The sequence below is a fragment of the Mycobacterium sp. IDUB_21 genome (genome assembly GCF_055419425.1).
In genome coordinates, this window is sequence record NZ_JBVAXQ010000013.1 from 57,672 (window position 1) to 115,342 (window position 57,671).

The window sequence follows — 57,671 nt, forward strand, 5'->3', positions numbered from 1 at the left end:
CCGCGCCACCGCCGCCGCCACCGCCGCCGCCGCCGAATCCGGACCCACCTACGGTGCCCGCAGCGCCACCGCCACCAGCCCCGCCGGCACCACCGGTCGCGGTGCTGCCGGTGTCAGCGCCTTGCAAGACGCCGGCGCCGGTCCCACCCGCACCACCGGCCCCACCCCCGCCGTCTGCGCCACCACCGGTGCTCAGCCCACCGGCCCCACCGGTGCCGCCAGTGCCGCCGGCCTGGCCACCGGCGTAGCCGTACGAGCCGACCACGACACCCTGGCCGTTACCGCCGGTGCCGCCGGCCCCGCCGACGCCGGCGACGTTGCCGTTACCACCAGCACCGCCGTTACCGCCGGTCGACGCGTTGAAGTTGCTGCCCCCGCCTACGCCGCTGCCGCCGACACCACCGGTACCGCCCTTTCCGAGCGTCCCGCCGTTACCACCGGCACCGCCAGTGCCGCCGGTCTGCGTGACGCCGCCAACAACCTGGCCAGCACCACCAGTACCGCCGGCACCGCCATCACTATCGGTGCCGGCGCTACCGGGACTGCCCGCGGCGCCGTTACCGGCGCCCACCCCAGCAGTCCCGCCAGCCCCACCGTCAGCGCCGTTACCACCGACACCGCCGGCACCCGCCGAGGCCCCGTTACCGCCACCTGCACCGGTACCACCAGCCCCAGCGGTGCCCGCATTACCGCCGTCACCGCCGGCGCCACCACCGCCATCGGCGCCCGCATTGCCGTGCGCAGCTGTGCCGCCCAGGCCGCCGGCACCGCCACCACCACCGGCGCCGCCGGCGGCTGCGCTGCCGCCGTTACCACCGGTTGCGCCCGCAACCGTGGCGGACGCACCGTTGGCACCGCTACCACCGACACCACCGTTGCCGCCGGTGCCACCGACACCACCAGCGCCACCGTTACCGGAGACCGACCCGCCCACACCGCCGGCACCACCGTGACCGCCAGCCGTGCCGGCCGTGCCGGCCGTGCCGTTGGCGCCAGCTAGAACGCCATCAGTGCCGGCCTTGCCGGCTGCGCCGTCACCACCGGCACCGCCAGTACCACCGTTACCGGTCAACCCGCCGTTACCGCCGGTACCACCATCGCCGGCGGTCCCGCCAGGCAGGACGGGGCTAAAGCCCGCGCCACCGGCGCCACCATTGCCGCTGACGTCGCTGGCCGCACCCGCCGTGCCGCCCGCCCCATCGGCGCCGAAGAACAAGCCGCCCTTACCACCGGCGCCCGCAGCACCACCGGTGCCGCCACCGTTGCCGGCGTTACCACCGTTGCCGCCGTCGGGGTGGAGGACGGTGCCGGCAGCACCGACGCCACCCGTGCCACCATCACCGGCGTCACCGCCACTACCGCCCTTACCGCCGGCGCCGAACCAGAACGAGCCCTTACCTCCGGCGCCACCGTTGCCGCCGGCGCCACCGCTGCCGCCGTTGCCGCCGTTGCCGTCGCCGGTGCCGACAAATGTGCCCGCCAGGCCCGCAGCACCGATAGCACCAGCACCACCGTCGCCACCGTTACCGGCCGTGCTGAGCAGACCCCACTGCGCAGCATCGCCACCGACACCACCGTTACCGCCGGCACCACCATTGACGCCGTCACCACCGTCACCACCATCACCACCATCACCACCATGGCTGAACCACGAGAACGGTCCCGCAGCGCCACCATCGCCACCGTCACCGCCATCGATGCCATTCCCGCCGGCACCTCCGTCGCCGCCGAACAGGCCGGCCTGGCCACCGTCGCCACCGTCGTCTCCAGCAAGGCCTGTGCCGTTGGCGTCCCAGCCCGCACCGCCATTGCCCCAGATCCACCCGCCGGCACCACCATTGGGATCCGCAGCCGTACCGGCCGCGCCGTTGCCGAACGGCATCAGCCAGTTGATGTCACCCCAGTTGAACGACGCCGCAGCAGACCCGGCCAGAGTTGCATCAGCGGCCCCACCGATGCCGTTCATGTCGAGGTCGGCCAGGACCGCGTTCCAGGTGGCCGAGTCACCGAGGCCGTCGAAGAAGGCCGTCCAACTGGACGGGTCCAAGACGACAGCCCAGTCGGCTTGATCACCCATATTGGCGCCCAGGCCGGCGACAGCGTCGCCCAGACTCTGACCGAGCAGGTCGACGAGGACGTCGTCGAAATCGGCATGCGCCACCGGTGCTGCTACCAGCGGTGCCATCCCAAACGCGAGGAACGCACCCACGGCACTACCGGCACCGATCACCCGGCTGCTGCGACGGCACTTCGATCCACTTTGACGAGAACGAGACATGGGAGATTCCCCCTAAACGGGCGTATAACGGCGGCATAACAAGGCCCTGTGAGGAGCTAGATTAATCCTATTTTCAGTTGCGTCAACCCCCAGCCGATAAAAGCGGACTACCACCAGTTACCGATCAGTAACAAGCGTTAACATGGGCTTATTCGACCTGAAGCGTATCGACCACCGGTGAGAATTCCTTAGAACATGCCCGAATTCTCAGAAAAAGCTGGCAGACCCAGCCCTGTTTTCCTGTGCGCCTACGGACGGTCGCCGACGGGGATCTACCGAGGTCAGAGCTGGTTTACATCGCTTCGCCACCGCCTGTCGCCGCGGCTGCCGCTGTCCTCCGCCGCCGAGTCGGCCCGTTGACCACACGGGACCGCCCCGACCAATTAATCTGCATTCGCGTAAATAAATAATCTACGTCGACGTAAATTAAGTGCACCGCAGGTAGACCGAATATTCACTGATACACGCCCCGGAGACGAGCTGAAACACAGCGCAATGCTAATCCCACCCGTTGCTCGAATTAATAGCGTTGCTACCGATATTCACCTCGTCATTTACTTAGCTCCGGTAGGCGCCTTGACTCGCAATCTCACCCCGTTCAGCGCACCCGAGGCCGGCCGGAGCGATGAAAGAGCACGTGGGACGGGGTGGCCCGTCTCACTCCATCACCCACGGGCCCGCCCGCCACCGCGGCTCGGCACACCCCGGGGGATTTCTGTCCAACTTTCGGAACTTTTTCCCCAGCCCTTGCTAGCTTGTCGAGGACACTCAGCCTCGTCATAGGAAGGCGGCCCGGCGATGGTCCAGCCGCAACTCAACCCGAGCGGAACCCGGCGGACGATTGTCTGCCAAAAGACACCCGGTCTGGGCGTCATCACCGCTGCGTTCCTGGCGTTCGGGGTGGCGCCGCTGGTCGTCGCGTCCCCGGCGCAGGCCGACGTGTTCGACACTGCCCTTGGCGAGGCCTTTGACCAGGCATTTTCACCGTTCCTGGATGCCGCGACCGGCGAGTTGGACTGGGGAACACTGTCGTCGCCGGCCGCCTGGGAGGCGTTCTTCGACCCGGCGCACTGGGATGGCGTGCTGTCCGGCCCGGGCGCTGCCGACACCACAACCTGGGACCCGAGCACGCTGTTCCAGCAGTTCGTCTACACGCCACTGCACGACAACCTGCGGGCCTGGATCGTCAGCGACCTCGGCAAGCAGGTCGACGGCAGCATCAACGCCCTGTTCGGCTCAACGGTGATCGGCAACGGCGCCGCCGGCACGGCCGAGAGTCCCGACGGCGGGGCCGGCGGATGGCTGTTCGGTGACGGCGGGGCCGGCTGGAGCAGCACGGATGCGGAAGCCGCCGGCGGGGCCGGCGGTGCGGCCGGCATGTTCGGCAGCGGTGGCGCGGGCGGTGCCGGAGGCGCGGGAGCCGCCGGAGGCGCGGGAGCCGCCGGCGGCGCTGGCGGGGCAGGCGGCTGGTTGTTCGGCAACGGCGGGGCAGGAGGCCATGGCGGCGACGGGCCCGACGGCGGCAATGGCGGGGACGGCGGCCACGCCACGGGCCTGTTCGGGGCCGGCGGGCACGGCGGCGACGCCGGTGACAGCGGGGTCGGCGGCAGCCCCACCGGCCCGCATCCGTTGCCCGCCCTGGGCGGCGCCGGCGGCAACCCCGGCCTGATGGGCACCCACGGCGCGGTCGGTCACTTCGGCACCGGCGTCCCGCTCGACCGGCCGATCGTCTGGGACACCAGCTACGGACCGATTTCGGTGACCGGGCCGTGGCTCACCGACAGCGACGGCCGGGTCGTCATGATGCACGGCATCAACGAGGTCTACAAGGTGCCGCCCTACACTCCGGAGGCCGGCGGGTTCAGCGAGGCCGACGCGGCGTACCTGGCCGCCCACGGCGTCAACATGGTGCGGGTGGGCGTGCTGTGGGCGGGCGTGGAACCGCAGCCGGGCGTCTACGACTACAACTACCTGGCCTCGATCGAACAGACCGTGCAGCTGCTGGCCAGATACAACATCGTCAGCCTGCTCGACATGCACCAGGACGTCTACTCCGACTCCATCAACGGCGGCTACGACGGCGCGCCGGCGTGGGCTACCGACACCGGCGGTCTGCCCGAGATCGAGGCGGGCTTCCCGTGGACGTATGTGGCCAGCCCCGCGGTGAACCACGCCTGGGATGCGTTCTGGCACAACGGCACCGTCGCCGACGGGGTCAAGCTGCAGAACAGCTACGCGCGGATGTGGGAGGCCGTCGCCGAGTACTTCGCCGGCAACGGCAACGTGGCCGGCTACGAAATCATGAACGAGCCGTGGGCCGGATCACAGTGGCTGGGCACCATGTTCGGCAACCCGACCTTCGACTCGCAGTACCTGACCCCGTTCTACAACCAGGTGGACGCGGCGATCCGCGCAGTCGACCCGCACACCCCGGTGTATTTCGAACCGAACACCCTGACCGGCAATCTGCCGCTGCCCACCCACCTGGGCACGGTGGACGACCCGAACACCGTATATGCGTTCCATGACTACTGCACCACCACAGCCATTTTCGGTGACACCGCGTTCGGCTGCGGGCTGTGGGAGCTGATCATCCAGGGCGACGCGGCGTCCTACGCCGCCCAGCACAACATTCCGGCGATGATCACCGAGTTCGGCAACACCGGCAACATCGCGAGCATCACCGACACCCTCGACGAGGCGAACACTCGCGGATTCGGCTGGCTGTTCTGGGAATACGGCCTGGCGCGCGCGAACTCCGGCGACCCGGACGACTACGGCGTGTCCTCCGGTGTCATGGCCACGCTGGCGCAGGCGTATCCGCAAGTGGTCTCCGGGGTCCCGGGCTCCTGGTCGGTGAGCGACGGCGCCCTGCAGTTCAGCTACTCGACCGAGATGGCCGACGGCAGCGGCAGTTTCGCCGCGGGATCGCAGACCACCATCTGGGTGCCGTCCAACGATTACCAGGTGCAGATCACCGGGGGCCACGTCATCTCACCGGCCGGCGCCCACCAACTGGTGATCGCCTCGGATGGCGGCGCGGGCACCGTCACGGTCACGGTGACACCCACTCAATCCTGACGCCCGAGCTGAATGACCCCGGAAACGAATCAGCACCGGCTGCGCCAGGGCGCAACCGGTGCTGAACCGGATAACTAGGGTGCTACTGCGGCTGGCAGAGGTTGTCCAGCACGTCGATCTGGCCACGCAGCTGGTCGCGCAGCGGCTGCTGCACCGCGTCGTCCGGCGAGTGCCCGGCCAGGTAGTTGACGCTCAGCGCCTCCAGCGTGTCGGCCATGTCGCCGGCGGCCTTGGTCAGGTCGGCCGGGGCGGCCGGGTTGGCCTCCAAGCGCTGGTGCAGGAACGCACCACCGGCGAACAGCGACAGCCGGGCGTTGGTGCCCACCGCCAGGTCACCGGCCAAGTCGCCCGGCACCGGGTTCTGCAGGTTGGTGTTGAACTGCGTGCCTTGGCGCACCACGGCCTGTGCGTCGCAGACCTTGCCCTTGGCTTCCTGACGCTGATCGTCGGAGAACTTCTGGCTCGTGGACGGGTGGAACCACCCGAAGACGGCTAAGACGATCCCGAGCACCGCCAACGCCAGAGCGGCGATCGTCGGCACCGACAAGCCCTGTGAAGAAGTGGAAGATTTCGGAAAACCCGCGGTCTTGGGCTTGGCAGGCTTGGCCGTAGGGGCGGAATCGCTAGGAGGAGTCTCAGGCATTGCGCGATCATAACGGTACTCATCGGATTGGTCACGCAAAACCGGGATGCGGGCGCGTTGGCGGTACCCTCTTTGCGATGTCGAGCACCGAGTTACACACCACCGCGCGGCGACTGACCGGCTGGGGCCGCACCGCGCCGAGCGTGGCGCAGGTGTTGTCGACCCCGGACGTCGAAGTCATCGCCAAGGCCGTGGCACGCGCGTCCGACGCCGGGTCCGTTGCAAACAGTCGAGGCGTGATCGCCCGCGGCCTGGGCCGCTCCTACGGCGACAACGCTCAGAACGGCGGCGGCGTGGTCATCGATATGACCGCGCTGAACCGGATCCACTCGGTCTCCGCCGACAGCGGCGTCGTCGACGTCGACGGGGGCGTGAGCCTCGATCAGTTGATGAAAGCGGCGTTGCCATTCGGCCTGTGGGTTCCGGTGCTGCCCGGGACCCGTCAGGTCACCATCGGTGGCGCGATCGCCTGCGACATCCACGGCAAGAACCACCACAGTGAGGGCAGTTTCGGCAACCACGTCGTGTCGATGGAGTTGTTGACCGCCGACGGTTCGGTGCGCCACCTCACCCCGGACGGCCCCGAGTCGGAACTGTTCTGGGCAACCGTCGGCGGCAACGGGCTGACCGGCATCATCTTGCGCGCCACCATCGCGATGACCCCGACCGAGACGGCGTATTTCATCAACGACGGCGACAACACCACCACGCTCGATGAGACCATCGCCTTCCACAGCGACGGCAGCGAAGCCGACTACACCTATTCCAGTGCATGGTTCGACGCGATCAGCCCACCGCCGAAACTGGGCCGCGCCACCATCACCCGCGGACGCTTGGCCCGGCGCGACGAATTGCCCAAGAAGCTGGCCCGCGACCCGCTGAAGTTCGACGCACCGCAATTGATGACGGTGCCCGACATCTTTCCCAACGGGTTGATGAACAAGTTGAGCCTGAGCGCCATCGGTGAGCTGTACTACCGGCGCGGCGGCCACTATCGCGGCAAGGTGCAGAACCTGACGCAGTTCTATCACCCGCTGGACCTGCTCGGTGAGTGGAACCGCGGCTACGGCCCGGCCGGTTTCGCCCAGTACCAGTTCCTGGTGCCCACCGAGGCCGTCGAGGAGTTCAAGAGCATCATCATCGACATCCAGGCCAGCGGGCACTACTCGGCGCTGAACGTGTTCAAGCTGTTCGGACCGGGAAACGAAGCGCCGCTGAGCTTCCCGATGCCCGGCTGGAACGTCTGCCTGGACTTCCCGATGAAACCCGGCGTCAACGAACTGCTCAACGAGCTCGACCGCCGGGTGCTGGAGTTCGGCGGCCGGCTCTACACCGCCAAGGATTCCCGCACCACCGCGGAGATGTTCCACGCCATGTACCCACGCATCGACGAATGGATCGCGTTGCGCCGCAAGGTCGATCCCGACGGGATCTTCGCCTCGGACATGGCCCGACGTTTGGAGTTGCTGTAGATGGTGTTCGACGCGACCGGAAATCCCCAGTCGATTCTGCTGCTGGGCGGCACTTCCGAGATCGGGCTGGCGATCTGCGCGCGCTACCTGCGGAACGCGTCGGCGAGCGTCGTGCTGGCCTGCCTACCGGGCGATCCCGGCCGCGACGGCGCCGTGGCACAGATGGAGGCCGCCGGCGCCAAGTCGGTGCGGGTGATCGATTTCGACGCACTCGACACCGCGAGCCACCCGGCGATGATCGATTCCGCATTCAGTGCCGGCGACATCGACGTGGCTGTGGTCGCGTTCGGCATGGACGCCGACGCCGAGGAGCTCTGGCGCAACCAGGCCCAGGCCGTGCAGGTCGCTGAAGTCAACTACACCGCAGCGGTTTCCGTCGGCGTACTGCTCGCAGGCAAGATGGGCGCCCAGGGCTTCGGACAGATCATCGCGATGAGCTCGGTGGCCGGTGAGCGGGTGCGCCGCAACAACTTCGTCTACGGCTCCACCAAGGCCGGGCTCGACGGCTTCTACCTCGGCTTGGGCGAGGCACTGCGCGAGGACGGGGTGCGGGTGCTGGTGATCCGGCCCGGCCAGGTGCGCACCCGGTTCTCCGCGCACGTCAAGGAAGCGCCGCTGACCGTCGACAAAGAGGACGTCGCCGAGCTGGCGGTCACCGCGGCCGCCAAGGGCAAGGAGATCGTCTGGGCGCCAGGGGCATTCCGCTACGTCATGATGGTGTTGCGGCACGTCCCGCGGGCGATCTTCCGCAAGCTGCCGATCTGATCCCGGTCGCCTCCCCTATGCCGCCCAACCCTCACCGCCGTCCCCCATCGAGTGTGCGTTTTGGCATGAAATCCCCGGCATCTCGCGCCCAAACCGCACACTCGGCGCGCTTCCGTCCCAGGCAAGCCGACCCGACAGGCCGTCGCTGATGTCCACCGCGCTCAGGACCGTCGGCCAGATGATCCTGGCGAGCCTCATCGCCGTCGTCGTCGCGGTCATAGCCCTGCTGGCGATCGCCCGGGTGCAGTGGCCGGCCTACCCCTCGTCGAACCAGCTGCACGCGCTGACCACCGTCGGGCAGGTCGGCTGCCTGGCCGGGCTGGGCGCCGCCGCGTGGCTGTGGCGGCGCGGGCGCCAGACGCTGGCCCAGCTCGCCGCGGTGGTGTTCACCAGCGCGTTCTCGGTGGTGACGCTGGCGATGCCGCTGGGCGCCACCAGGCTCTACCTGTTCGGGATCTCGGTAGACCAGCAGTTCCGCACCGAATACCTGACCCGGATGACCGACAGCCCGGCACTACAAGACATGACCTATCTCGGCCTGCCGTCGTTCTACCCGCCGGGCTGGTTCTGGCTGGGCGGGCGCGCCGCGGCGCTGACCGGCACCCCGGCCTGGGAGATGTACAAGCCGTGGGCGATCACATCAATGGCCATCGCGGTGGCCATCGCGCTGGTGCTGTGGAACAAGATGATCCGCTTCGAATACGCGCTGCTGGTCACCCTCGCCACCGCCGCGGTCACGCTGGCCTACAGCTCCCCGGAGCCCTACGCGGCGATGATCACCGTGCTGCTGCCGCCGGTGCTGGTCCTGGCCTGGTCGGGCCTGGGAGCCGGCCGCCGCAAATCCCGCGCCGCCGCCCCCTCCTCCGCCGAGCGTGAAGCCACCGTCACGCCCGGCGCCGAACGTGAAGCCACCTTCACGCTCGGCCGACATAACGGCTGGGGTGCGGTCGCCGGCACCGGCATCTTCCTGGGCTTCGCGGCCACCTTCTACACCCTGCTGGTGGCCTACAGCGCGTTCACCGTGGTCCTCATGGCGCTGGCACTGGCGGTCGCCCGGCGCAGCCTGAATCCACTGGCCCGGCTCACCGTGACCGGCGTGATCGCCGCGGCCATCGCCGCCATCACCTGGACGCCGTACCTACTGCGCGCCGCCACCAACCCGACCAGCGACACCGGCAGCGCCCGGCACTATCTACCCGGCGACGGCGCCGAACTGAGCTTCCCGATGCTGCAGTTCACCCTGCTCGGCGCGCTGTGCCTGCTGGGCACGGGCTGGCTGGTGGTGCGGGCCCGAACCTCCACCCGGGCCGCCGCGCTGGCGATCGGCGTCGTCGGCGTCTACCTGTGGTCGATCCTGTCCATGCTGTCCACCCTGGCCCGCACCACGCTGCTGAGCTTCCGACTGCAGCCGACGCTGACGGTGCTGCTGGCCACCGCCGGGGTATTCGGCTTCGTCGAGGGCGCCCGGGCGTTAGGTGGGGCCGCGACCGGCTGGCACCGGGTGGTCTATCCGGCGGCGACGGCGGTGGGGCTGGCCGGGGCCATCGCGTTCAGCCAGGACATTCCCGAGGTGTTGCGGCCCGACATCACCGTGGCCTACACCGACACCGACGGCCATGGCGAACGCGGTGACCGGCGCCCGCCCGGAGCGGCCAAGTATTACGACGCCGTCGATGCCGCGATCACCAAGGCCACCGGCACGCCCCGGGATGAGACCGTGGTGCTCACCGCCGACTACAGCTTCTTGTCCTTCTACCCCTACTGGGGTTTCCAGGGCCTGACCTCGCACTACGCCAACCCGCTGGCGCAGTTCTCCGCCCGCGCCGCCGCCATCGAGGCCTGGTCCAAGCTGGAGACCGCCGAGCAGTTCACCCGCGCGCTCGACGACCTGCCGTGGCCGGCGCCGACGGTGTTTCTGATGCGCCCGGGCTCCGGGGGTACCTACACCCTGCGGCTGGCCAAGGACGTCTACCCCAACCACCCCAACGTGCGGCGTTACACCGTCGACCTGGACGCGGGGCTGTTCGAAGGGCCGGCATTCAAGGTCGAAAAGATCGGCCCGTTCGTGCTGGCCGTCCGCACCTGACAGGCACCGCCGAGGGCACCGATAGCATCTAGGTCCGTGACCGATACGCGCGCCGACTTCCGGATCGCTCGGGCCGTCGCCGTCGTCGCCGGCGTGCTGGGCACCCTGCTGGCGATCCTGACTCCGTTGTTGCCGGTCAAGCAGACCACCGCCGAGCTGAACTGGCCGCAGAACGGTGCGCTGACCAGTGTGCAGGCGCCGCTGATCGGCTACGTGGCCACCGATCTGGACATCACCGTGCCGTGCCAGGCCGCGGCCGGGCTCACCAAGACCAAGACCGTGCTGTTGTCCACGGTGCCCAAGCAGGCGCCCAAAGCCGTCGACCGCGGGCTGCTCATCGAACGCGTCAACGACGACCTGGTCCTGGTGGTGCGCAATGTGCCGGTGGTGGTGGCGCCGCTGACGCAGGTTCTCGGCCCGGACTGCCAGAAGCTGACCTTCACCGCGCACGCCGACCGCGTCACCGCCGAGTTCGTCGGCCTCAAGCAGGGCCCCAACGCCGAGCATCCCGGCTCGCCGCTGACCGGCACCCGCAGCGGCTATGACTTCCGGCCGCAGATCGTCGGCGTCTACACCGACCTGGCCGGACCGGCGCCGGCCGGACTGGGCTTCAGCGCCACCGTCGACACCCGCTTCTCCAGCGCACCGACCCCGCTGAAGCTGGCCGCGATGATCCTCGGCGTGGCGCTGACGATCCTCGCGCTGATCGCCCTGCACATCCTGGACACCGCCGACGGCCATCGGCACCGCCGTTTCCTGCCGGCGCGCTGGTGGTCGATGTCGCCACTGGACGCGCTGGTGGCCCTGGTACTGGTGTGGTGGCACTTCGTCGGCGCCAACACCAGCGACGACGGCTACATCCTGACCATGGCGCGGATCTCCGAACGCGCCGGCTACATGGCGAACTTCTACCGCTGGTTCGGCACCCCGGAGGCGCCGTTCGGCTGGTACTACGACCTGCTGGCGGTGTGGTCGCAGGTGTCCACCACCAGCATCTGGATGCGGCTGCCCACCCTGGGCATGGCACTGGCCTGCTGGTGGCTGATCAGCCGCGAGGTACTACCCCGGCTGGGGCACGCCGTCAAACACAGCCCCGCGGCGGCCTGGACCGCGGCCGGCATGTTCCTGGCGTTCTGGCTGCCGCTGAACAACGGCCTGCGCCCGGAGCCGATCATCGCGTTGGGCATCCTGGCGACCTGGTGCTCGGTGGAACGGGCGGTGGCCACCAGCCGGCTGCTACCGCTGGCGATCGCCTGCATCATCGGCGCGCTGACACTGTTCTCCGGGCCGACGGGCATCGCCTCCATCGGCGCGCTGCTGGTGGCGATCGGGCCACTGCGCACGATCTTGCATCGGCGCTCCACCCAGTTCGGGCTGACCCCGCTGCTGGCGCCGATCGCCGCCGCGATCAGCATCACCGCGATCGTGATCTTCCGCGACCAGACCCTGGCCGGCGAGATCGAGGCCAGCACACTGAAGTCCGCAGTCGGGCCCAGCCTGGCCTGGTTCGAGGAGCACGTCCGCTACGAGCGACTGTTCCTGGCCACCCCGGACGGTTCGGTGGCCCGCCGGTTCCCGGTGCTGGCGCTCGGTGTCGCGCTGGCGGTGTCGGTGGCGATGGCGTTGCGCAAGGGCCGGATTCCCGGCACCGCGACCGGGCCGAGCCGGCGCATCATCGGGATCACCATCATCTCGTTCATCGCGATGATGTTCACCCCCACCAAGTGGACGCACCACTTCGGGGTGTTCGCCGGGCTGGCCGGGTCACTGGGTGCGCTGGCCGCCGTCGCGGTGGGTGCCGCGGCAATGCGCTCGCGGCGCAACCGGACGCTGTTCACCGCGCTGGTGCTGTTCATCACCGCGCTGTCGTTCGCCAGCGTCAACGGCTGGTGGTACGTCTCCAACTTCGGGGTGCCGTGGTCCAACGCCTTCCCCAAGTGGCATCTGGCGTTCGCCACCATGGGGGTGGGGCTGACCGTGCTGGCGCTGCTGGTGGCGGCCTGGTTCCACTTCGTCAATGACGCCGAGCGGCCGCCGCGCTGGGCGGCGCTGTCCGGGTACCCGCTGGCGATCGCCTCCTGGGTGCTGATCGCCTTCCAGGTGGTGTCGCTGACGGCGTCGATGCTCGGGCAGTACCCGGCGTGGACGGTGGGCCGGTCCAACCTGGCCGCTGTTCCGGTTCTGGGGAGCGGCAAGACCTGCGGGCTGGCCGATGACGTGCTGGTGGAGCAGGACCCCAACGCCGGGATGCTCGAGCCGATCGACACACCCGTCCCCGACGCACTGGGCGCGACGTTCTCGATCGGGTTCGAACCCAACGGGATTCCCGCCGACGTCTCCGCCGATCAGGTGATCGGCCCGCCGGGGCTGGGCAGGCTGGCCGACGACGACGCGCAGTCCGCCGGCGAGACCGGTGGTGAGGCCGGCACCGAAGGCGGCACCACGGCAGCCGAGGGCATCAACGGCTCGCGGGCCCGGCTGCCCTACAAGCTGGACCCGGCCCGAGTACCGGTGCTGGGCAGCTGGCGCCCCGGTATGCAGATGCCGGCACGGCTGCGCTCGGCGTGGTACCGGCTGCCCGCCGACCGCGCCGAGGCCGGCCCGCTGCTGGTGGTGGCGGCCGCCGGCCGATTCGACCGCGACGAGGTCACCGCGCAGTGGGCCACTGAGGAGGGCGCCGCGAACGACAAGCCCGGCGGTTCAGCGAGCCTCGACGGAGGAGAGGCGAAGCTGGGACCGCCGCATGAATCCAGCGGCACCGTCGAATTCGGTGACATCGGTGCGGTGCCGGCGTGGCGCAACCTGCGCGCGCCGATGTCGGCGATCCCGGCCGAGGCCACCCGGATCCGGCTGGTGGTCCGCGACGACGACCTGGCGCCGCAGCACTGGATCGCGCTGACTCCGCCGCGCGTCCCGCAGCTGCGCAGCCTGCAGCAGGTGGTCGGGTCGTCGGATCCGGTGCTGCTGGACTGGCTGGTGGGCCTGGCGTTCCCCTGCCAGCGCCCCTTCGGCCACCAGAACGGGGTGACCGAGGTGCCCAAGTGGCGGATCCTGCCGGACCGGTTCGGCGCCGAGGCGAACTCGCCGGTGATGGACAACAACGGCGGAGGCCCGCTGGGCATCACCGAGCTGCTGGTGCGCGCGACCACGGTGCCCAGCTATCTGGCCGACGACTGGTTCCGCGACTGGGGCGCCCTGCAGCAGTTGACCCCGTACTACAAGGCGACGCCGGCGCAGCTGGACCTGGGCACGGCCGTGCGGTCCGGGCTGTGGAGCCCGGCGCCGCTGCGGCACTGATCCCCCGGCGTCGAGTCGGAATCCCACGACGCGCCGTCGGCGTGTCACGTCGTGAGATTCCCACTCGCGGTGGCCGGGGCACCCCGAAGCGATCCGCGCCGGGACGGGGTCCCGGCTTCGGGACCGCCGTCGAATAACATCAAGGCCCGTGTCCTCCCCCTCCGGTCAGCCCAAGGACCAGCCCAAGCAGCGTTATCGGATCGCCCGGCTGATCGCGGTGGTCGCAGGCATCACCGGCGTGTTGCTGTGCGGCGTCACACCGCTGCTCCCGGTCAAACAGACCACCGCCACCATCGCCTGGCCGCAGGGCGTCGACGCGCAAGGCCACGTCAGCGACGTCACCGCCCCGCTGGTGTCCGGCGCGCCCCGCGGCCTCGACATCACCATCCCCTGCTCGGCGATCGCCACCCTGCCCGAAAAAGGCGGCCTGGTGCTGTCCACCGTGCCGGCCGGCGGCGTGGACGCCACCGCGCACGGCCTGTTCGTACGGGCCAATAAGACCACCGTGTTCGCCGCCTACCGCGACCACGTCGCCGCAGCGGCGCCCCGGACCAAGATCGCCGACTGCAGCCAACTTCACCTGTGGGCCAACCCCGGCGACGTCGGCGCGGACTTCGTCGGCATCCCGGGTGCGGCCGGCAGCCTGCCCCCCGAGAACAAGCCGCAGATCGGCGGCATCTTCACCGAACTGGAAGTCGGCCCGCAACCGGGCTTGAGCGCCCGTATCGCCGTCGACACCCGATTCATCACCAACCCGACGATGCTCAAAGCCGCCGTGATGGGTCTCGGTGTGCTGGCGGTGCTGGCCTCGATCATCGCGCTTGCGGTACTCGACCGCCGCCATACCCACCGCACCCCGCGCAGCTGGCGGCACTGGCTCAAAGCCAACCCCATCACCTGGCTGGCCGACATCGGCGTGCTGGCCACCCTGGCGCTGTGGCACGTCATCGGCGCCATCTCCAGCGACGACGGCTACAACCTGACGATGGCCCGCAACGTCGCGCACGCCGGGTACGTCGCCAACTACTACCGGTTCTTCGGCGCCAGCGAGGCCCCGTTCGACTGGTACCCCGCACTGCTCGGCCAGCTCAGCACGATCAGCACCGCCGGGGTGTGGATGCGCCTGCCCGCCACGGCCGCCGGCATGGCCTGCTGGCTGATCATCAGCCGCCGGATCCTGCCCCGGCTGGGCCGGCTGTCCGGCAACCGGGTGGCGGTGTTCACCGCGGCGGTGATGTTCGCGGCGGCCTGGCTGCCGTTCAACAACGGCCTGCGCCCCGAGCCGCTGATCGCGCTGGGCACCCTGGTGGTCTGGATGCTGGTGGAGCACACCATCGCCACCCGCCGGCTGGTGCCGACGGCGTGCGCGATCGTGGTGGCCGTCTTCACCGTCACGCTGGCCCCGCACGGGCTGATCGCGCTGGCCCCGCTGCTGACCGGCTCGCGGGCCATCGAAGCGGTGATCCGCAGACGCCGGGCCGTCGACGGTCTGGCCGCACCCCTGGCGGTGCTGGTCGCGGCGGGTTCGTTGATCGCCGTGGTGGTGTGCCGGCACCAGACCCTGGCCGCGGTCGCCGAGTCGGCCCGGATCAAATACGTGGTCGGCCCGACCATCGCCTGGTACCAGGAGTTCCTGCGCTACTACTTCCTGACCGTCGAGGAGAACGTCGACGCCTCGCTGACCCGCCGGTTCGCGGTGCTGGTCCTGCTGTTCTGCATGTTCGCCATGCTGGTGGTGCTGCTGCGCCGCGGGCGGATCGCCGGGGTGGCCGGCGGCCCGGCCTGGCGGCTGATCGGGTCGACGGCGGTGGGCCTGCTGTTGCTGACGTTCACCCCGACCAAGTGGGCGGTGCAGTTCGGCGCGTTCGCCGGGCTTGCCGGGGCGCTGGCCGCGCTCACCGCGTTCACCTTCGCGCGGGTGGGGCTGCACAGCCGACGCAACATGACCCTGTATGTGACCGCGCTGCTGTTCCTGGTGGCGTGGGCGACCTCGGGGGTCAACGGCTGGTTCTACGTCGGCGGCTACGGGGTGCCGTGGTTCGACATCCCGCCGGTGATCGCCAGCCGCCCGGTGACGTCGATGTTCCTGACGGCCTCGATCGCCACCGGCCTGCTGGCCGGCTGGCAGCACTTCCGGCTGGACTACACCGGCCACACCGAGGTCACGCCCAACCGGCGCAACCGGATTCTGGCGTCGACGCCGCTGCTGGTCCTCGCGAGCCTGATGGTGCTGCTGATGGTCGGCTCGATGGCCAAGGCCGCCGCCGGCCGCTACCCGGCCTACACCACCGCCCGCGCCAATGTCGACGCTCTGGTATCCGGCCTGTCCTCCTGCGGCATGGCCGAGGACGTGCTGACCGAACCGGACGCGAATGCCGGTCTGCTGCAACCGGCCCCGGGCCAGAGCTACGGGGAGCTCGGCCCGCTCGGCGGCAACGACCCACTGGGCTTCGACCCCGACGCCGTCGACGACGACCTGTCCAGCCTGGCCGTCATCGCCAAGCCCGGCGTGCCCAACGCCGACGCCTCCCCCAACAAGCCCAGCGCCAACCAGAGCGACGCCGCGGGCACCGCCGGCGGAAAACTCCCCGACAGTGCCCCGGCCGGAGTGAACGGATCCCGGGTGGCGCTGCCGTTCGGCCTGGACCCTGCCGTCACGCCGGTGCTCGGGTCGTACAAGGAGCAGGTGGCCGCGCACGCCACCTCGGTCTGGTACCGGCTGCCCGATCAGACCCCGGATCGCGCGCCGATCATCGTGGTGAGCGCCGCGGGTGCGATCTGGTCGCACGGCGAGGACGGCAAGCTGGACTACGGCCAGCCGCTGAAACTGGAATGGGGCGCCAGCGCTCCCGACGGCACGGTGAAGGCCCAGGGCGAGGTGGAGCCGATCGACATCGGGCCGCAGAACTCCTGGCGCAACCTGCGCTTCCCGCTGGCCTGGGCGCCACCGGGCACCGACGTGGTCCGGATCGTCGCCAACGACCCGAACCTGTCCACCGAACAGTGGATCGCGTTCACCCCACCGCGGGTACCGGTGGTCAAGACCATCCAGCAGCTGATGGGATCGCAGACCCCGGTGCTGATGGACATCGCCTCCGCGGCGAACTTCCCCTGCCAACGGCCGTTCGCCGAGCACCTGGGCATCGCCGAACTCCCCGAGTACCGGATCATGCCGGACCACAAGCAGACCGCGGCGTCGTCGAACCTGTGGCAGTCCGCCGAGGACGGCGGGCCGTTCATGATCACCCAGGCGATGCTGTGGACGACCACCCTCCCGACCTACCTGCGCGACGACTGGTATCGCGACTGGGGGGCGGTGGAGGCCTACCACCGGCTGATCCCGGCCAAGACCGCACCCGACGCGGACGTCGAGCAGGCCACCATGACAGTTACCGGCTGGAGCCGGCCCGGACCGATTCGAGCACTGCCATGACCCGTGACCTGAGACTGATCCGCTGGGTGGCCGTCGTCGCCGGCCTGGTCGGCTTCCTGCTGGCGGTGGCCACCCCGCTGCTGCCGGTGGTACAGACCACCGCGACGCTGAACTGGCCGCAGCACGGCGAATTGCACAGTGTCACCGCCCCGCTGATCTCCCAGACCCCGGTCTCGATGTCGGTCAAGGCGCCGTGCGCGCTGGTGCGCGAGCTGCCGGCCGAGGGCGGGACGCTGCTGTCCACCGCGCCGGCCAAGGGCAAGGACGCCGCGCTCAACGGGCTGTTCATCAGCGTCACCGAGAAACGGGTCGACGTCACCGACCGCAACGTGGTGCTGGCCACCGCGCCGCGGGCCAAGGTCGAAGGCCCCGGATGTACCGACATCGAGGTCACCTCGTCGCACGCCGGCACCTTCGCCACCATCGGCGGGATCACCCAGCGCTACGGCTGGGCCGACCCGAACCTGCGCCCGCAGATCGTCGGGGTGTTCACCGACCTGACCGGCGCGGCACCGGCCGGGCTGGAACTGACAGCCGACATCGACACCCGGTTCTCCACCAAGCCGACGGTGCTGAAGCGGGCCGCGATCTTCGCGGCGATCCTGGCCACCGTGATCGCAGTGCTGGCACTGTGGCGCCTGGACCGGCTCGACGGCCGCCGGATGCACCGGCTGATCCCTTCCCGCTGGCGGTTTTTCTCCCCTGCCGACGTCGCGGTGGTGCTCGGCTTCGTGGTCTGGTACGTGATCGGCGCGAACTCCTCCGACGACGGCTACATCCTCGGGATGGCCCGGGTGGCCGACCACGCCGGCTACATGAGCAACTACTTCCGCTGGTTCGGCAGCCCGGAAGACCCGTTCGGCTGGTACTACAACCTGCTGGCGTTGATGACGCACGTGTCGGATGCCAGCATCTGGATCCGGCTGCCGGATCTGGTTGCCGGCCTGGTGTGTTGGCTGCTGCTGTCCCGCGAGGTGCTGCCCCGGTTCGGCCCGGCGGTGGCGGCCAGCAAGCCGGCGCTGTGGGCGGCCGGCATGGTGCTCCTGGCGGCGTGGATGCCGTTCAACAACGGCCTGCGCCCCGAGGGGATCATCGCGGTCGGCTCGCTGATCACCTACGTGCTGGTGGAGCGGGCGATCATCTCCAGCCGGCTCACCCCGGCGGCGCTGGCGATCATCTGCGCGGCGTTCACCCTGGGCATCCAGCCGACCGGGCTGATCGCGGTGGCCGCGCTGCTGGCCGGTGGCCGGCCGCTGCTGCGAATCCTGGTGCGCCGCCACCGTATTCACGGCACCTGGCCGCTGGTGGCGCCGCTGCTGGCCGCCGGCGCGATAATCCTGACCGTGGTCTTCGCCGACCAGACGGTGCGGGCGGTGTTGGAGGCCACCAGGATTCGCACCGCGATCGGCCCCAGCCAGGCCTGGTGGACCGAGAACCTGCGCTACTACTACCTGATCCTGCCGACGGTCGACGGCTCGCTGTCGCGGCGGTTCGGGTTCATGATCTGTGCGCTGTGCCTGTTCACCGCGATGTTCATCATGTTGCGGCGCAAGCGGGTTGCCGGGGTGGCCAGCGGCCCGGTGTGGCGGCTGATGGGCGTCATCCTGGCGACGATGTTCTCGCTGATGTTCGCCCCCACCAAATGGGTGCACCACTTCGGGCTGTTCGCCGCGGTGGCCGGTGCGATGGCCGCGCTGACCACGGTGCTGGTGTCCCGGCAGGTGGTGGGATGGTCGCGTAACCGGATGGCGTTCGCGTCGGCGGTGCTGTTCGTGCTGGCACTGTGTTTCGCCACCACCAACGGCTGGTGGTACGTCTCGAGCTACGGGGTGCCGTTCAACGCGGACATGCCGCGAATCGGCGGAATCACCGTCAGCACAATCTTCTTCGCGTTGTTCGCCATCACGGCCGGGTGGGCGGCTTGGCTGCATTTCGCGCCGCGCGACCGCGGCGAGGGCCGGGTGGCCCGGGCGCTGACCGCCGCCCCGGTTCCGGTGGCGGCCGGCTTCATGGTGTGCGTGTTCGTGGCCTCGATGGTGGCCGGGATCATTCGCGAATACCCCACCTACTCCAACGGCCTGGCCAACGTGCGCGCCTTCGTCGGCGGCTGCGGGCAGGCCGACAACGTGCTGGTCGAACCGGACCCCAACGACGGCGCGCTGACGCCGCTGCCGGGCATGTACGGCGAACTCGGGCCGTTGGGCGGCGCCGATCCGGTCGGGTTCACCGCCAGCGGTGTGCCGGAGAAGGTGGTGGCCGAGGCGCTGCGGATGCCGATCACCCAGCCGGGCACCGACTACGACTGGGACGCCCCGAAGAAGCTGAAGACCCCCGGCGTCAATGGTTCCAAGGTGCCGCTGCCGTACGGGCTGGACCCGGCGCGGATCCCGCTGGCCGGCAGCTACAGCACCGACGGCCAGCAGGAATCCAAGCTGACCTCCGCGTGGTACGCCCTGCCGCCGGCCGATGACGCCCACCCCCTGGTGGCGGTGACCGCGGCCGGGACCATCGCCGGCAACAGCGTGCTGAAGGGCTACACCACCGGCCAGGATGTGCAACTGGAGTACGGGTTGCCCGGCCCCGACGGCAACCCGGTGGCAGCCGGGCGAATGGTGCCCTACGACGTGTTCGGTGAGTGGCCGCGGATGTGGCGCAACCTGCGCTACCCGCGGGAGCAGATCCCCGCGCAGGCCGTGGCGGTGCGCGTTGTGGCCGTGGACAAGTCGCTGAACCCGCGGGACTGGATCGCATTCACCCCGCCGCGGCTGCCCGAGGTGAAGACCATCCAGGAATACCTCGGCTCCGACCAGCCGGTGCTCTTGGACTGGGCCGTCGGCCTGGCGTTCCCGTGTCAGCACCCGATGCTGCACGCCAACGGCGTCACCGAGGTGCCGAAGTACCGGATCACCCCGGACTACAACGCCAAGAAGCAGGACACCGACACCTGGCAGGACGGGGTCAACGGCGGGCTGCTGGGCATCTCGGACATGCTGTTGCGGGCGCACGTGATGGCCACGTACCTCAACCACGACTGGGGCCGGGACTGGGGCTCGCTGCGCCAGTTCGACGTGATCACCCCGGCGTCGCCGGCCGAACTGGAGTTGGGCAGCGCCACCCGCAGCGGCTGGTGGTCGCCCGGGGAGATCCGCATCAGGGCCTGACCCCAAGGGCTACAGCGATTGCCCCGCCGCACCAGCCGCGTGGTGTGCTGCCACATACCCGTAGACCAGGCCCTGGGCGATGGTCGCCCCGGCGCCGGGGTAGCTGGCCCCGAACGCGTTGGCCGCGGTGTTGCCGATCGCATACAGGCCGTCGATGACGGTGCCGTCCTCACGAAGTGCCCGGGCACGGGAATCCGCCCGCACACCCCCGCAGGTGCCCAGGTCACTCAGCACGACCTGCACCGCATGGAACGGGCCGTCGCGCAGCGGACGCAGATTCGGATTCGGGCGGATCGTCGGGTCACCGTAGTAGTGGTCGTAGGCGCTGAGGCCGCGGCCGAAGTCGGGGTCTTGGCCGTTCGCGGCGAAGTCATTGAACCGGTCCATGGTGGCGCGGAACGCCTCGGGTGGAACACCGATGGCGCTACCCAGCGCAGTCAGATCATCACTGCGGTGCGCAATTCCGGCCTCGTACCAGGACTTCGGGATCGGCATCCGGGGAAATAGTTCTGCGGCCATCAGATAGCTGTTGCGGTAACGCTGGTCGAAGACCATCCACATCGACTCGACGGGGTTGCCGGCTTGCTCGCGCTCGAGCAGTCGCTGTCCGAAAGACATGTAATCGCAAGCCTCGTTGACGAATCGCTGCCCGTTCTGATCGACCAGCAGCGACCCCGGCAGGGATCGTTCGGCGAGCATCACCAGCGGATCGGCGCCCGGCAGCGCCGCGAAGGCTGGAAACCACCACGCCTGGTCCATCAGATCGGTGGCGGCGCCCAGTTCCTGCGCGACCTGTATTGCATCGCCGGTATTTCCTTCTGCGCCAAGACTGGTGTGTTCGCCCAGCGATTCGGACTGGAACTTCCAGCGCCAGTCCATCCGATGGTCAAAGCCACCGGCCGCCAGGACCACGCCGCGACGCGCGGTGACGGTGACCGGCTCGCCATCCCGGGTGAGCACTGCACCGGTGACCCGACCGTCCTGCGTGGTGAGGCGGGTGAGCGACGTTTCGGTCCACACCGGAATTCCGGCGCGTAGCACTCCGGCGAACATCCCGGCGGTCAGCGCCTGACCGCCCGCCACGTAGTTGCGCCCCAGTAGCAGGCCACCGAGCCCCTGGAATACCCGCAACATGATGCGGGGCAGTGACTTCCGGGGCGTCCGCGCCATCAGGTTGAGCCACCGGTAGTCGGCGCCGGTCACCGGCATCGGGAACGTCGCCTTCATGACACCGGGTCGCAGCCGACTGCGCTGGGGGCCGAGCCTGCGGGTGTTGAACGGGCGGCATTCACAGGTCCGGCCGACCGCGCTGCCGCCGGGCCTCTCCGGGTGGTAGTCGGAATAGCCCTTGGCCCAGGAGAATTTCATCGGCGTGGTCCGGCGCAGCATTTCCAGGGCGGCGCCGCTGTACTGCAAGAAGCTGTCGCTGCGTTCCGGGGGCGCCGTTCCGCCGACCACCGCACGAAGATAGCTGCGCGCCGCGTCCTCGGTGTCCGTCGAACCGGATGCCAGCAGCACCGGGCTGGCCGGCAGCCAGATCGCCCCACCCGAGCGTGCCGTCGAACCACCGACGTAGGACGTCTTCTCCACGATGAGTGACGACATGCCGAGTTCGTCGGCGGCCAGCGCCGCGGCCATGCCGGTACCGGATCCGACGACCAATAGGTCCACGGTCACCTCCGCAGCGGCCGACGGCACCTGGTCGAGATGTTGGCTCATCGTCTCACTTTCGTCGGAAGGGCTACGTCATGCACCCGTGATGCGAATTTTGCGCCAAAACAGCGCTCGACTGTAGCGACTCTCCTGGTGAGTGGAACACCGGGGCGATCAGCCAGAAGCACGGTGCTACAACGGTGTCCAGGCATGAATTGACTCGGAGAAGGGTGTTCGTTATGACGACGTCGCAGGCCGATTTGGGCGAGATGCGGCAGATCGAGGCGGGGACCGCCCCCACGCGATTCGCCCGCGGCTGGCACTGCCTGGGCCTGACGAGGGACTTGGGCGACGGCAAACCGCACGCCGTGCAGGCGTTCGGCGGCAAGATGGTTGTCTTCCGCGGCGGCAACGGCCGGCTGAACGTGCTGGACAGTTACTGCCGGCACATGGGCGGTGACCTGTCGCAGGGCACGGTCAAGGGCGACGAGATCGCCTGCCCGTTCCACGACTGGCGGTGGGGCGGCGACGGCCGGTGTAAGCAGATTCCGTACAGCAAGCGGGTGCCCAGGCTGGCCAGGACGACGGCGTGGACCACGCTGGAGCAGGACGGGATGCTGTTCGTGTGGAACGACCCCGAAGGCAAGCCGCCACCGGACGAGGTGACGATTCCGCGGATCGAGGGCGCTGACAGCGACCAGTGGACCGACTGGCACTGGTACACCACCGTGGTCAACACCAACTGCCGCGAAATCATCGACAACGTCGCCGATATGGCGCATTTCTTCTACGTGCACGGCTCCATGCCGACACAGTTCAAGAACATCTTCGAGGGGCATGTCGCAACGCAGTTCATGCGCAGCGGCAGCCGGCCGGACCTCCCGACCCCCGAAGGTGCCCCGACACTGCTCGGCACCACATCCGATGCGTCCTATTTCGGCCCGTCGTTCATGATCGATGACCTGACCTATCACTACGAACACGGCGACCAGAAGACGATTCTGCTCAACTGCCACTACCCCATCGACGCGAATTCGTTCGTGCTGCAGTACGGGATCATCGTCAAGAAGTCGGAGCACATGCCCGAGGAGGCGGCCGTTGCGGCAGCCACCGGGCTGGGAGATTTCGTCAAGTTCGGATTCGAGCAGGACGTGGCGATCTGGAAGTCCAAGGCTCGCATTGACAATCCGCTGCTGTGCGAGGAAGACGGCCCGGTTTATCAGTTACGCCGCTGGTATGAACAGTTTTACGTCGACGTGGCCGACGTGAAGGCCGAGATGGTCGACCGGTTCGAGTACGAGATCGACGTGACCCGCCCGTTGGAGACGTGGCAGCAGCAGGTCGATGAGAACGTGGCCCGGCAGGCGGCCCAAGTGGGTGCGTCCGGATGACGATCAGGGCCGACATCCGGCTCGCGGATTCGCCCTTGGTGCCGGTCGCCTGCGGCCGTTGCGGTGCGCAGGTGCGTGCCCGAAAGAGCAGTTGGCAGCAGACCACCGTGCAGTGGGATGCGGCGGCGCTGGCTGCCTGCGCTGAGCGGCGGGAGGACGAAGTGTCGGCGCCCCCGAACGGCGGGTCGTTCCTGGGCTGTTCGCAGTTGCGTGATTCGATCGAGGACGCGGTGCGCCACGGGGCGCTGCCGACCTTCGACGAAGGCGCCGCCACCTAGCAACGGCCGCTGCCCCCTGTCGCGAATCAAGCCATCTGGAAGCTGCTCAGCGGCGCCTGGTCGGGGTAGCTGGCCGGACCGCCCAGGTCGTAGACCGCGTTGATGGCGCTGATGAACCCCGGATCGTGCAGTGGGTCGCTGGGCACATCGAGCGTGATGCCCTTCTTGTGCACATCGTCGGTGAGCATGTCGATCGCCTTGTCGATGGTCAGGTCGTCGCTGCCGTCCATGTTCTTCTTCAACTCGTCGAAGTCGGAGAACACCTCCGCCGACCAGTGCACCAGGAAGCGAAGTTCGTCGGTGTGGTGCCGGGCGATGATCTCGTCGCCGTTCTTGAGCAGCCACGAATCTTCGGCGGCGGGGTCACCGGTGAATACGGTGTCGAAGGCCAAGCCGGCCGGCATCTGCTGCTCCAGCGGGCCGTTGGCCTCGCCGCGGTGCACCATCATCTCGTTCTGCACCAGTACGCCGCGGTTGTACACCGGCGGCAGAAGTCGTTGCGGTTGCTTCAGCGGCCCCTCGGGCCAGTAGGTGAAGCCGCTGGACTCGTCCAGCGAGAACCAGGTGATGACCTGTGCCATCTTGATCAAATAGTCGTGGAACAGACCCGATTTGCCCATCACACTGGTCAGCCAGGTCGGAGCGTTCTCATGGCGAACACCGCGGAAGCTGGGCGAGTCGAGATGCCCCGGATCGCGGTTGGCGCAGGGCCCGTTGATGTTGAACAGCATCAACTCGGGCTTGGCGTACTCGGCTTTCCAGTAGCTCTTCGCCAACTCGACGAACTCGGAGTTGTAGAAGCAGTCGTGCAGTTCGGGGTAGAGCACGGTGCCGTAGTTGGCCAGATACCCGCGGAACGTCGGAGTGAGGAACAGATCCAGCGACGGGGTGAACCCCTCGGGGAACGCGCCGCTCATGGTGGCCATCAGCTCCTCCGGCGAAGCGAAGTGCTGGGCGATGATCAGCCGCCACGGTCCCTCGTTCCGTACGACGTCGAGCAACCGTGCACGCTGATCGTCGGTGTAGACAGCGTCGACTTCCCGCGGCGGCGCTGCCGGTCGCAGGATGTCGGACAGCTCCATCCGCTGCTCGGGTGAAAGCATTGGTGGCTCCTTCAGCGTGTTGCTCGGTGATCTGATGCTGCAGTCGATCTTGGCGGTGGCGGACCTGCACTGGCCTACCGATGCCCGGTGATCGGGACAAAGAATTGGCGCAGCGGGCGATCAGATCCCGCCCGCGATGATGTTCGGGTTCGCCGTCGCCGGGGGCTCGAGCGGCGGTAGCGTCGCGGCCCCGTCGAGGCTGTGCACCGGCAACTTCTGCGACCACGGATAGTGCAGGCTGAACGCCACCAGGCCGGTGCGTTCGGCGGCCGGCAGGTGACACATCGCGAGCACCGTCTCGGCGAGGTATTCCACGGGTTCGGTGGGGAACCCGTCCGGGATCAGCGATGCCGCCCCCGGGGTGCGAACCGCGGTCGAGGGACCGACGCAGTTGACCGCTATGTTGGCGTCGAGCAACTCGGCGGCCACCCCCTGGGTGAAGCGATGCAGCGCGGCTTTGCATGATGCGTAGATGACGTCGCCGGACGTCTTGTTGTACTCGCGGTAGGGCCGCGCCGGGGCCACCCCGGTGGCCGAGCCGATGTTGACGATCCAGCCGGCGCCCTGGCTGCGCATCTGTGGAACCACGGCCTTGGTCAACACGAACGGTGTCCGCAGGTAGTGCTCCACGGTGCGGTCGAAGGTCTCCAGCGACATGTCGGCGATCACCGAATAGTCGGCGAAACCGGCGTTGTTGACCAGGATGTCGATCCGGCCGGTGCGGTCCAGCACCTCGTCGATCAGGCCGTCGCGGGCCGGCGGATCGTCGAGGTCGGCGGCCAGCCCGAACGCCGATCCACCGGCGCCTTCGATCAGCGCGATCGTCTCGTCGATGGTCCCGGGCATCGCCGCGCTGGTCCCCGCCCGGGTGGACGGCGACGGGGTGTGGGCGCGCGCCGTCACCGCGACGGTGGCGCCTGCGGCCGCCAGCCGCTGGGCGATCGCCCGCCCGATGCCGCGGCTGCTGCCGGTCACCAAAGCGGTTTTGCCGGTGAGTAATCGCGTCATCGTAGGGTGAAGTCTTCTTCGATCGGGGCCCGGTGCTGCTGCCATATGTCGACCAGCCGGTAGGGGGTGGACACCACCACACGGCCCGAACCCGATCGGTAGTAGGTGTGCGCGTTCGGGGTGTGGCACCACACGGTGCGGCTCATCGCCTCATCGATCCCGGCGACGTAGTCCCGGTAGGCCTGCTCGGTGACCTCCATGGTGGTGGTGCCGCGCAGCGCCATGAGTTGCAGGCATTCGACGATGTAGTGCGCCAGCACCTCCATCGAGAAGTTCGCACCCGCCCCGTGACCGGGGCTGTAGTTGGGCGCCGACATGACGAACAGATTGGGAAACCCCGGGACCGTGCCACCCCGGTAGGCGCGGGGGCTGTCGCCCCATTCGTCGGCCAGTTTCCTGCCGTCGCGGCCGCGGATGTCGATGGTGGACAAGAAGTCCAGATGGTAGCCGGTGGCATAGACGATGACGTCGAGGTCGATCTGCCGGCCGTCCTGGGTGACAATGCCTTTCGGGTTGACCTCGGCGGGCTCGCTGGCCTCCACGTCGACGTGCTCGCGCGTCAATGCCGCGTAGTAGCCGCCCGGGTCGCGGATGATCCGCTTGCCGTACGGCGCGAAGTCCGGGGTGACCTTCTTCGCCAGCTCGGTGTCCTTGCCGAACGTCGCCTCGATGTAGGCCAGGCACATCTGCAGCAGCACGTCGTTGGCCGGCGAGATGGACAGGTGATCCTTGGCCCACTCCGGATCTTGCAGGATGACCGGGTAGTTGTTGTCGGCGGTGCCCCAATAGGATTTCAGCCGGTTCCAATTCGCGTAGTACGGCAGGTGCCGTCCCAGGTAGCGGCGGTGTGCGGGGACCTCGTCGGTGAGCCGTTTACGGGGCGCCACCCAGTGCGGTTGGCGTTGGAACACCGTCAGGTGCTCCACCTCGTCGACGCATGCGTCGACGATCTGAACCGCAGTGCAGCCGGCCCCGATCATCGCCACCCTCTTGCCGCGCAGGTCCAGCGCCGGATCCCACAGTGCCGAGTGAATACTGCTGCCCGCGAAGGTGTCCCGACCTTTGACATCGGGCCAGCGGGGGCGGTTCAGGTAGCCGGTCGCGGCGATGACCACCCCGGCGTAGCTGACGTCGCGGCGCCCGTCGGCATCTACCGCGTGGATCTGCCACTGGCTGCGATCGTCGTCCCACCACAGCGCCTCGACCTCGGTGCCGAACCGGGTGTGCTCGCGCAGCTTGTGCTTGTCGGCGAGTGCCACCAGATAGTCCTGGTATTCGCCACCCTGCGGGTAGTAATTGCTCCAGTCCGGGTTCACCTCGCGCGACAGCGAGTAGTACGCCGACGGTGTGTCGACGCCGATGCCCGGGTAGGTGGTGGTCAACCAGGTGCCGCCGACCTCGTCGTTGCGGTCGAATATCTGGTAGGACACGCCCTCCTGCGCGACTGCGAGTGCGCTGGCGATTCCCGCGATACCCGCGCCGATGATGGCGACCGTCATGGTGGCGGGGATCGGCACGGTGCGCGGCAGCGTCGGCTGCGACCGCTGGAAGCCACCCTGCTCGAGCAGCAGATCAACATGCTCGTCGTCGACCTCCGAACCCAGCGCCGTCGGCAGCAACCGCACGAAGAAGTCCCGGTCGTCGGCGGGCACCGCGCCGGCGCGCCGAGGCGCACCCAGCGCGTCGACGATGTCGTTCACCAGCGCCTCGACAGTGGCGGGGTCGGTGACGCCGAGCCGCTCGGGCGGGTTGGGGACATGGGAGATCTTGGCCGCGTAGGTCTGCAGCACCGACGGGTCGCCGGTGAGCTGAGCCAGTACCGCCACCAAGACCCCCGGGTCGGCCTGACGCAGGTTGTCCCGTAGTTCGTCGGGATCGGGCGCGACCGGGCTCGCGGGTGACGTCGATTCAGCAGCGGTCATGACGTCGAGTATCAAAGGGCGCGGGCCACTTGGGCAGCGCTGTGTCTACTCAGCGGGAGACGACCGGTCCAAAGTGTCATTTCGGGCCTACCGTCGCCGGTATGCAGAGAGCGGAGGCCACCGACACTTTCGTAGCGCAGGCGCGCAGTCACGCCCTCGGCGACATTCCACGCCGGTCGGCTCGCAAACAGCCGGACAAGCCCGCCATCATCGACGACGCCAACGGCGTGACGCTGACCTTCGCCGAGTTCGATCACCTGGTGGACCGCGCGGCCGCCGCATTACACGACAACGGCTTTCGCCCGGGTGATCGCGTCGCGCTGCTGTCGCGCAACTGCTGGCAGTACGCCGTGCTGGCGTTTGCCACCGCGCGCGCCGCGGTGGTCCTGGTTCCGGTCAACTTCATGCTCACCGCAGCGGAAATCGGCTACATCCTCGGCCACAGCCGAGCTCGCGGATTCATCGTCGAAGCCGAGTTGATCCCGACCGCCGAGGAGGCGATGCAACTGGGCGCCGAGACAGCCGCGGCGGTCACGTCGAAGGTCGCGCTGATGCCGTCGGGACACGCCGCCCCGGCCCACTGGGACGATTTCGCACAGTGGTTGAGCACCGACACCGCCGCCCCGCAACTGCAGGTCGACGATGACCAGCTGGTGCGGCTGATGTACACCAGCGGAACCGAGTCGCGGCCCAAGGGCGCGATGCACACCAGCCGCAGCCTGCTGTGGCAGTACGTCAGCACGATCGTGGCCGGCGAGATGTCGTCCGACGACATCGAGATCCACTCACTGCCGCTCTACCACTGCGCGCAACTCGACAACTTCCTTGCCACCGACATCTATCTGGGGGCAACCAGCATCATCGTGGCGCGCCCGGACCCCGAATTGGTCCTGCGCACCATCGAACGCTACGGCGTCACCAGCTACTTCGCCCCGCCCACGGTGTGGATCTCGCTGCTGCGTTCCCCGATCTTCGCCGAGGTGGACCTGTCCAGCCTGCGCAAGGGTTACTACGGCGCATCGGCGATGCCGACCGAGATCCTCTGCGAGATCCGCGAGCGGCTACCGGAGCTGAGGTTGTGGAACTTTTACGGCCAGACCGAAATGGCACCCCTGGCAGCCGCGCTGGGACCCGCCGAGCAGGACACCCACCCCGGTGCGGCCGGGCGCCCGGTAGTCAACGTGGAGACTGCCATCTTCGGCGACGACGGCACCGCGGTGGCCACCGGGGTGGTCGGGGAAATCGTGCACCGCAGCCCGCATTTGATGCTGGGCTATCTCGACGATCCCGAACGCACCGCCGAGGCATTTCGCGCCGGCTGGTTCCACTCCGGTGACCTCGGCTACTACGACGACGACGGGCTGCTGCACGTCGTGGACCGCAAGAAGGACATGATCAAGACCGGTGGCGAGAACGTCGCCAGCCGAGAGGTCGAAGAAGTCGTGTACCGGCACAGCGGTGTCCAGGAAGTGGCAGTGTTCGGCCTGGCCCACCCGGTCTGGGTGGAGGCGGTGGTTGCCGCGGTGGTACTTCGCGACGGTGTCAGCCTGACCGAGGACGACATCTTGATCCACTGCCGCAAACACCTGGCCGGGTTCAAGACACCCAAACACATCTTCTTCGTCGAATCGTTGCCGAAGAACCCCAGCGGCAAGCTACTCAAACGCTTGCTGCGGGAACGTTTCACCCTCGAACAGCACACCTGTCAGTAAACGAAAGGCGACACAGTTCCGTGTATGAAGGCCGCATCGCGCGATTCGACGCTCCCGGTAAACCGTTTGAGATCGAGACCGTCCGGCTGCCGGACGTCGGTCCGGGCCAGATTCTGGTCAAGGTGACCCGCACCAACATCTGCGGCTCCGATCTGCACGCCTGGCACGGCACCTTCGCGACCCGCGGTCTCGGTGGGCAGCTGCCCACCGTCCTGGGTCATGAGATGGTCGGCGAGGTGGCGGCGCTCGGTGACGGTGTCACCGCGGACTCCAACGGCATGGCGCTCGAGCCCGGCACCCGGGTGGTGTTCCCCTACTTCTTCTCCTGCCACACCTGCCGAAACTGCCTTGCCGGCAGGCGAAATGCGTGTCAGAACCTGAAGATGGCGATGCTCGGCCGCGCCGACGAACCGCCGTACTTCGTCGGCGGCTATGGCGACTACTTCCTGCTGCCCGCCGGCGCGGTGGTCTACACGGTGCCCGATGCCGTCTCCGACGACATCGCCGCCGGCGCGAACTGCGCACTGTCCCAGGTGATGTACGGCCTGGACCGGGTCGACCAGCAGCTCGGTGAGTATGTGGTGGTGCAGGGCGCGGGCGCGCTGGGCTTGTATGCGGTCGCCGTCGCCAAGGCGCGCGGGGCCGCCTGCGTCATCGCCGTCGACGGGGTCCCCGAACGCCTGGAATTGGCGGCGGCATTCGGCGCGGACGCGGTCATCGACATCAACGAAGTCAGCACCGAGAAGGACCGCGCGAAGATCGTGCGCAAGCTCACGGACGGTCAGGGCGCCGATGTGGTGGTCGAGGTGGTCGGCCACCCGTCGGCAATCGACGAGGGCCTGAAGATGCTCGGCCAGTTCGGCCGCTACGTCGAGATCGGCAATATCAACATCGGCAAGACCTTCGAGTTCGACCCGTCACGATTCGTGTTCGGCAACAAGACCATGGTCGGCGTTTCGCTGTACGACCCGGCGGTGCTGGCCCGGGCGCTGGCCTTCCTCGAGCAGCACCAAGACCGGCTGCCATTGGACCGCCTTGCCGCAGCACACTATTCACTCGATGACATCAACGAGGCGTTTGCCGCCGCCGAAGGCAAGCGCGATGTCCGCGCCAGCATCGTGCCCTGACCACGGAAAGCAGAAGACAACCATGCACAACTACACGCGGACAACGCTGTTCATCGACGGGCAGTGGGTGACACCGCACGGTACCGATGTCATCGAGGTGATCAACCCGGCAACCGAGCAGGTGATCGGCTCGGTGCCCAGCGGTACGGCCGCCGACGTGGACGCGGCGGCAAACGCCGCCCGTCGCGCCTTCGACCCCCAGATCAGCGTGGCAGAGCGCCGCGAACGCGTCGCCGCGGTGATCGCGGCAATGGAGAAGCGCCTGCCGGACATCGCCGAAACGATCACCGCCGAAATGGGCGCGCCGCTGCGGATCGGGCAGACCGTACAGACGCAGGTGCCGCTGGCGGTGGCCCGGGGCTTCGCCGACGTGCTCGACACCTTCGAGTTCGAGGAACGAGTCGGTAACTCGCTGGTGGTCCGGGAGCCCTACGGCGTGGTCGGGGCGATCACACCGTGGAACTACCCGCTGTACCAGGTGGTGGCCAAGGTGTTGCCGGCGATCGCGGCGGGCTGCACCGTGGTGCTCAAACCCAGCAATGAGGCGCCGCTGTCGGTGTTCGAGTTCGTCGAAGCGGTCGAAGAGGCCGGCCTGCCCGCCGGGGTGGTGAACCTGGTGTCGGGGCCAGGCCGGGTGATCGGTGAGCGGATCGCTTCGCATCCCGAAATCGACTTCGTCTCGTTCACCGGCTCGACCGGGGTCGGAGTGCGGGTCGCCGAACTGGCCGCGCAGTCGGTGACGAAAGCGGCGCTGGAACTCGGCGGGAAATCGGCCAACGTCATCCTCGACGGCGCTGACCTGGCGACCGCGGTGAAAGTCGGTGTCGGGAACGCCTTCCTCAACGGCGGTCAGACCTGTATGGCGTGGACGCGGATGCTGGTCCCGAAGGCCCGCTACGGCGAGGCTCTCGAGCTGATCGAAGCGGCCGTCTCCCGATACACGGTGGGCGATCCGCTCGACCCGGCCACCCGCATCGGGCCGTCGGCCTCGGCATCGCAGTTCGCAACCGTGCGCGGATTCATCGAGCGCGCCCAGCGGGATGGCGCGCGGCTGCTGACCGGCGGTGCCGAGAAGATCCGCGATGTGGGCTACTACGTCGCCCCGACGGTCTTCGTCGATGTCGACCCCGACTCCGAACTCGGCCAGGAGGAAGTGTTCGGTCCGGTACTCGCCGTCATCGGCTTCGACGACGAAGCCGACGCCCTGCGCATCGCCAACGGCACCCCCTACGGCCTGTCCGGGGCGGTGTGGGCGAAGGACACCGACACCGCCGTCGCGTTCGCGCGCGGGGTGCAGTCCGGTCAACTCGATATCAACGGCGGCCCCTACAACCCCGTCGCGCCGTTCGGCGGCTACAAGAAATCCGGTATCGGTCGCGAGCTGGGCCGGGCGGGCTTCGAGGAATATCTGCAGACCAAGTCCCTACAGTTGCCAGCATGAACAATCCCGTCGACCCCCTGGTCATCGACACCCACGGCCCGACACAGGTCTGGACGATCAACCTGCCCCAGGTGGGAAATGCGATCACCGACCCCGGCTTCATCGCCGCGTTCGAGGCCGCCGTCGATCGCGCGAACGCCGACACCGCCATCCGTGCGGTGATCCTCACCGGCGAGGGCAAGATCTTCTCGGGTGGGGGCAACGTCAAGGAGATGGCCGATCGGGAGGGGATATTCGGTCTGGACCCGCTCGATCAACGCCACGCCTACATCGACGGCATCCAGCGGATCCCCCGGGCGCTCGGCCGCCTCGAGGTCCCACTGATCGGTGCCATCAACGGGCCGGCCATCGGAGCGGGCTGCGACCTGGCGATGATGTGCGACATCCGCGTCGCCTCCGAGCGGGCGTCGTTCGCCGAGAGCTTCGTGCAGATCGGTCTCATCCCCGGTGACGGCGGCACCTGGTTCCTGCCGCGCGCCGTGGGCCATGAGCGTGCCGCGGAGATGACGTTCACCGGTGACCGGATCGACGCGGCTACCGCCCTTTCCTGGGGCATGGTCAGTCGCGTGGTGCCGCACGACGACCTGCTGCCGCAGGCGCACGCGCTCGCCGAGCGCATCACCAAGAACCCCGCGCACGCGTTGCGGATGGCCAAGCGGCTGCTGCAGGAGTCCCGTAGCGGTTCACTCGAGTCGACACTGGGCATGGCCGCGGCCATGCAACCGCTGGCGCACCGCGCCACCGAGCACGAGCAGCGCATCTCCCGATGGCGGACCCGATAGTGGCCCCGACGACGCTGCCCAGGCTGGTTCCACCCGCCACCGTCGACGCTTCGGAGACGCAGGACCTGCGCACCGAGGTCCGGCAGTTCCTCGCCGAGCAGCTGGCTGCCGGATTGTTCACCCCGGCGGTCGACAGTTGGCTCTCGGGCTGGGACGAGAACTTCACCGCCGCGCTGGCCGCGCGTGGCTGGCTGGGGATGACGGTGCCGGTCGAATACGGCGGGCACGGGCGCTCATTCCTGCACCGGTTCGTCGTCACCGAGGAACTGCTGGCGGCCGGCGCGCCCGTTGCGGCCCATTGGATCGCGGATCGGCAGATCGTGCCGTCGCTGCTCAAGTACGGCACCGAAGTGCAGAAGTCGCAGTTCCTGCCGCGGATCGTGCGAGGAGAGTGCTTCTTCGGTATCGGCATGAGCGAACCGGACTCCGGATCCGACCTGGCCAGTGTGCGCACCAAGGCCGAGCGGGTCGACGACGGTTGGAAGCTGACCGGCACGAAGGTCTGGACCTCGGGCGCGCACCGCGCCCATGCGTTCATCGTGCTGGCCCGCACCGCACCGGTCGACGCCGCGCATCGGCATGCCGGACTGAGCCAGTTCATCGTGGACTTGGGTGGGCCCGGCGTCGAGGTCCGCCCGGTGATCTCGATGAACGGTGCCCATCACTTCAACGAGGTCATCCTCGACGAGGCCTTCGTCCCCGACACCATGGTCTTCGGCGAGATCGGCGAAGGCTGGCGGCAGGTGACCTCCGAGCTGGCCTTCGAGCGCAGCGGGCCCGAGCGGTTCCTGTCCACCTTCAGGCTGCTCGCCGCGGCCGCTGAAAGCATGTCCGCGCAGCGGATTTCACCCGATGCCCAGCTGGGGCGCCTGGTAGCGCGCGTCGCGGGCCTGCACCAGATGTCCGCCGCGGTGGCGGGCGCACTGGAACGCCACGACCCCGCCGACGTGCCCGCTGCGGTGGTCAAGGTGCTCGGCACAACCACCGAGGGCGACATCGCCGACTTCGCCGATTTGCACGGCGGCCTGGACCGCGCCGTGGATCCTGCGTTCGCCGACCTGGTTTCGGCTGCGATAGACCAGCGTCCGGGCTTCACGCTGCGCGGTGGCACCAACGAGGTGCTTCGCGGTGTGATCGCACGGGGATTGGGGATGCGATGACCACCGCCGTCGATTCGCAGCTCATCGACATGATGGGTGCCGTGTTTGCCGAGTACCGCGAGACGCACTCACCCGCAGCAGCCGTCGAATGTGACCGCGGATTGTGGCGTCGCCTCGACGAACTCGGCCTGGTGCGCCTCACCGGCGCAGCGACTTCCGGCGGCAGCGGCGCCGGCTGGTACGAGGCCACCGAACTGCTCGCCGCCGCCGTGCGCCACGGGGTGCGAATTCCTTTGGCCGAACATGACTTATTGGCGTGCTGGCTGTCGGACGCGCTCGGGGTTCCGGCCGGCGACGCGGTACGCACGGTGTGCCTGCTCGACGAACGGGGCGTGGCGAATGCGGTGCCCTGGGCGTCCGGCGCGGACCGGATCCTGCTGGTGTGGCAGGCCGGGGGCGAACACTACGCGGCCGATACCGCCACCGGGGATCTCGAGATCACCCCGGGCGTCAACATGATCGGCGAGCCACGCGACACGGTGACCGCAGACCCTGCGGGCCTGCTGGGTGTGCCGGTGGCTGCGGGTCTGGTCGAGCAGCTCCGGCTGAAGTCGGCACTGGTGCGCTCGATCCAGGTCTGCGCCGCACTCGACCGGATTCTGGAGCTGTCGATCGAGCATGTGGCCTCCCGGCTGCAGTTCGGCCGTCCACTGTCCAAGTTCCAGGCGATACAAAACCTGGTATCCGACATCGCGGCCGAGGCCGCACTGGCCCGGGCCGCGACCGAGGCCGCACTGTCGGCGGCCGTCACCGGCGACTGGTCCGGCCCCCAGCTGGATTTCCTTGTCGCCGCGGCCCGTTCGTGTACCGGACACGCCACATCGGTGGTGGTGCGCAACGCCCACCAGGTGCACGGCGCCATCGGCACCACCCGCGAGCACCGGCTGCACGAGTTCACCCGGGCGGCGCTGGCATGGCGCTCGGAGTTCGGTTCGGTCACCTACTGGGACGAACAGGTCACCGATGCGGCGCTGCGTGTGGGCCAAGACGGGCTGTGGAGCCTGATCACCGGCTGACGTCATAGCGGTGACGCCCAGGGTGGTGTCAGCGAGAGCTCCGCGATCCTTCAGAGCCCTTCCGCTGACCGGGAAGACGGACTTCCGGGCGGGCATCTCGGGCGATAGGTTCACGATTCATTTCCCGTTGCGCGGTTGCATGCTGCGATCGAAGTAGTCGCAGTCCGAATCGGGGCGGCGGCGCCCCAAACAGGAGGGTCGCCTGCGATGACTACTACCGATGGCGACCGCTCGTTCGACGATGAGCGGGCGGTCGAGCGCGAGTTGATCCGGTTCGCGCGAGCCATGGACGACCGGGACTGGGCGACACTGGCCACCATCCTCACCGACGACGCCGTCGGCGACCTCGGTAGCGGGCCGTTGCAGGGCAGCGCGGCAATCATTGCCCTGATTCGCTCTTACCTCGACCACTGTGGGACCACCCAGCATCTGTTGGGCAACATCGTGGTTGACGTGACGGGCGACACCGCGGTCAGCAGGGCCTACGTCCACGATCTACACCTGTCCACCGGGCAACCGCAGGCCACGTTCCACACCCTCGGCGACTATCACGACCGATGGGAGCGCCGCGACGGCAGATGGCGCCTTGTCGAGCGGATGAAGGACAACCGCGGGACCGTCGGATCGTTGGAGGTGTTCGATGCCTGATCTGCTGGGCTCGTAGCGGAAATCACGGGGCCCCGAACCGATTTAACACACCGAAAGGATGATCTATGACGTCTTCCTCGTCTACTTCGAGCTCCTCAGAACTCATACTGCAGGCCGATGAGTTGGAAGCCATTCGGCAGCTCAAAGCGCGCTACTTCCGACTTATGGACACCAAGGACTGGGATGCCTGGCGCGAGGTCTTCGCCGAGGATGTGATCGGCGTTTTCGATAACGCCGTATCGACCAACGGGGCCGATGGACAACCCGGCCCGACTTGGGAAGGCGTCGAGGTGCTCGTGTCCTCGATTCGTGCGGCGATCGAAGAATGCACGACCGTACACCACGGTCACACCCCCGAGATCACGCTGACGTCGCCCACCACCGCGACGGGCACTTGGGCGATGGCCGACATCGTGGACTTCCCGAACGGCTACACGCTGCACGGAGCTGGGCATTACCACGAGACTTACACCAAGAACGCGGGGTCCTGGCGCATCCAGTCCATCCACCTCACCCGGACCCGAATGCTGTTCAGCCTGTCTCCAGGAATGAACACAGCCGACGACGCTCGCGTCATCGCAGACGAAAGGATCTCATGATGGAACGCTTCGCTGATCGACGGATCATTGTCACCGGCGCAGGTGGAGGAATCGGCGCAGCCACGGTGGCGCGCCTCCTCGATGAGGGCGGCACTGTGGTGGCGTACGACACCTCCTCCGACGGACTAGCCGCCACCTCGGCGGCCGCCGACGAGGCTGGGGCCGGCAAGCGATTGACGACGGCCGTGCTCGACATATCCGACGAGGGTGCCGTTACGGCTGCTGTGCAGACGGCTGTTGAGGAACTCGGCGGTCTCGATGTGCTGGTCAACGCCGCGGCCGTGCAGCGGTGCGCGCACACCCACGAGCACACGCTCGAGGACTGGAACGCCACTTTGGCGATCAACCTGACGGGTACGTTCCTCATGGTGCGGCAGGCGCTGCCCGCACTGTTGGAGTCCGGTCGCGGTGTGGTCGTCAACTTCACCTCCACGTCGGCGTCGTTCGCCCATCCGTACATGGCGGCCTACGCCGCAAGCAAGGGCGGTGTGTTGGCCTTCACCCACGGGTTGGCTCTCGAATACGCCAAGCAGGGTTTGCGAGCGGTGAACATCCAACCCGGCGGCGTTGCAACCGATTTAGCGCTGAGCACGCTGGACAAGATGCCCGACGGTTACGACCTGGGGTTGTGGGCGAAGCAGACGCCGCTGCTGCACGGCAGCGATGGTGGCATCCTGGGAGACCCGCGTTCAGTGGCCTCGGTCATCGCGATGGTGGCCTCCGACGACGGGTGTTTCATCACCGGTACCGAGATCAGGATCGACGGAGGCGCACACGCCTGAATTGGCACGTGCTGGTTCGCGCGGTCGCACTGCGCGGCACCGCGACCTCGACCAGGCTGTTGCCACCACCGAGTCGGTCGGTTTTCAACGGACCGGACTGCTCATCGGGTTCGGTCCCGGAACCGGCCCATGTTCCACTGACCGGACAAGGGGTGTCCCGCGGATCGCCCGGTGGCGGTTGACTCGGACCATGAGCAACGACATCACGCTGTCCGAACTGCAGGAGTTCATTGCCGGCTTCTGGTACCACTACGACCAGGGCCACTTCGGCGAGCTCGAGGTCCGAATCGCCGATGAGATGGAATACCTCAGCCGCTCCGATTCCGGTGCCTGCCCCTTCGAGGAGCTCCTGGCCGCCGAACTGCACGGCGGCGCGCAGACCCTGGCTTGGCTTACCGCGCACCGCAACGAGAACCCCTACCCGCTGCGGCACCACGCGACCAACATCTTCCGGACCGGAACCGATGGGGCGGTGACCAATGCCCGCTTCTATCTGTTCGTCAACCTGATCAGAGCTGCGGTGCCGTATGCGGTCTCCAGCGGCGTGGTGGACGTCGGGGTGCGGCGCGGCCCCGACGGGCTGGTGTTCACGTCGATGAACGTCGTGCTCGACGCTGAAGATTCGGTGCCCTTCGCCGACTACAGCAGCGCAGCCGCCACAGCCGGCTCATAGTCGCCATGACTGCCCAGGAGGTGTTCGGTGGCGGCGTCGCCGTCATCACCGGCGCGGGCGCCGGCATCGGAGCCGGACTGGCGCGGCACGCCTCCCAGCTCGGAATGACCGTCGTACTGGCCGATATCGACGCCGACGCGATCGCGGACCTGCGTGACGAACTGGCCGAAGATGGCGGCAGCGCCATCGATATCGGATGTGATGTCCGTGATCCGGAGGCGGTGCAGGCGCTCGCCGATCGCACCTACCGTGAGGTGGGCCCGGTGCGGCTGTTGGTGAACAACGCCGGTATCGAACAATTCGGTTATTTGTGGGACACACCGGTCGACAACTGGAACCGGGTCCTCGACATCAACATCAGCGGTGTGTTCCACGGGATTCGGGCATTTCTGCCGAAGATGATCGCAGCCGCGACGCCGGCATGGGTGTGGAACGTGTCCTCGATCGGCGGGGTGGCCGTCGTCCCGTTGCAGGCGCCCTACATCATGAGCAAGCACGCCGTGCTGGCACTGACCGAATGCCTGCACCTGGAGGTGCAGCAGGCCGGCCACAGCCACATTCATGTGCAGGCACTGCTGCCGGGAGCCGTGGCCTCCAACATCTTCGAAGCCGCCGGCGGAGTGGCCGACGGAGATACCGACGCGGCGGAATCGCAACGCTCCGCCATGCTCGACATCAAGGCCGGCGCAATGGATCCCGTCGCCGCCGCCGAGGTGGTGTTCGAGCAGTCCGCGGCGGGCCGGTTCTACCTGCTCACCCAGCCCGACTACGTCGGCTCGGCGATGGCCGAGCGGGCCCAGGTGTTGATCAGCCAGGATCCGCCGGCACCGCGCGGGAAACGCCGGTTCGACCCGGCCCGGCACTGAATTGACCGCCATGCCAGTCCCCCAGCTCGATCCCGATGCCGCGGCTCGCGTCGAATCCTTCGGCGAGATACCGCCGATGCGACAGCGCGGCCTGGCGGCGGTGCGCCATGGCATCGAATCGGCCCCGCATCCCGACGGGATGCCGGCCATGGCGCACATCGAGGACCGCTCGATTCCCGGGCCGGCCGGGGACATCCCGCTTCGGATCTACCGGCCGACGACCGGGTCCGCGGCACCGGTGTTGGTGTATCTCCACGGCGGCGGCATGGTGTTGGGCTCCAACCACTCGTTCGAGCCGTTGGCCAGGGCGCTGGCCTCGGCATCGGGCGCCGCCGTTGTCTCCGTCGACTACCGCTTGGCCCCGGAAGCACCGCCGCCGGCCCAGTTCGACGACGCCTACGCCGCCACCACCTGGGTGTCTGAGCACGCGGACTTGATAGACGTCGACCCGACGCGATTGGTTGTCGTCGGCGACAGCGCGGGTGGCTCGCTGGCCGCTGCCGTCGCGCTGGCCGCGCGCGATCATGCGGGGCCACCGATCTGCTGTCAGGTGCTGCTGTACCCCGGGCTGGACCGGGACATGGGTGCCGCGTCGATCACCGCGCTCACCGACGCGCCGCTGCTGTGTCACGACGACATCGTCTTCATGCAGGCTCTCGCCGACGCGGGAACCGGCGCCCCGCACGATCACTACCGGGTGCCGGCCTATGCGAGCGACGTGAGCGGCTTACCGCCGGCCATCGTCGTCACCGCCGGCTGTGATCCGATCCGGGACTGGGGTGAGCGCTACGCCGCGCGGCTGCGCGACGCCGGGGTGCAGACCACCTCGACCCGGTACCCGGGCATGTACCACGGCTTCCTGATGCGCTCGGATGCCACGGCGCGGGGCCGGCTTGCCATTGCGGAGATCGGCGCGCTGCTGCGGGCGAAATTCGCTTATCCGCTGCCCTTTTGAGCTTCCCCGCCGGCGTCGACCAGTACCGGGGAATCACAGCGGCAGAAGCTGTGGCAGACGCGATCTCGGACAATGAACTCCGGGCATTCCGGGTCGAACCAGCGGTCGACGTAAGCCCAGTGGATCGGGTGCATGAGGTAGGGCCCGGTGAGTCCGTCGAGATCGCGGAACTCCTGCTCCCACACATGTGTCCACGCGCTGGCGCCGGTGGCCACCTCCACCCGGCTGAGCTGCCAGGCCGTGATCGCCGGAATGAAGTCGGTCATCGCCAGCAGGTCGGATTCGAAACGAGCCACCGCCTCCTGCGGTGTGTCGGGTGCGACGCGCAGCAACAGTGTGCGATAGACCGAGCCGGTGGCCGACGGGCTCGCGGCTCCGACGCCCGAGGTCTGATATTCGGCACCGTCGACGTGGTCGACCAGAGGGCTCGCCAGCGCGGCGTCGATGTCATCGCGGGCCGCGCCCCAGTGTTCGGCCACCTGAAACTGCAGGTGCACCAATAGATCCCCACCGTTACGCACCCCCGGCAGGGTGGGCTCCACCAATGTGCGCACGGCGCCAGACCGTGCGGCCGCCGCTCGCAGGGCACCGAGCAGTTGATCGGGATCGGTGTTGGGGGCCAAGTGAATCAGCCGGGTGACTTTATACATTGCAGAGCCCGTCGACATCGTCGGCGGCGGCGGCCACCGAGCGGGACCGCTCGACCACCAGCTCGTCGATCTTGTCCCACCACGCCCCGAGGGCCCGGTCCGGTCTGCCCTGCCACGTCATCTCCCACCAGGCTTGCGCACCGGGCAGCATCCAGGTCACGGTGACGGTGTTCGACGCGTCGGAGAGCCAGACCGGCGGGCTCACCAGCACGTGCTGCAAGGTCATCCCGCGCTCGACGGCGCCGGGGGCGTACTCGGCCAGATAGGTGTCGACGAATTCGCGTGCACGTCCCGGTTTGGTGACCACCCGGTCGACGACGTAGACGGTGGCATCGGCCATCCCAAGAGGCTAGTCAGCAGGCGCTTCTCGTCGACACCACGACTCCCACCCACCGGGAGTCGTGGTGCGACGCGATCATGCTGCTGCCGCAGTCACTGTGACGTTGACGGTGGTTGCACCGCCGTCGGAGGCGATGATCAGTTGGGGCGCGTTGGCCGCCGAGACGACGTGTCCGCCGGTGACATTCACCTGATAGCCGTTCGGAAATTCGACGGCCGGTGTAGAGATGGTGGTCTGCGAACCGGTCGCGAAGTTACCCGAGCCGTCAACATGCGCGGTGGAGTAGCTGAATTGGAAGGTGCCGTTCTCGAACGACCAGGGATTCGGGGTGCCGGCAACCGCTTGCGGGTAGGGCTGGGCGAGCGTCTCTAGGTTGGCGGTGTTGACATTGTCGCCGACCGGCGGCTGGCTGGGGTCATTGATCAGCGATGCCGGTGTGCCGTCGACACCAACGCCAGATATCTGCGGGCCGCCATAGACCCACTCCGTCCAGCCGATCATGTTCTGGGCGACGGGTTTGAGCGTGTCGACGATGGACGCCTGGTTGCTGGTCGACCCGAACTCGCTCATGAATGCCGGGATACCGTGCGCCTGCGCGTACGCCTGTGCGTTCTCCGCGATTGTGTCGACGAACGGCAAGCAGCCCAGGGCCCCTAGGTTTACATAGCAGTAGTCGTGGAATGACAACGCCGTGTTTGAGGCATCCACGTCGCCCAGGTGGATGGGCGCCATTGCGGTGGCGAGGATATTGGGTTCGTAGAAGATCGCTGTGGTCGGGTCCACGGACCGGATTGCCGATGCCACCTGGTCGTAGAAGGGGGTCAGCTGCTGGGCGTCGAAGTACGAGCTGCCAAAGACGATCGGTAAGAACTGATTGCCGACAAGCGGTTCGTTCATGATTTCGATTCCGAGCACGTCGGAATTGTCTTTGAACTGGTTCGCAACGACTTGCACCATTTGCGCGTAGTGGTTCTCCAGACCGACCCCATCCGACGCGGAGGAGTTGGCCCAGAACGCATCCACGGCGTGATTCTGCGCCGGATCGAAGAATGCGCTGAGCGGGAAGGGGAGGTTCGCGCTGGGGAGTCCCCCGTCGTCAAATGCCCACGCGGGTACCACGTTTTGGTGGAAGTCGAGCAGACTGACGATGCCGTGGTCGGCCAAAGTCTGCACGCTCTGCTCGACTGAGGCCAGGTAGGCGTGGTCGAAGACGCCGGGCTCCGGCTCCACAGCGGACCAGTCGACGCCGAGCCGGACCACGTTGAAGCCATTGCTGGCCAGGAAGGCCGCATCGTCGTCGCCGAAGCCGGCCGCGGGTAGCGTCTCGGATGTCAGTATGTTCACCGCATTGAGTCCGTGCAGGATCACGACCCGCCCGTCACTGTCGGTGAACGAGGTGCCGGTGGTCGAGATGGTATGTGCGACATCCGACGGCGGGCCGCTGGTCAGCGTGCCGGCGGCGCCGACCGCGCCGTGATCGCCGAACGCACCGGCGTTGCCACCGGCCCCGCCCAGGGCGGGCATCGTTCCGGCGGCGCCGCCGTCACCGGCGCTGCCGCCGTCACCGCCACTGCCTAACGCTCCTCCGGCGTCACCACCATCGCCGCCATGCCCACCGGTGCCGCCATCGACGCCGGCACCACCGTCACCACCTACCCCGCCGATACCCATAAAGGATCCACCGGTACCGCCGTCGCCGCCAACGGCACCGGCGCCGCCGTCACCCCCGGCCCCTCCGTTGCCGAAGAACCCGGCAGCGCCGCCATTACCACCGTCGACACCGACCTCGGTGCTGTCGTAGCCGGCTCCGCCATCGCCCAATAACCACCCGCCCGCGCCACCGCCGGGGTCGGCCTCCGTCCCGGCCGTGCCATCGCCGATCGCATACGACCCAAGGACCGTGTTGATGAAGCCGGCGACCTCCTGACCGGTGGAGCTGCCGATCCAGTCCTCAATGCCGGTGTGAAGCGGCAGGTAGATGTACTGGTCGATCAATTGAGCAAAATCGGGGGGTGTCGAAAGATCCAGCAAGTCAGTCGCGTTGGCCGCGTGATCGCCGGCAAACGTCGGGTCAAAGTTGCCGGCCAGCCCAGACAGATCCGCGCCCAGCGCGGGGGAAATGCTCGAGAACCAATTGATGACCGGATCGAGGAGCAGGTCCAGATCCTCGGCGTGGACCGCCGGCGCGGCGACCAACGGGGCCAAGCCGAACGTCAGGAAGGCACCGGCACCCGCACTGAGGCCCACTGCGCGGCGACGGCGTTCCTTGGTTTTCCACGAGGAGCTATTCCGCTTGTTGCTGCGCTGACCGTTCATCAGTTGCCTCCCATGTGAAGTCGGCATCCTTTCAGGTGCCGCTGCAGCCGTCCTCAGCAACGACTTATGGGCAACGATCCGGCGGCGGGGTGGGGCGAGGAACGTCACTTCCCGCTCAGCGGGAGGGCGATGCGGTCGGGTTCGGAGGTCTATCCGGCGGCCGGAACGGGTGGCGGGCGTCGCTGTTTCGTTGAGCGGGAACCGCACCCGGCACAAGCGTCCAGGTCGCTTAGCGTCTGCGCATGACCACCTCTTCGGACCCGACCGAGACCATTGCGGCGACCGTACGTCACTACCTGGAATTGGTTGCCGCAGGCAGCATCGACGCCATTCTCGAGCTGTTCGCCGAGGATGCCAGCGTTGAGGATCCGGTGGGCAGTGCGCCCCGTGTCGGCGCCGAGGCCATTCGGGAGCTGTTCGCGTCGCTGGGAAGCCTTGAGCGGGAGACCGAACTGCTGTCGCTGCGGGTCTGCGGGCCCGAGGCGGCATTTCACTTCGCTATCACCTTCGACGCCGGTGAAGGGCCGATGCGCCTGGAACCGATCGACACCATGACGTTCGACAGGCACGGCAAGATCACCTCGGTGCGGTCCTATTTCACCGCCGCCGACATCACGCGCCTGTAGTCGCCGCGCCGCTATTGCACGCTGTAGCCGCCGTCGATCACCAAGGCGGCGCCGGTGCAATACGAGGCGCCCTCGCTGCACAGAAATGCGATGGCGCCGGCGATCTCGGCGGGCTCGGCGAAGCGCCCGAGCGGGATGTGCGCCATCTGGGCCTGCTTCACGTCGGGGACGAAATCCATCGGCGCCGTCATCCGGGTGGCCACCACTCCAGGTACGACGGCGTTGACGCGGATACCGTCGGTCGCCCACTGTGCCGCCAGATTGCGAGTCATCGACAACGCTCCCGCCTTGGCTGCCCCGTAGCCGGGTACCAGCGCTACCGCCCGGATGGCGGCCATCGACGCGAGCATCACCACGCTCGCCCCGCCGGTCAGCTGTGATGCCTTGAGCGCATCAGCCAGAGCCACGGTCAGCCGAAAGGGTGCGAGCAGATTGATGTCCACCGATGCCGCGAACCCCTCGGCAGTGGACTCATCGAGTCCGCCCGGGAAGTTGGCTCCGGCATTGTTGATCAGAATGTCCAGGCTGGCGAACGACGCGGCGAGCCGGTCGAGGCCGGCATGGTCGGTCAGGGCGAGCTGGCGATAGGTCAGCCCCGACAGATCCACCGGATAGTCGGCAGGATCGGGCTTCGTGCCGGTGATGGTCACTTCGGCTCCGCTGTCACGCAATAGCACCGCTGTCGCATGGCCGATGCCGCTGGTGCCGCCGGTGATCAGTGCTGTGGCGCCGGAGAAGTCACAGCTCAGCCGGTTGTTCATGACAGGTCCCCGATCTGTTTGCGCAGCCAGGCCGCTTCCCAGAAGTTGCTGCTGTGTTCGAGCAGGTGTTCATGTGCGGCGATCAACACGTGTTTGGCCTCCTGGTTGTCGGGATCGACTCGGTGGACGACGTCGGCGAGCTGAACAGCCCGGATGGGACGTCCGGCGTTCAGGTGGGTGCGGGCGCGCTCGAGAAGGGCGGTCGCGCCGGCCAGTTCGACGAGGTCGGGGTCGACGGCACCGGGGCTTTCTGCGTAAAGCTGCGCCGTCGACCGGTGATGGAACCAGCCGGCGTAGTTCTCCCAGATGGCTCGCACGTTCCAGTGCACCATCCCATAGCCCTGGCCCACTTCGAGTTCGGGCGGCAGTACCACTTCGCGCATGAGGGTGTGCACGTCTTTTCCGGCGTTCATTCCCGCGACGGTCTGATCGTGCAGATAGCTCACCGCGTCACGCATCCTGGTGAGCTCCCACTGGATGCGGTCCCTGCCGATGATCGGTCCGAAGTGTCCGGTGAGCAGCACCTCGGCTCCGAGCGATCGGACCGTCTCGATGGACTCCACCACCGTGATGGCGTCGCGGTAGCGATCCCCGCGCATCGTCACGAGATTGGGGATATGCCCGAACAGGGCGCCGAACACGTTGCCGCACAGACACACCCCTTCGTCGGGGAGCCATACGATCAGACTGTCGGTGGTCTCACCTCCCGGTGTGGCATACAACTCCAGGCGGCGCCCGCCGACCGTGAGGTTCATCCGGTCGTCGAAAACCATGGTGGGGTGCGGTGTGCTCTGCGGTGGCAGTGCGCCGAACCGCTCCGCATTGCGCGTGATCGTGCTCATGGCCTTTTCTGCCCAGGCGAACGCCGAATTGGCGATGCGGAAGGGTGCCAGTAGCTCGTTGTCGCGCCGCCACACCTCCCAGTTCGCCTGGGCGATGAGGTCAGTTCCCGGGCCGAGGAACACGTCGGCACCGCCGACGTGATCGTAATGGCCTTGCGTGAGAATGACATAGCGAATCGGTGACTGGTCGACAGCGTCGTAATTCGCCCGGTGCACCGGCGCCTCGAAACCCATCCCGGTGTTCACCACCACCCGGCCCTCGTCGGTGGTCAGCAGGTAGGAATTGGACAGTCCCGGCGACAGCCAGATTCCCGCACCGACCTGTTCCGCCGCTGTCGCATGGGCCCCTGCGATCGCGTCGGCACTCGGGCGGCTGCGATACAGCGGTTCGTAGTCGGTCACGATTCCTCCCGAACATCAAAGCGGGCGAAGTAGAAGTCGAAGCGCGATCGGACCTCGTCGGGCGAGCGACCGAAATGCCGCTCGAGGTCGTATCGCAGCCGGCCATGCTTGCCGCGGGGATTGTCGTCGAGGTAGCCCTGCAAGGCCGCCTTCGTCTCCGGAAGCAACTCTGTGCCGTTGTAGTCGTAGAGCGTCTGCAGAATGGACATCTCGTTGCCGTTGAGTTCGTGGAAGCCGATATCCAGACTGCGGTCGGCAGCCACCATCTCGCGGTCGCGCACACACGCCCGGAGCAGGCGCTCAACGCGGTCGATCCAGTAGTCGACGAGGCCGTCGGGATCGATCTCGGTGCGGCGCAAACGGTCTCCGTAGGCCAACATCGTGACAGCCGACTGGACGACTGCCACCGGGTCGCGGTGGGTGAAGGCGACGGTGGCATCGGGGAACGCACCCATCAGCGGGCCGAGCTGCTCGCAGTGTTGCGGTGATTTCAGCACCCACTGGCGTGGCCCGCGCAGAAATGTCAGCGCTTTCAGGACCGTACGCAGGTAGGCGTAATGCTGGTGCTGATCCAAGGTGAGGTAGAAGTCCCGCCACTGCGGAACCCGGGCGTGCCATTCCAGGACGTAGCTGGCGAAGTCGAGGTCGAGCAGCTCCACCTCCTCCTCGATCGCCTGGGGGAACCGGTCGTGCATAGCGGCGATCAGCGGAGTCATCACCATGGCTCCCTGGTGCTCGGCGTCGGATCGGACGAACCGCGGATCGATGCCGTTGACGTCGGGACCTTCCCCGCGCAGCGGAAAGGGCTCTTGGCTCTCCCAGTAGGGCAGCGCGCGGCGCCGGGTGTCGGCGGCGATCAAGTTCACCAGATGCGTCGTGCCCGACCGGGGCAGACCGACCACGATGATCGGCCGCTCGATCTCGATGTCGTGGATCTCGGGGTAGCGCCGCAACAGGTCGGTCAGCAACAGCCGGTTCGACAGCAGACGAAGGATCCGGTTGCGCAGGATCATCCGGTTCAGGTTGGTGTTGCCGGCATCGGCATCGATCGCGCCGGTGTACGCGCTCAGACGGACCCCGAAATCGGCCGGGCCGAAATCGTCCAGTCCGGTGCGTTGGACCGCTTCGTTCATCAGCCGGTCCGGATCCAGGTCCACGGAGAGGCCGTCGAGCTGTTCGAGGACCTGCCGCTGCATCGGGTTGAGTACCGGCGCGCAGAGATCGTCGAGGTCCAGAGTTGTCTCAGCCATGCGGCGCCTTCCCGACGTGCTTGCGATGTCGAATATTCGTTATAGGATCCGAATATATGAACATCAAGCTAGAACAGTCCGATGCGGCGGGTCAATACCCCTCTCCTCCCACGCACCGGGTGATCGCGGTGGTCGAGCTGCTTGCCGAACACGCCTCGGCGTCAATGACACTCGCTGAAATCTGCCGTGAGCTGGGCATCACCCGATCGACCGGACATGCGATCGTGCACACGTTGGGGATGCATCACTGGGTGCTGCGCGACCCGGTGAGTGGGAAGTACTCGATCGGTCACGGGCTGCCCACTATCCGGCAGCCAGCCGCACCGGCGGCCTTGCGGGAGCCGCTGCATGCGCTCAGCACAGCTATCGACATGCCGGTATGCCTGTCGGAGGTCCGGGCGGGATCGATCGTCGTCGTCGAGTCGACGGCCCCGCCGTCAATGCGTCCACCGATCACCGCCGGTGTTCGACTGCCGTTCGTCGCACCTTTTGGCCGCGAGTTCGTGGCGTGGGCGCCGGCGGAGGTCCAGCAGGACTGGGTGGCGGCGGTCGGCCCGGTCAGCGACGTGTTCCAGGCGCGGATGGCCGAGGTAATGAAGGCGATCCGTCATCGTGGTTATGGAATCGAGCGCCTCACCGATCAACTCGTCCGGGTGTTCACCGCTTTGCTGGCGCTCGATGACGGGAACGCTCCGGACGAGGTGGCGGCCAGGCTGGCCGGGGCCGTCGCGGACCTGACGATCATCGACATGCTGCCCAGGGAGCTACCGACGGACACCCCCTGCGCTCTGGCCACGATTTCGGCTCCGATCCGGGACACCCACGGCACTGTCGTGATGTCCGTGTCGGCGCAGCCCTACCGCGAGCTCACCCAGGAAGCAGTGGATCGAATCGCTTCGCGCGTCGTCGAGTTCGCTGGATCCGCCACCGCCTTAGTCACCGAGTAGGCACCGAGTAGGCACCTACCGAATTTCACCCACGCTTGGACAGGACCCGATGAGATGGCACTACCGGTACTCAGATTCAACTTCGCCTCGCCCGACGGCGATCCCGCCCGCAAGCGCGAGATGGTGTCGGCCGCACTCGACATGGCCGAGTGGGGGGATCGCCGCGGGGTCGCGGCGGTCAGTATCGACGAGCATCACGTCACCGGCCACGGGTGGAGCAGTAACCCGGTCATGACGGCGGCACTGTTTCTCCAGCGCACCAACAATCTTCTGCTGAGCATCGACTGCGCGCTGGGGCCACTGTGGCATCCACTGCGGCTCGCTGAGGACATCGCTTTCGTCGACGCGGTCAGTGGCGGACGGCTGCTCACCACGGTCGGATTGGGCTATCGGGAAGTCGAATACCGGGCCATCGGTGCGGATTTCAGCCAGCGCGGCCGGTTGATGGATCGGTTGCTGGAAACCGTGCTGGCAGCCTGGTCTGGTGCGCCGGTTGTGGAGGGCGAACCGGGCTCGTCCATCGCCGCGGCGACCTGGTCGCAGCCGCATCCGCCGTTGTTTGTCGGCGGCGGGGTGCGGGCCACTGCGCGGCGTGCCGCCCGCTTCGGGCTGGGGCTGAGCTTGCCGGCGTACCAACCAGACCTCGCGCAGTACTACACCGGGCTGTGCGAACAGGCCGGCATCGACCCGGTGGTGATCATGCCGGCACGAGTGAATCGCGGCATGATCTTCCTCTGCGAGGACCCCGACGAAGCATGGGCCCGCTGCGGTGAGCACATCCTGTGGGAGGCGGTGACCTACGGCGGCTGGTCGGGCGACACCGCGCTGTCGTCGATGCACCTTCCCGGGGTGCAGACTCTCGACGAGGTGAAGGCATCGGGCCGCTATCGGTTCCTGACACCTGACGCACTGGTCGCCGAAGTCCGCGATTGCCCCGATTACGGGGCGCTGGTGCTTCATCCGCTGGTGGGCGGCATGCCGGTCGATGAAGCGTGGAAGTCGGTGCAATTGCTGACCGATGAGGTGCTACCTCGGTTGGCCTAGGTGCGCTGCGTGGTTCGTGCGCCGAACTGCGACTTCGGCGGTGTGCCGTAGCGCTGCTCGGGGTCGAGCACACAATGCGTGCGCCCGAACACGGTCACCATGCATTTGTTGCAGTGGTTGCACAGGCTGCGCTTGTCCGGGTTGTCGATCAGCTGGTTGACCAGGTCCGGTTCACGTAGCAGTGCCCGGCCCATCGCAACGAAACTGAACCCCTCACCCATCGCGCTGAGCATGTGGTCGCGGTTGGTGATACCGCCGAGCAGAACCAGCGGGGTGTGTTTGACGGTGGGCAGGAACTCCCGCGCGGACTCCAGCATGTACATATCGGTGTACGGGTAGCTGCCCAGCGCCCACTTGCCGATCAGTCGCACACCGACGTTCATCGGCGGCGGCATGACCGCGGCGAACTCGTCGACCGGGGTGTCGCCGCGGAACATGTAGAGCGGCTTGAACACCGACGAACCCTGGGTGAGCTCGATCGCGTCGAGGTTGCGGTCCTCGTCCAGCAACTGGACGGTGCGCAGCGATTCAGCCAGCTGGATGCCCTTGCGCGTACCGTCGTCCATGCTCAACTTCGCGGTCACCGCGATCCGGTTCCCGACCACCTCGCGGACCCGTTGGGCGATCTCGCGCGCGAGGCGTGAGCGGTTGTCGATGCTGCCGCCGTACTCGTCCTTGCGCCGGTTCATCAGCGGGCTGAGGAACGAACTCGGCAGATACAGGTGGCCGAAATGCAGTTCGACGGCATCGAACCCGGCGTCGGCGGCCACCTGCGCGGCCTCGCCGAATTGGTCGATGACACGGCTGATCTCATGGCGCTTGATCGCGCGGCAGTAGTCGAAAGATGACGGGTTGATGAATCGGCTCGGCGCCATCGGGGTGACCCGGTTGACCTTCCTGGTGGCCACCACACCGCCATGACCGAGTTGCGCCGAGATGGCCGCACCTGCCTGGTGCATCGCGTCGGCCAGTTTCTGCAGACCTGGCAGCGCCTGTTTGCCCATCACGATCTGTCCGGGTGCGCTGGCGCCGTCGGGGGCCACACAGCAGTAGGCGACCGTGGTCATGCCGACCCCGCCCTGCGCGAACTGGCGATGGAAGTCGATCAGCTCCTCGGTCACCAGCCCGTCGGGTGAGCGCCCTTCCGACGTCGCCGCCTTGATGATCCGGTTGCGCAGCCGGACCGGGCCCAGTGTTGCCGGCGCCAGCGGGTCCGGCGCGGCGGTGGGGGTCATACTCTCCGTGGCCCTTCGTAGTCGAAAAATCTTGTCGTGGTGTCGCTGTCAGTCGAGTGTGATGACGATCTTGTCCGCCGCTCCCGGCGTGGTCGCACATCCCAGGGCGTCCTCCAGGTCGTCAAAAGCGAAGGTGTGGCTGATGATGACGGCGTACTTCTCCCAGTTGTCGGCGATGTCACGGGTGACCTCGAAGATCTCGCTCGGATACCCCATGGAGCCGACGATGGTCAGCTCGTTGCTCATCACGTTCATCAGGTCCAGGTTGATCGGTTCCTTGTGGACGCCGACGATTCCGAGCGTGGCACCGCGTTTGACGGCGCTCAGGGCGGTGTTGACGACTGCGGGCACGCCGGCGGCGTCAAGGTAGATGTCGGTGCCGGCCCGGTCCGGCCACATCGATTCTCCTGCTCCGTGCAGTTCGATCAACCGGGCGACGACGTCTTCTTCCGCAGAGTTGATCACCGCGTCCGCTCCGACTTTGAGAGCCTTGTCCAGCCGCGCCGGCAGCACGTCGGCTACCACCACATGTTCTACGCCACGCGATTTCAAGGCGATGGTCGCACCGAGTCCGATGGGGCCCGCCCCGAACACCAGGACCCGGTCGGTCGGTTTGGGCGCCACCTGGTTGACCGCATGGCGCGCGACCGCCATCGGCTCGTTGAGGGCGGCGACTTCGAACGGGAGGTGATCGGGGATGACTTCGATGCTGTGTCCGCGAACGGCGTCGCGGATCAGCAGGTACTCGGCGAGCGCACCGGTCGACCCACCGTTGCCGATGACATCGTCGGGGACGGCCATCGGGTTGATCACGACGCGGTCACCGACCTGGACGTCGCGGACTGCACTGCCCACCGCGGCGACCTCACCGGCCGGTTCGTGCCCGAGGGGCATGTTGCCCTGCCTCGGTGGTAGGCCGCCGATGGAAAGGTAGAAGGTGTCCGACCCGCAGATCCCGCAGGCCCGGATTCGCACCAGGACATCAGTGGGGCCGACCGAAGGCGTTGGCGTTTCGACGATCTCGGTCTTACCCGGTCCGGTGATGATCGCCGCTCTCATGTCGGGCCGTCCTGGTGGGTGTGCATTCGATCTCCTTTCAGCTGCGCATCGAGGTGCCGCTGCTTCAACTTTTGCCATGCCGGAGTGGCGGAGGGCGGGGCGTTCCCGGTGATCGGGACAAAGAGTTCCGATCGTGACCACTCAGGAGAAGGGTCGCCGCCATGCCCGACACACAGGTGTTGTACGACCCGTCCAAGCCGGAGTTCCAGACCACGCTCTTCGACGTTTACAAGACTATGCGTGACGACCATCCGGTGTACTGCGATCCGGGTGGTGAGTTTTATGCACTGACCCGATTCGCCGACGTGTGGGCCGCGGCCGCTGATCACGAGACGTTCTCCAGCCGGGTGGCCGAGGCGAACGACCTGCTGCCCCAACTGATCTTCATGGACCCGCCGCGACATACGGCGCTGCGCAAGCTGGTGTCGCGAGTGTTCACCGCGCGGCGCGTCGCTGCCCTGGAGGACAACATCCGCACCTACATCCGCGGGCTGATCGACAGCATCGCCGCCAACGGCAGCACCTGCGAATTCCAGCACGAGTACGCCACAGTCATCCCCAGTGTGGTGGTGGGCGGCATGATCGGCCTGGACGAGCAATACATTGCGCCGATGCGCACCTGGACGGAGGCCTTCATCGGCACGTCCACCACGGACGCGCTGGAGGCTGCGACAAACATCTACCTGATGTTCGCCGAACTGCTCGCGGAGCGTCGCCGCCAACCGCGAGAAGACTTGATGACTGCCCTTATCGACGCTGAGATCGACGGAGAACGGCTGAGCGAGCAGGAACTGCTGGGCTTCTGCCTGCTGCTGGTTCTCGGGGGCAACGATACGACGGGGAGCTTGATCGGCTCTGGGATGGCTTTGCTGCAGCGCCACCCGCAGCAGCGCGAGCTGCTCCGGCGCGATCCGTCGTTGTGGCCGCGCGCTATCGAGGAGATGACCCGTATCAAGTCCCCCACCCAGGCCCTGCCCCGAAACACCACTCGCGATGTTGACCTGCACGGTGTCAGCATCCCGGCGGGCGCGCGGGTCATGCTGGTCTGGGGCGCGGCGAACCACGACGAACGCGAGTTCCCCGACCCGGATCGATTCGACATCACCCGCACTGCGCAACGTCACGCCGCCTTCGGTCACGGCGCCCACTTCTGCGTGGGTTCGGGCTTGGCCCGTCTTGAGGCCCGCCTCGCCTTCACCGAGTGGTTCGACCGCTTCCCCCGGTGCGCACTGGCCGGTCAGCCCGAGCGTCTCACCTCCACCTGGGCGCGTGCACACGACTCGATTCCGCTGCGTTTGGGTTGAGCGGACGGCCCCGCCTATGCCGTGTCGTGGTCACGGGACCGCCAGAAGCGCAGCCAAGTCCCGGGAGACCTGCGCGCGGCCGTGTTGGGCGATGTCCAACATCGGCATCGTCATGAACCCGTGGATGCCACCGTCGTAGCGGCGTTGCACGGTTGAAACCCCGGCTGCTTCAAGCGCTTCGGCATAGGCGACGCCCTCATCGCGCAGCGGGTCGTGTCCGGCGATCACGCAGATCGCGGGTGGCAGGCCGTGCAGATCGGCGTTCAACGGGGAGGCGTAGTGGTGTTGCCGGTCGGCGACCGATGGCGCGTATTGGTCCCAGTACCACTGCATCGCCGCGATGGGGTTGTAGTAGCCCGCACCGAACCGCCGGTAGGACTCGGTGTCGAAATCAGCGGCGATGACCGGGTACAACAGCAACTGCCCGGCCAGCGGGGGCCCGCCGCGGTCTCGGGCCATCAGGGCGGTGACGGCGGCCAGGTTGCCCCCGGCGCTGTCACCGGCGACCACCAGGCGGTTCGGATCGCCGCCGAGACGCTCGGCGTTCGTGCGCGCCCACACCGCAGCGGTGTAGAGGTCTTCGGCCGCGGCCGGCCACCGATGCTCGGGCGCCAGCCGGTAGTCGACCGCGATCACCACCGCGGGCACGCTGTTGGCGAAGCTTCGGCACAGCCCGTCATGACTGTCCAAGTCGCAGAACACGAATCCCCCGCCGTGGGCGAACACCACGATCGGTGGGGTGTCGCAGGGCGTGGCCGGCCAATAGATCCGCACCGCGATGTCGCCGCCCGGGCCCGCAATCGTTTCGTCGACCACGGCGCCTACCGCTTCGGGCTGGGCGGGTGCGACGAGCCGGGATCGGATCGTCTCCCGGGCCTGCGCCCCGGTCATCGTTTCGACCCGTGGGAAGCCGGCGTCCAGCGCCGCGATGATGCCGGCGATCTGCGGGTCGAGGTTCACGCGTACTGAAGTGCCGCCGGATCCCGGGGCAGCGCCGACCGCTGCGCCGGCACGCCGCGCAGTGGCCGCGGCTGCTGCAGTGTCGGCGTCACCCGCTGCGGGCCGTCTTCGATATTGCGCCAAATCCCCATCGCGGCCATCCGCACCGGAGCCACGAGCCGGTGGTCGAACATCATCCGGCCCATCGGACCGCACACCGACACCGCGGCGACGGCCTCACCGGGGCTGCCGATTGGGGCCGCCACGCAGCCGAAGCCCGGCAGCGACTCCTCCCGGTCGAATGCGATGCCGTGGGCGCGCACCTTGGCCAGCTCCGCGGTCAGTTGCGACCGGGTGCTGATCGAGTATCGGGTCTTGCGGCCCACCGGATCAACGAATTCGGGATCGTCGTCGTAGGCCAAGACGGCCTTGCCGACGCCGGTGCAGTGCGCGGGTTGGCGCCCGCCGACCCGGGTCGGAATCGCCGCGATCATCCGGTCGCCGATCTTCTCCAGATACACCACATCGGCGCCGTCGCGCACCGCCAGATGCACGACCAGCCCGGTGGTCCGGTGCAGTTCGTGCAGCAACGGTATCGCGGCCCGATGCAGCCGGTCCTGATGCACCGCTAGCGAACCCAATTCGACCAGCCGCATGCCTAGTTCGTAGTCGCGGCCGATACGGCGGAGCCAGCGCAGCTGCACCAGCCGGTCCAGCATCCGATGTGCCGACGAGCGCGGCAGTCCGGTGCGACGCACGATCTGGGCCAGGGTCAACCGCCCGGTCCCGTCGAACGCGTCGAGAACCAGGGAGACCCGGTCGATCACGGCGCTGGGTGTGGTGGATTCGACGGTCGTCGTCATGAAGGCCTCCGCCTGCTCTAGTGCCCGTTAGGTATATGCCTAATTGGCATATATCTGGCCGTACTATAGCCGTGTGGTTGTGGTCACACAAGTCCCAAAAAGGCGACCCCGACCACCGGCGCCGGCTGCGGTCCCGCTGGATAGACTCCGCCCGTTGACTGCTCTGCCGTTCCCGACGATGGTGACTGCGGTGGTCCAAGTCGGTTTATTCGCTCGAGAGGTGACGATGGCAAGCAAGCCGAGTGGCAGGGTGGCCGGAAAGGTCGCGTTCATCACGGGTGCGGCACGCGGACAGGGCCGCGAGCACGCGATCCGGCTGGCCGAGGAAGGCGCCGACATCATCGGGGTCGACGTGTGTGCCGATATCGACGGTGTGCGCTACCCGGGATCCACCGAGGCCGACCTCGACGACACGGCTGCGCTGGTGGAGAAACTCGGCCGGCGTATCTTCACCGCACAGGCCGATGTCCGAGACCTGCAAAGCCTCCGGGTCGCCCTGCAGCAGGGCGTCGACGAGTTGGGGCCGCCCGACATCGTTATCGCCAATGCCGGCATCGCCGGGTCCCCTTCCCCCGCCGCCAACATCGAAGAGTCCGACTGGCAGACGATGCTCGACATCAACCTGACCGGGGTGTGGCACACGGTCAAAGTGGCGTTGCCTCATATGCGCGGCGGCAAGGGCGGGTCGATCATTCTGGTCAGCTCGATGCTGGGATTGCGCGGTGGCGGCTATATGGCTCCCTACGCGTCCGCCAAACACGGGGTCGTCGGATTGATGAACTCACTGGCCAATGAGCTTGCACCGCAGTGGATCCGGGTCAACTCTGTGCACCCCGGCAATGTCCTCACACCGATGGTGGACAACGAACCCTTCCGCCGCAGCGTACGACCGGACCTCGCCGAGCCCACTATGGCCGACGCCGCAAAGGTGATCGGACAGTTCCACCTGCTTCCGCTGCCGCTGATCGAGGCGCGCGCGGTCAGCAACGCCGTGCTCTTCCTTGCTTCCGACGAGGCGCAGTACATCACGGGTGTGTCGCTGCCGGTCGACGCCGGCGCGGTCGCCAAGTTCTGACCCGCTGTCAGGGTCGCAGAGCTACCGGCATTTCGCCGGACCATTCGTGGCCCCAGTAGCTGTCAGCGGTGATTTCCTCGGCGGTGTAGTACTTCTCGTCCACCAGCAAGCCCTCGGTGCCGAACTCGATGTCCCAGCCGCCGGGGGCCCGGACGTAGAACGACACCATCTTGTCGTTGGTGTGCCGGCCCAGTGTCGAGGACACCGCGAAGCCTTCCCGAGTCACCCGGTCCAGTGCCTGGCCGACCGCGTCGAGGGTGTCGACCTCCACCATCATGTGGATGAGGCCGGGCGCGCCGCTGTGCGCACTCGGGCAGATCGCCAGGCTGTGGTGGCGCTCGTTGACGCCGAGGAACCGGATCCGCAGCGGGCCGAATTCCGGCGGTGCCGGCATCCGGAATGCGCCGCGTGAGACGAACCCGAGAACGTCGGTATAGAAGGCGTAGGTGCCGTGCGGGTCGGTGGTGGGCAGCACGACATGGCCCAGACCCTGTGCGCCGGTGACGAATTTGGCGCCGAACGGCGTGACCACCGGACTGTGATCGAGCACCGCGCCGTGGAAGACCTCGATCGTGGTGCCGGCCGGATCCTCAAAGGTGATGGCTTCCTCGACCCGCCTGGCGTCGGCCTCGGCCAAAGACAGCGGGTTGACTCCGAAGCCGGCTTGTTCAAGCGCTTCTCGCACCCGCGTCAGCGCATCGTGGTCGCGGACCTCCCAGCCGATGATGGTCACCTCATCGGTGTCGCCGGGCACCACGACGATCCGGGCCGCCCGCTCATCCATCCGCAGATACAGCGCGGACGGATCCGGGCCGGCACCCTGGGCGAATCCCAGCACGTCGAAGGCGAAGGTGCGCCACCGGTCCAGGTCGGTGGTCTGGATCGTGACGTAGCCGAGGCTCTTGATGTCGGCCATGTCAGATCATCGCCCGCAGCGGACCGACCGGGTCGACCCCGAACGAACTCAGCGCCGAGGCGTGAAAAACGGTGCCGGGCACGTGAATCGCATGGGCCAGGCCGGTGTGCGCATCGCGCCAGTACCGCTGCAGCGGCTTGTCCATCCGCATCGCGTTACCGCCGGAGCGGGAGAAGATCTGGTCGACGGCCATCACCGCCCGCCATGCCGCTCTGATCTGGGTGCGACGGCCGGCCGCGCGGTCCGCGAATGACACCTCGGCGCCGGAGTCGACGAGATCGTAGATCCGGTCGACGTTGGCGAGCAGTTCCTGGCGGGCGGCGTTGATGTCGGCGGCCGCCTCGCCGATCGCGTACAGCACGTACGGATCGTCTTTGACCGCGGTCTGCGCCGCCGTGACGCGGTCGCGCTGGTAGTCCAGGTGAGCCGCCAGCGCGCCCTCGGCGATGCCGATGACCGCTGCGGTGATGCCCAGCGGGAACATCGTCGACCACGGCATCCGGTACAGGGTCTGGGTCAAGCCGGATTCCCGTTGCGCGGTGCCGTCCATGACCTCCATGCCGTTCATCACCCGGTAATCCGGCACGAACGCGTCCTTGACAATGACGTCCTTGGAGCCGGTACCCCGTAAGCCCACCACATCCCAGGAGTCCTCGACGATCTGGTAGTCCTTGCGGGGCAGGATCATGTGGAACATCGTCGGCGGCATCACCGGCTTGCCTTCGTCGTCACCGAGCATCGCGCCCAGGAAGATCCAGTCGCAGTGGTCGGTGCCGGAGCTGAACTGCCACCGGCCGTTGAAGATGTATCCGCCGTCGACCGGTCTGGCGACACCCTGCGGCGCGTAGGGCGAGGCCATCCAGGTGTCCTGGTCGGTGCCCCAAACCTCCTCCTGCACGCGGGGATCCGCATAGGCGAGCTGGTGAGGGTGCACACCCACCACGCCGTTGATCCACCCGCTGGCGGGGTCCAGTGCTGCCGTGGCCATCACCGTCTCGGCGAACTCTCGGGGGTGTACCTCGTAGCCGCCATGGGTCTTCGGCTGCAGCAAGCGGATATTGCCGGCGGCCTTCAACATCTTGACGGTCTGATCGGGCAGCTGGCCGAGGCGCTCGGCTTCGGCGGCCTGGTCCCGGAGCTGATCCGCGATCTCGTTCACCTTGTCGAGTACCTGATTGCCCATCGTGGTTTCCCTGTCTGCTCGCTCAATCCGGCCGATCTGGCGGGGCGTCGCCCTCGATCGTGAACTCCTTATGCGGCCGTGGCGGCTGCCCGTCCCGGTCACCGGAATAGAATTCGAAGTTCCACGGCGATCTCGTGGTCCGGTGAACGGGAACGCCAGGTTAGGTTCCGGTCGGCCGCCCTAACATGACATCTCGTGGTCACCACCGATCCAGCGCCAACGCCCGACCATGACGTCATCGTCGTCGGGGCCGGGTTCGCCGGGCTCTATGCGATTCACCGATTCCGCGCCCAGGGCCTGTCGGTCCGGGTATTCGAGGCCGGACCCGACGTCGGCGGCACCTGGTACTTCAACCGGTACCCGGGCGCGCGCTGTGACGTGGAAAGTGTCGACTACAGCTACTCGTTCTCCGACGAGTTGCAGCAGGAATGGAACTGGACCGAGAAGTACGCCACCCAGGCCGAGATCCTGCGCTACATCAACTGGGTCGCCGACAAGTTGGACCTGCGCCGCGACATCACCTTCAACACCCGGGTCACCTCGGCGGTTCTCGACGAGGCGACCTTGCACTGGTCGGTGCGCACCGA

45 protein-coding genes (2 of these 45 cut by a window edge) are annotated in these 57,671 nt (G+C 67.6%); 27 read left to right on the plus strand and 18 right to left on the minus strand.

Annotated elements, in window-relative coordinates; all coding sequences use genetic code 11:
- Nucleotides 1-2,161, minus strand: the start of a protein-coding gene (locus tag ACZYY4_RS18210; RefSeq protein ID WP_463811400.1) for a beta strand repeat-containing protein. 2,783 nt of this gene lie to the left of the window's left edge; 2,161 of the gene's 4,944 nt are visible here — the first part of the coding sequence; the start codon lies at nucleotides 2,159-2,161; the stop codon falls past the left edge of the window.
- Between the two features lie 915 nt (nucleotides 2,162-3,076).
- Here ACZYY4_RS18210 and ACZYY4_RS18215 point away from each other — a divergent pair.
- Complete coding sequence (locus ACZYY4_RS18215; protein ID WP_463811401.1) at nucleotides 3,077-5,359, plus strand: cellulase family glycosylhydrolase; 2,283 nt, start codon at nucleotides 3,077-3,079, stop codon at nucleotides 5,357-5,359.
- An 82-nt stretch (nucleotides 5,360-5,441) separates the two neighbouring features.
- Here the strand turns inward: ACZYY4_RS18215 and ACZYY4_RS18220 are convergent, their stop codons facing one another.
- Nucleotides 5,442-5,900: a hypothetical protein gene (locus ACZYY4_RS18220; protein WP_463811402.1), complete on the minus strand. Its 459-nt coding sequence runs from the start codon at nucleotides 5,898-5,900 to the stop codon at nucleotides 5,442-5,444.
- Between the two features lie 179 nt (nucleotides 5,901-6,079).
- Between ACZYY4_RS18220 and ACZYY4_RS18225 the strand changes: the two genes are divergently transcribed.
- The 6 genes from ACZYY4_RS18225 (at nucleotide 6,080) to ACZYY4_RS18250 (ending at nucleotide 20,216) form a co-directional block, all read left to right on the plus strand.
- Nucleotides 6,080-7,474 (plus strand): FAD-binding oxidoreductase, encoded by a 1,395-nt coding sequence (locus ACZYY4_RS18225; RefSeq protein ID WP_463811403.1) that lies wholly within the window; start codon nucleotides 6,080-6,082, stop codon nucleotides 7,472-7,474.
- Entirely contained in the window at nucleotides 7,475-8,239 is a 765-nt protein-coding gene (locus ACZYY4_RS18230; protein WP_463811404.1) for a decaprenylphospho-beta-D-erythro-pentofuranosid-2-ulose 2-reductase, read from the plus strand.
- Nucleotides 8,240-8,387: 148 nt separating this feature from the next.
- Nucleotides 8,388-10,325 (plus strand): galactan 5-O-arabinofuranosyltransferase, encoded by a 1,938-nt coding sequence (locus tag ACZYY4_RS18235; RefSeq protein ID WP_463811405.1) that lies wholly within the window; start codon nucleotides 8,388-8,390, stop codon nucleotides 10,323-10,325.
- Nucleotides 10,326-10,346: 21 nt separating this feature from the next.
- Nucleotides 10,347-13,622 (plus strand): arabinosyltransferase domain-containing protein, encoded by a 3,276-nt coding sequence (locus ACZYY4_RS18240; RefSeq protein WP_463811494.1) that lies wholly within the window; start codon nucleotides 10,347-10,349, stop codon nucleotides 13,620-13,622.
- Between the two features lie 148 nt (nucleotides 13,623-13,770).
- Complete coding sequence (locus tag ACZYY4_RS18245; RefSeq protein WP_463811406.1) at nucleotides 13,771-17,055, plus strand: arabinosyltransferase domain-containing protein; 3,285 nt, start codon at nucleotides 13,771-13,773, stop codon at nucleotides 17,053-17,055.
- Complete coding sequence (locus tag ACZYY4_RS18250; RefSeq protein WP_463811407.1) at nucleotides 17,052-20,216, plus strand: arabinosyltransferase domain-containing protein; 3,165 nt, start codon at nucleotides 17,052-17,054, stop codon at nucleotides 20,214-20,216. Before ACZYY4_RS18245 ends, ACZYY4_RS18250 begins: the two co-directional genes overlap by 4 nt.
- Before the next feature lie 9 nt (nucleotides 20,217-20,225).
- Here ACZYY4_RS18250 and ACZYY4_RS18255 read toward each other — a convergent pair whose 3' ends face one another.
- Nucleotides 20,226-21,935 (minus strand): 3-ketosteroid-delta-1-dehydrogenase, encoded by a 1,710-nt coding sequence (locus ACZYY4_RS18255; protein WP_463811408.1) that lies wholly within the window; start codon nucleotides 21,933-21,935, stop codon nucleotides 20,226-20,228.
- 173 nt (nucleotides 21,936-22,108) lie between these two features.
- Between ACZYY4_RS18255 and ACZYY4_RS18260 the strand changes: the two genes are divergently transcribed.
- Together ACZYY4_RS18260 and ACZYY4_RS18265 are read left to right on the plus strand one after the other, a co-directional pair.
- The gene (locus ACZYY4_RS18260) at nucleotides 22,109-23,260 is read left to right on the plus strand and encodes a Rieske 2Fe-2S domain-containing protein (protein ID WP_463811409.1); all 1,152 of its coding nucleotides are present in this window, start codon (nucleotides 22,109-22,111) and stop codon (nucleotides 23,258-23,260) included.
- Nucleotides 23,257-23,538, plus strand: a complete 282-nt coding sequence (locus ACZYY4_RS18265) for a ferredoxin (protein WP_463811410.1) — start codon at nucleotides 23,257-23,259, stop codon at nucleotides 23,536-23,538. Before ACZYY4_RS18260 ends, ACZYY4_RS18265 begins: the two co-directional genes overlap by 4 nt.
- A gap of 26 nt (nucleotides 23,539-23,564) precedes the next feature.
- Here ACZYY4_RS18265 and ACZYY4_RS18270 read toward each other — a convergent pair whose 3' ends face one another.
- The 3 genes from ACZYY4_RS18270 to ACZYY4_RS18280 all read right to left on the minus strand — a co-directional run bounded on the left by ACZYY4_RS18270 (nucleotide 23,565) and on the right by ACZYY4_RS18280 (nucleotide 27,571).
- The gene (locus ACZYY4_RS18270) at nucleotides 23,565-24,641 is read right to left on the minus strand and encodes a hypothetical protein (RefSeq protein WP_463811411.1); all 1,077 of its coding nucleotides are present in this window, start codon (nucleotides 24,639-24,641) and stop codon (nucleotides 23,565-23,567) included.
- A gap of 120 nt (nucleotides 24,642-24,761) precedes the next feature.
- Nucleotides 24,762-25,649, minus strand: a complete 888-nt coding sequence (locus ACZYY4_RS18275; protein ID WP_463811412.1) for an SDR family NAD(P)-dependent oxidoreductase — start codon at nucleotides 25,647-25,649, stop codon at nucleotides 24,762-24,764.
- The gene (locus ACZYY4_RS18280) at nucleotides 25,646-27,571 is read right to left on the minus strand and encodes a flavin-containing monooxygenase (RefSeq protein WP_463811413.1); all 1,926 of its coding nucleotides are present in this window, start codon (nucleotides 27,569-27,571) and stop codon (nucleotides 25,646-25,648) included. The genes ACZYY4_RS18275 and ACZYY4_RS18280 overlap by 4 nt, the downstream gene beginning before the upstream one ends.
- 101 nt (nucleotides 27,572-27,672) lie before the next feature.
- Between ACZYY4_RS18280 and ACZYY4_RS18285 the strand changes: the two genes are divergently transcribed.
- The 12 genes from ACZYY4_RS18285 to ACZYY4_RS18340 all read left to right on the plus strand — a co-directional run bounded on the left by ACZYY4_RS18285 (nucleotide 27,673) and on the right by ACZYY4_RS18340 (nucleotide 39,332).
- On the plus strand, nucleotides 27,673-29,283 hold the full coding sequence (locus tag ACZYY4_RS18285) for a fatty acyl-CoA synthetase (protein WP_463811414.1): 1,611 nt from the start codon (nucleotides 27,673-27,675) through the stop codon (nucleotides 29,281-29,283).
- A 20-nt stretch (nucleotides 29,284-29,303) separates the two neighbouring features.
- A complete protein-coding gene (locus ACZYY4_RS18290; RefSeq protein WP_463811415.1) occupies nucleotides 29,304-30,410 on the plus strand; it encodes a zinc-binding dehydrogenase in 1,107 nt (368 codons plus the stop codon).
- A gap of 22 nt (nucleotides 30,411-30,432) precedes the next feature.
- Nucleotides 30,433-31,851: an aldehyde dehydrogenase family protein gene (locus ACZYY4_RS18295; RefSeq protein WP_463811416.1), complete on the plus strand. Its 1,419-nt coding sequence runs from the start codon at nucleotides 30,433-30,435 to the stop codon at nucleotides 31,849-31,851.
- On the plus strand, nucleotides 31,848-32,633 hold the full coding sequence (locus ACZYY4_RS18300; RefSeq protein ID WP_463811417.1) for a crotonase/enoyl-CoA hydratase family protein: 786 nt from the start codon (nucleotides 31,848-31,850) through the stop codon (nucleotides 32,631-32,633). The genes ACZYY4_RS18295 and ACZYY4_RS18300 overlap by 4 nt, the downstream gene beginning before the upstream one ends.
- Nucleotides 32,618-33,793 carry an acyl-CoA dehydrogenase family protein gene (locus ACZYY4_RS18305; protein ID WP_463811418.1) on the plus strand — a complete coding sequence of 392 codons (1,176 nt, stop codon included), beginning with the start codon at nucleotides 32,618-32,620 and terminating at the stop codon, nucleotides 33,791-33,793. The genes ACZYY4_RS18300 and ACZYY4_RS18305 overlap by 16 nt, the downstream gene beginning before the upstream one ends.
- Complete coding sequence (locus tag ACZYY4_RS18310; RefSeq protein WP_463811419.1) at nucleotides 33,790-34,809, plus strand: acyl-CoA dehydrogenase family protein; 1,020 nt, start codon at nucleotides 33,790-33,792, stop codon at nucleotides 34,807-34,809. The genes ACZYY4_RS18305 and ACZYY4_RS18310 overlap by 4 nt, the downstream gene beginning before the upstream one ends.
- A gap of 207 nt (nucleotides 34,810-35,016) precedes the next feature.
- Entirely contained in the window at nucleotides 35,017-35,457 is a 441-nt protein-coding gene (locus tag ACZYY4_RS18315) for a nuclear transport factor 2 family protein (protein ID WP_463811420.1), read from the plus strand.
- A 65-nt stretch (nucleotides 35,458-35,522) separates the two neighbouring features.
- On the plus strand, nucleotides 35,523-36,056 hold the full coding sequence (locus tag ACZYY4_RS18320) for a nuclear transport factor 2 family protein (protein WP_463811421.1): 534 nt from the start codon (nucleotides 35,523-35,525) through the stop codon (nucleotides 36,054-36,056).
- The gene (locus ACZYY4_RS18325; protein ID WP_463811422.1) at nucleotides 36,056-36,838 is read left to right on the plus strand and encodes an SDR family NAD(P)-dependent oxidoreductase; all 783 of its coding nucleotides are present in this window, start codon (nucleotides 36,056-36,058) and stop codon (nucleotides 36,836-36,838) included. The genes ACZYY4_RS18320 and ACZYY4_RS18325 overlap by 1 nt, the downstream gene beginning before the upstream one ends.
- 190 nt (nucleotides 36,839-37,028) lie before the next feature.
- Nucleotides 37,029-37,511 (plus strand): polyketide cyclase, encoded by a 483-nt coding sequence (locus ACZYY4_RS18330; protein ID WP_463811423.1) that lies wholly within the window; start codon nucleotides 37,029-37,031, stop codon nucleotides 37,509-37,511.
- 5 nt (nucleotides 37,512-37,516) lie between these two features.
- Nucleotides 37,517-38,377: an SDR family NAD(P)-dependent oxidoreductase gene (locus ACZYY4_RS18335; protein ID WP_463811424.1), complete on the plus strand. Its 861-nt coding sequence runs from the start codon at nucleotides 37,517-37,519 to the stop codon at nucleotides 38,375-38,377.
- Nucleotides 38,378-38,387: 10 nt separating this feature from the next.
- A complete protein-coding gene (locus ACZYY4_RS18340) occupies nucleotides 38,388-39,332 on the plus strand; it encodes an alpha/beta hydrolase (protein WP_463811425.1) in 945 nt (314 codons plus the stop codon).
- On the opposite strand, the gene ACZYY4_RS18345 is transcribed toward ACZYY4_RS18340, so the two are convergent.
- The 3 genes from ACZYY4_RS18345 to ACZYY4_RS18355 all read right to left on the minus strand — a co-directional run bounded on the left by ACZYY4_RS18345 (nucleotide 39,314) and on the right by ACZYY4_RS18355 (nucleotide 42,638).
- On the minus strand, nucleotides 39,314-39,982 hold the full coding sequence (locus tag ACZYY4_RS18345) for a Dabb family protein (RefSeq protein ID WP_463811426.1): 669 nt from the start codon (nucleotides 39,980-39,982) through the stop codon (nucleotides 39,314-39,316). The two genes, ACZYY4_RS18340 and ACZYY4_RS18345, sit on opposite strands and share 19 nt — an antisense overlap.
- Nucleotides 39,975-40,322, minus strand: a complete 348-nt coding sequence (locus ACZYY4_RS18350; RefSeq protein WP_463811427.1) for a hypothetical protein — start codon at nucleotides 40,320-40,322, stop codon at nucleotides 39,975-39,977. Before ACZYY4_RS18350 ends, ACZYY4_RS18345 begins: the two co-directional genes overlap by 8 nt.
- Nucleotides 40,323-40,397: 75 nt before the next feature.
- Nucleotides 40,398-42,638, minus strand: a complete 2,241-nt coding sequence (locus ACZYY4_RS18355; RefSeq protein ID WP_463811428.1) for a cellulase family glycosylhydrolase — start codon at nucleotides 42,636-42,638, stop codon at nucleotides 40,398-40,400.
- A 242-nt stretch (nucleotides 42,639-42,880) separates the two neighbouring features.
- Between ACZYY4_RS18355 and ACZYY4_RS18360 the strand changes: the two genes are divergently transcribed.
- A complete protein-coding gene (locus tag ACZYY4_RS18360; protein WP_463811429.1) occupies nucleotides 42,881-43,264 on the plus strand; it encodes a nuclear transport factor 2 family protein in 384 nt (127 codons plus the stop codon).
- 11 nt (nucleotides 43,265-43,275) lie between these two features.
- Here the strand turns inward: ACZYY4_RS18360 and ACZYY4_RS18365 are convergent, their stop codons facing one another.
- From ACZYY4_RS18365 to ACZYY4_RS18375, 3 genes are read right to left on the minus strand one after another with little or no spacing between them, the layout of a single operon-like run.
- Nucleotides 43,276-44,025, minus strand: coding sequence for an SDR family NAD(P)-dependent oxidoreductase (locus ACZYY4_RS18365; RefSeq protein WP_463811430.1), 750 nt, complete (start codon nucleotides 44,023-44,025; stop codon nucleotides 43,276-43,278).
- Nucleotides 44,022-45,269: an alkyl sulfatase dimerization domain-containing protein gene (locus ACZYY4_RS18370; RefSeq protein ID WP_463811431.1), complete on the minus strand. Its 1,248-nt coding sequence runs from the start codon at nucleotides 45,267-45,269 to the stop codon at nucleotides 44,022-44,024. The genes ACZYY4_RS18365 and ACZYY4_RS18370 overlap by 4 nt, the downstream gene beginning before the upstream one ends.
- Nucleotides 45,266-46,519, minus strand: a complete 1,254-nt coding sequence (locus tag ACZYY4_RS18375) for a sulfotransferase family protein (protein ID WP_463811432.1) — start codon at nucleotides 46,517-46,519, stop codon at nucleotides 45,266-45,268. Before ACZYY4_RS18375 ends, ACZYY4_RS18370 begins: the two co-directional genes overlap by 4 nt.
- A gap of 56 nt (nucleotides 46,520-46,575) precedes the next feature.
- Here ACZYY4_RS18375 and ACZYY4_RS18380 point away from each other — a divergent pair, with 56 nt between their 5' ends.
- Both ACZYY4_RS18380 and ACZYY4_RS18385 read left to right on the plus strand, forming a co-directional pair.
- Nucleotides 46,576-47,466: a helix-turn-helix domain-containing protein gene (locus ACZYY4_RS18380; RefSeq protein ID WP_463811433.1), complete on the plus strand. Its 891-nt coding sequence runs from the start codon at nucleotides 46,576-46,578 to the stop codon at nucleotides 47,464-47,466.
- 54 nt (nucleotides 47,467-47,520) lie between these two features.
- Nucleotides 47,521-48,510, plus strand: coding sequence for an LLM class flavin-dependent oxidoreductase (locus ACZYY4_RS18385; RefSeq protein WP_463811434.1), 990 nt, complete (start codon nucleotides 47,521-47,523; stop codon nucleotides 48,508-48,510).
- Here ACZYY4_RS18385 and ACZYY4_RS18390 read toward each other — a convergent pair.
- A complete protein-coding gene (locus ACZYY4_RS18390; RefSeq protein ID WP_463811435.1) occupies nucleotides 48,507-49,745 on the minus strand; it encodes an NADH:flavin oxidoreductase in 1,239 nt (412 codons plus the stop codon). The genes ACZYY4_RS18385 and ACZYY4_RS18390 overlap by 4 nt on opposite strands.
- Nucleotides 49,746-49,793: 48 nt before the next feature.
- Nucleotides 49,794-50,804: a zinc-dependent alcohol dehydrogenase gene (locus ACZYY4_RS18395; protein ID WP_463811436.1), complete on the minus strand. Its 1,011-nt coding sequence runs from the start codon at nucleotides 50,802-50,804 to the stop codon at nucleotides 49,794-49,796.
- A 161-nt stretch (nucleotides 50,805-50,965) separates the two neighbouring features.
- Between ACZYY4_RS18395 and ACZYY4_RS18400 the strand changes: the two genes are divergently transcribed.
- A complete protein-coding gene (locus ACZYY4_RS18400) occupies nucleotides 50,966-52,108 on the plus strand; it encodes a cytochrome P450 (RefSeq protein WP_463811437.1) in 1,143 nt (380 codons plus the stop codon).
- 30 nt (nucleotides 52,109-52,138) lie between these two features.
- On the opposite strand, the gene ACZYY4_RS18405 is transcribed toward ACZYY4_RS18400, so the two are convergent.
- Both ACZYY4_RS18405 and ACZYY4_RS18410 read right to left on the minus strand, forming a co-directional pair.
- Nucleotides 52,139-53,068, minus strand: a complete 930-nt coding sequence (locus ACZYY4_RS18405) for an alpha/beta hydrolase (RefSeq protein ID WP_463811438.1) — start codon at nucleotides 53,066-53,068, stop codon at nucleotides 52,139-52,141.
- Entirely contained in the window at nucleotides 53,065-53,910 is an 846-nt protein-coding gene (locus ACZYY4_RS18410; protein WP_463811439.1) for an IclR family transcriptional regulator, read from the minus strand. The genes ACZYY4_RS18405 and ACZYY4_RS18410 overlap by 4 nt, the downstream gene beginning before the upstream one ends.
- Before the next feature lie 226 nt (nucleotides 53,911-54,136).
- On the opposite strand from ACZYY4_RS18410, the gene ACZYY4_RS18415 reads away from it, so the two are divergent.
- Nucleotides 54,137-54,985: a mycofactocin-coupled SDR family oxidoreductase gene (locus ACZYY4_RS18415; protein ID WP_463811440.1), complete on the plus strand. Its 849-nt coding sequence runs from the start codon at nucleotides 54,137-54,139 to the stop codon at nucleotides 54,983-54,985.
- A gap of 7 nt (nucleotides 54,986-54,992) precedes the next feature.
- Here the strand turns inward: ACZYY4_RS18415 and bphC are convergent, their stop codons facing one another.
- Both bphC and ACZYY4_RS18425 read right to left on the minus strand, forming a co-directional pair.
- The gene (bphC, locus tag ACZYY4_RS18420; RefSeq protein ID WP_463811441.1) at nucleotides 54,993-55,901 is read right to left on the minus strand and encodes a biphenyl-2,3-diol 1,2-dioxygenase; all 909 of its coding nucleotides are present in this window, start codon (nucleotides 55,899-55,901) and stop codon (nucleotides 54,993-54,995) included.
- Between the two features lies 1 nt (nucleotide 55,902).
- Complete coding sequence (locus ACZYY4_RS18425; protein WP_463811442.1) at nucleotides 55,903-57,084, minus strand: acyl-CoA dehydrogenase family protein; 1,182 nt, start codon at nucleotides 57,082-57,084, stop codon at nucleotides 55,903-55,905.
- A gap of 195 nt (nucleotides 57,085-57,279) precedes the next feature.
- Here ACZYY4_RS18425 and ACZYY4_RS18430 point away from each other — a divergent pair, with 195 nt between their 5' ends.
- A protein-coding gene (locus tag ACZYY4_RS18430) for a flavin-containing monooxygenase (protein WP_463811443.1) crosses the window boundary here: on the plus strand, nucleotides 57,280-57,671 show its 5' portion. The gene runs 1,231 nt beyond the window's last position; only the first 392 of its 1,623 coding nucleotides appear in the window; the start codon lies at nucleotides 57,280-57,282; the stop codon falls past the right edge of the window.

Bases quoted from the DNA above. Each gene is read 5' to 3' on its own strand.
- ACZYY4_RS18215 (WP_463811401.1), top strand. From the start codon at position 3,077: ATGGTCCAGCCGCAACTCAACCCGAGCGGAACCCGGCGGACGATTGTC.
- ACZYY4_RS18225 (WP_463811403.1), top strand. From the start codon at position 6,080: ATGTCGAGCACCGAGTTACACACCACCGCGCGGCGACTGACCGGCTGG.
- ACZYY4_RS18230 (WP_463811404.1), top strand. From the start codon at position 7,475: ATGGTGTTCGACGCGACCGGAAATCCCCAGTCGATTCTGCTGCTGGGC.
- ACZYY4_RS18235 (WP_463811405.1), top strand. From the start codon at position 8,388: ATGTCCACCGCGCTCAGGACCGTCGGCCAGATGATCCTGGCGAGCCTC.
- ACZYY4_RS18250 (WP_463811407.1), top strand. From the start codon at position 17,052: ATGACCCGTGACCTGAGACTGATCCGCTGGGTGGCCGTCGTCGCCGGC.
- ACZYY4_RS18255 (WP_463811408.1), bottom strand. From the start codon at position 21,935: ATGAGCCAACATCTCGACCAGGTGCCGTCGGCCGCTGCGGAGGTGACC.
- ACZYY4_RS18260 (WP_463811409.1), top strand. From the start codon at position 22,109: ATGACGACGTCGCAGGCCGATTTGGGCGAGATGCGGCAGATCGAGGCG.
- ACZYY4_RS18265 (WP_463811410.1), top strand. From the start codon at position 23,257: ATGACGATCAGGGCCGACATCCGGCTCGCGGATTCGCCCTTGGTGCCG.
- ACZYY4_RS18270 (WP_463811411.1), bottom strand. From the start codon at position 24,641: ATGCTTTCACCCGAGCAGCGGATGGAGCTGTCCGACATCCTGCGACCG.
- ACZYY4_RS18275 (WP_463811412.1), bottom strand. From the start codon at position 25,649: ATGACGCGATTACTCACCGGCAAAACCGCTTTGGTGACCGGCAGCAGC.
- ACZYY4_RS18280 (WP_463811413.1), bottom strand. From the start codon at position 27,571: ATGACCGCTGCTGAATCGACGTCACCCGCGAGCCCGGTCGCGCCCGAT.
- ACZYY4_RS18285 (WP_463811414.1), top strand. From the start codon at position 27,673: ATGCAGAGAGCGGAGGCCACCGACACTTTCGTAGCGCAGGCGCGCAGT.
- ACZYY4_RS18295 (WP_463811416.1), top strand. From the start codon at position 30,433: ATGCACAACTACACGCGGACAACGCTGTTCATCGACGGGCAGTGGGTG.
- ACZYY4_RS18300 (WP_463811417.1), top strand. From the start codon at position 31,848: ATGAACAATCCCGTCGACCCCCTGGTCATCGACACCCACGGCCCGACA.
- ACZYY4_RS18305 (WP_463811418.1), top strand. From the start codon at position 32,618: ATGGCGGACCCGATAGTGGCCCCGACGACGCTGCCCAGGCTGGTTCCA.
- ACZYY4_RS18310 (WP_463811419.1), top strand. From the start codon at position 33,790: ATGACCACCGCCGTCGATTCGCAGCTCATCGACATGATGGGTGCCGTG.
- ACZYY4_RS18315 (WP_463811420.1), top strand. From the start codon at position 35,017: ATGACTACTACCGATGGCGACCGCTCGTTCGACGATGAGCGGGCGGTC.
- ACZYY4_RS18320 (WP_463811421.1), top strand. From the start codon at position 35,523: ATGACGTCTTCCTCGTCTACTTCGAGCTCCTCAGAACTCATACTGCAG.
- ACZYY4_RS18325 (WP_463811422.1), top strand. From the start codon at position 36,056: ATGGAACGCTTCGCTGATCGACGGATCATTGTCACCGGCGCAGGTGGA.
- ACZYY4_RS18330 (WP_463811423.1), top strand. From the start codon at position 37,029: ATGAGCAACGACATCACGCTGTCCGAACTGCAGGAGTTCATTGCCGGC.
- ACZYY4_RS18335 (WP_463811424.1), top strand. From the start codon at position 37,517: ATGACTGCCCAGGAGGTGTTCGGTGGCGGCGTCGCCGTCATCACCGGC.
- ACZYY4_RS18340 (WP_463811425.1), top strand. From the start codon at position 38,388: ATGCCAGTCCCCCAGCTCGATCCCGATGCCGCGGCTCGCGTCGAATCC.
- ACZYY4_RS18345 (WP_463811426.1), bottom strand. From the start codon at position 39,982: ATGTATAAAGTCACCCGGCTGATTCACTTGGCCCCCAACACCGATCCC.
- ACZYY4_RS18350 (WP_463811427.1), bottom strand. From the start codon at position 40,322: ATGGCCGATGCCACCGTCTACGTCGTCGACCGGGTGGTCACCAAACCG.
- ACZYY4_RS18355 (WP_463811428.1), bottom strand. From the start codon at position 42,638: ATGAACGGTCAGCGCAGCAACAAGCGGAATAGCTCCTCGTGGAAAACC.
- ACZYY4_RS18360 (WP_463811429.1), top strand. From the start codon at position 42,881: ATGACCACCTCTTCGGACCCGACCGAGACCATTGCGGCGACCGTACGT.
- ACZYY4_RS18365 (WP_463811430.1), bottom strand. From the start codon at position 44,025: ATGAACAACCGGCTGAGCTGTGACTTCTCCGGCGCCACAGCACTGATC.
- ACZYY4_RS18375 (WP_463811432.1), bottom strand. From the start codon at position 46,519: ATGGCTGAGACAACTCTGGACCTCGACGATCTCTGCGCGCCGGTACTC.
- ACZYY4_RS18380 (WP_463811433.1), top strand. From the start codon at position 46,576: ATGAACATCAAGCTAGAACAGTCCGATGCGGCGGGTCAATACCCCTCT.
- ACZYY4_RS18385 (WP_463811434.1), top strand. From the start codon at position 47,521: ATGGCACTACCGGTACTCAGATTCAACTTCGCCTCGCCCGACGGCGAT.
- ACZYY4_RS18390 (WP_463811435.1), bottom strand. From the start codon at position 49,745: ATGACCCCCACCGCCGCGCCGGACCCGCTGGCGCCGGCAACACTGGGC.
- ACZYY4_RS18395 (WP_463811436.1), bottom strand. From the start codon at position 50,804: ATGAGAGCGGCGATCATCACCGGACCGGGTAAGACCGAGATCGTCGAA.
- ACZYY4_RS18400 (WP_463811437.1), top strand. From the start codon at position 50,966: ATGCCCGACACACAGGTGTTGTACGACCCGTCCAAGCCGGAGTTCCAG.
- ACZYY4_RS18410 (WP_463811439.1), bottom strand. From the start codon at position 53,910: ATGACGACGACCGTCGAATCCACCACACCCAGCGCCGTGATCGACCGG.
- ACZYY4_RS18415 (WP_463811440.1), top strand. From the start codon at position 54,137: ATGGCAAGCAAGCCGAGTGGCAGGGTGGCCGGAAAGGTCGCGTTCATC.
- bphC (WP_463811441.1), bottom strand. From the start codon at position 55,901: ATGGCCGACATCAAGAGCCTCGGCTACGTCACGATCCAGACCACCGAC.
- ACZYY4_RS18425 (WP_463811442.1), bottom strand. From the start codon at position 57,084: ATGGGCAATCAGGTACTCGACAAGGTGAACGAGATCGCGGATCAGCTC.